The 57,671-nt window shown below is 42.1% G+C and carries 49 protein-coding genes (2 of these 49 cut by a window edge); 6 read left to right on the top strand and 43 right to left on the bottom strand.

Annotated elements, in window-relative coordinates; genetic code table 11:
• The 6 genes from obgE to cdaA form a co-directional block, all read right to left on the bottom strand.
• Positions 1-1,166, bottom strand: the 5' portion of a protein-coding gene (gene obgE / locus AC3E8G_RS02430) for a GTPase ObgE (RefSeq protein ID WP_129268828.1). The gene continues 148 nt to the left of window position 1, outside the view; only the first 1,166 of its 1,314 coding nucleotides appear in the window; it begins with the start codon at positions 1,164-1,166; its stop codon lies off the left edge, out of view.
• A 45-nt stretch (positions 1,167-1,211) separates the two neighbouring features.
• A complete protein-coding gene (locus AC3E8G_RS02425; RefSeq protein WP_006596603.1) occupies positions 1,212-1,343 on the bottom strand; it encodes a DUF4044 domain-containing protein in 132 nt (43 codons plus the stop codon).
• 192 nt (positions 1,344-1,535) lie between these two features.
• Entirely contained in the window at positions 1,536-2,795 is a 1,260-nt protein-coding gene (locus AC3E8G_RS02420; protein ID WP_490676925.1) for an Ig-like domain-containing protein, read from the bottom strand.
• Between the two features lie 43 nt (positions 2,796-2,838).
• Positions 2,839-4,194: a phosphoglucosamine mutase gene (gene glmM, locus AC3E8G_RS02415; RefSeq protein ID WP_154858475.1), complete on the bottom strand. Its 1,356-nt coding sequence runs from the start codon at positions 4,192-4,194 to the stop codon at positions 2,839-2,841.
• Between the two features lie 27 nt (positions 4,195-4,221).
• Positions 4,222-4,962 (bottom strand): CdaR family protein, encoded by a 741-nt coding sequence (locus AC3E8G_RS02410; protein ID WP_154858477.1) that lies wholly within the window; start codon positions 4,960-4,962, stop codon positions 4,222-4,224.
• Entirely contained in the window at positions 4,959-5,807 is an 849-nt protein-coding gene (gene cdaA, locus AC3E8G_RS02405; protein WP_154858479.1) for a diadenylate cyclase CdaA, read from the bottom strand. Before cdaA ends, AC3E8G_RS02410 begins: the two co-directional genes overlap by 4 nt.
• Positions 5,808-5,989: 182 nt before the next feature.
• Between cdaA and murT the strand changes: the two genes are divergently transcribed.
• Genes murT through AC3E8G_RS02390 form a run of 3 tightly spaced genes read left to right on the top strand, consistent with a single transcriptional unit; the run spans position 5,990 to position 8,418 of the window.
• Positions 5,990-7,330, top strand: a complete 1,341-nt coding sequence (murT, locus tag AC3E8G_RS02400) for a lipid II isoglutaminyl synthase subunit MurT (RefSeq protein ID WP_154858482.1) — start codon at positions 5,990-5,992, stop codon at positions 7,328-7,330.
• Complete coding sequence (gatD, locus tag AC3E8G_RS02395) at positions 7,330-8,118, top strand: lipid II isoglutaminyl synthase subunit GatD (protein ID WP_154858484.1); 789 nt, start codon at positions 7,330-7,332, stop codon at positions 8,116-8,118. Before murT ends, gatD begins: the two co-directional genes overlap by 1 nt.
• A gap of 9 nt (positions 8,119-8,127) precedes the next feature.
• Entirely contained in the window at positions 8,128-8,418 is a 291-nt protein-coding gene (locus AC3E8G_RS02390; protein ID WP_154858486.1) for a LapA family protein, read from the top strand.
• Positions 8,419-8,711: 293 nt separating this feature from the next.
• On the opposite strand, the gene AC3E8G_RS02385 is transcribed toward AC3E8G_RS02390, so the two are convergent.
• The 26 genes from AC3E8G_RS02385 to AC3E8G_RS02260 form a co-directional block, all read right to left on the bottom strand.
• Entirely contained in the window at positions 8,712-9,899 is a 1,188-nt protein-coding gene (locus AC3E8G_RS02385) for an MFS transporter (protein ID WP_154858488.1), read from the bottom strand.
• A 108-nt stretch (positions 9,900-10,007) separates the two neighbouring features.
• Entirely contained in the window at positions 10,008-11,186 is a 1,179-nt protein-coding gene (locus AC3E8G_RS02380) for an MFS transporter (RefSeq protein ID WP_154858490.1), read from the bottom strand.
• 23 nt (positions 11,187-11,209) lie between these two features.
• On the bottom strand, positions 11,210-12,082 hold the full coding sequence (locus AC3E8G_RS02375; RefSeq protein WP_154858492.1) for an XRE/MutR family transcriptional regulator: 873 nt from the start codon (positions 12,080-12,082) through the stop codon (positions 11,210-11,212).
• A gap of 4 nt (positions 12,083-12,086) precedes the next feature.
• Complete coding sequence (locus tag AC3E8G_RS02370; RefSeq protein WP_154858494.1) at positions 12,087-12,443, bottom strand: hypothetical protein; 357 nt, start codon at positions 12,441-12,443, stop codon at positions 12,087-12,089.
• Positions 12,444-12,651: 208 nt separating this feature from the next.
• The gene (locus AC3E8G_RS02365; protein ID WP_154858496.1) at positions 12,652-14,559 is read right to left on the bottom strand and encodes an ABC-F family ATP-binding cassette domain-containing protein; all 1,908 of its coding nucleotides are present in this window, start codon (positions 14,557-14,559) and stop codon (positions 12,652-12,654) included.
• Between the two features lie 82 nt (positions 14,560-14,641).
• Complete coding sequence (locus tag AC3E8G_RS02360) at positions 14,642-15,013, bottom strand: hypothetical protein (protein WP_154858497.1); 372 nt, start codon at positions 15,011-15,013, stop codon at positions 14,642-14,644.
• Between the two features lie 2 nt (positions 15,014-15,015).
• Complete coding sequence (locus AC3E8G_RS02355) at positions 15,016-15,735, bottom strand: matrixin family metalloprotease (RefSeq protein WP_154858499.1); 720 nt, start codon at positions 15,733-15,735, stop codon at positions 15,016-15,018.
• A 167-nt stretch (positions 15,736-15,902) separates the two neighbouring features.
• A complete protein-coding gene (locus AC3E8G_RS02350) occupies positions 15,903-16,715 on the bottom strand; it encodes a DNA/RNA non-specific endonuclease (protein WP_490676976.1) in 813 nt (270 codons plus the stop codon).
• A gap of 105 nt (positions 16,716-16,820) precedes the next feature.
• Complete coding sequence (locus tag AC3E8G_RS02345) at positions 16,821-17,009, bottom strand: DNA-directed RNA polymerase subunit beta (RefSeq protein WP_006596916.1); 189 nt, start codon at positions 17,007-17,009, stop codon at positions 16,821-16,823.
• Positions 16,999-18,282: a UDP-N-acetylglucosamine 1-carboxyvinyltransferase gene (gene murA / locus AC3E8G_RS02340; RefSeq protein WP_154858504.1), complete on the bottom strand. Its 1,284-nt coding sequence runs from the start codon at positions 18,280-18,282 to the stop codon at positions 16,999-17,001. The genes AC3E8G_RS02345 and murA overlap by 11 nt, the downstream gene beginning before the upstream one ends.
• Positions 18,283-18,348: 66 nt before the next feature.
• On the bottom strand, positions 18,349-18,579 hold the full coding sequence (locus AC3E8G_RS02335; RefSeq protein ID WP_154858505.1) for a DUF1146 family protein: 231 nt from the start codon (positions 18,577-18,579) through the stop codon (positions 18,349-18,351).
• Positions 18,580-18,666: 87 nt separating this feature from the next.
• Positions 18,667-19,086, bottom strand: coding sequence for a F0F1 ATP synthase subunit epsilon (locus AC3E8G_RS02330; RefSeq protein WP_120702141.1), 420 nt, complete (start codon positions 19,084-19,086; stop codon positions 18,667-18,669).
• Between the two features lie 13 nt (positions 19,087-19,099).
• A complete protein-coding gene (atpD, locus tag AC3E8G_RS02325) occupies positions 19,100-20,506 on the bottom strand; it encodes a F0F1 ATP synthase subunit beta (protein ID WP_125374267.1) in 1,407 nt (468 codons plus the stop codon).
• An 88-nt stretch (positions 20,507-20,594) separates the two neighbouring features.
• Complete coding sequence (locus AC3E8G_RS02320; RefSeq protein ID WP_006596944.1) at positions 20,595-21,476, bottom strand: F0F1 ATP synthase subunit gamma; 882 nt, start codon at positions 21,474-21,476, stop codon at positions 20,595-20,597.
• A 15-nt stretch (positions 21,477-21,491) separates the two neighbouring features.
• Positions 21,492-22,997: a F0F1 ATP synthase subunit alpha gene (gene atpA / locus AC3E8G_RS02315; protein WP_154858506.1), complete on the bottom strand. Its 1,506-nt coding sequence runs from the start codon at positions 22,995-22,997 to the stop codon at positions 21,492-21,494.
• 15 nt (positions 22,998-23,012) lie between these two features.
• A complete protein-coding gene (locus AC3E8G_RS02310) occupies positions 23,013-23,549 on the bottom strand; it encodes a F0F1 ATP synthase subunit delta (RefSeq protein ID WP_490676923.1) in 537 nt (178 codons plus the stop codon).
• On the bottom strand, positions 23,549-24,043 hold the full coding sequence (atpF, locus tag AC3E8G_RS02305) for a F0F1 ATP synthase subunit B (protein ID WP_154858508.1): 495 nt from the start codon (positions 24,041-24,043) through the stop codon (positions 23,549-23,551). The genes AC3E8G_RS02310 and atpF overlap by 1 nt, the downstream gene beginning before the upstream one ends.
• A gap of 15 nt (positions 24,044-24,058) precedes the next feature.
• Entirely contained in the window at positions 24,059-24,775 is a 717-nt protein-coding gene (atpB, locus tag AC3E8G_RS02300; RefSeq protein WP_490676922.1) for a F0F1 ATP synthase subunit A, read from the bottom strand.
• 32 nt (positions 24,776-24,807) lie between these two features.
• Positions 24,808-25,008 carry a F0F1 ATP synthase subunit C gene (locus tag AC3E8G_RS02295; RefSeq protein WP_023022742.1) on the bottom strand — a complete coding sequence of 67 codons (201 nt, stop codon included), beginning with the start codon at positions 25,006-25,008 and terminating at the stop codon, positions 24,808-24,810.
• A 272-nt stretch (positions 25,009-25,280) separates the two neighbouring features.
• Positions 25,281-31,046 carry a ZmpA/ZmpB/ZmpC family metallo-endopeptidase gene (locus AC3E8G_RS02290; RefSeq protein WP_490676921.1) on the bottom strand — a complete coding sequence of 1,922 codons (5,766 nt, stop codon included), beginning with the start codon at positions 31,044-31,046 and terminating at the stop codon, positions 25,281-25,283.
• A 251-nt stretch (positions 31,047-31,297) separates the two neighbouring features.
• Positions 31,298-32,725, bottom strand: coding sequence for a glycogen synthase GlgA (gene glgA / locus AC3E8G_RS02285; RefSeq protein ID WP_154858511.1), 1,428 nt, complete (start codon positions 32,723-32,725; stop codon positions 31,298-31,300).
• On the bottom strand, positions 32,725-33,861 hold the full coding sequence (gene glgD, locus AC3E8G_RS02280) for a glucose-1-phosphate adenylyltransferase subunit GlgD (protein ID WP_154858512.1): 1,137 nt from the start codon (positions 33,859-33,861) through the stop codon (positions 32,725-32,727). The genes glgA and glgD overlap by 1 nt, the downstream gene beginning before the upstream one ends.
• Complete coding sequence (locus tag AC3E8G_RS02275) at positions 33,851-34,993, bottom strand: glucose-1-phosphate adenylyltransferase (RefSeq protein ID WP_490676920.1); 1,143 nt, start codon at positions 34,991-34,993, stop codon at positions 33,851-33,853. Before AC3E8G_RS02275 ends, glgD begins: the two co-directional genes overlap by 11 nt.
• A 117-nt stretch (positions 34,994-35,110) precedes the next feature.
• Complete coding sequence (glgB, locus tag AC3E8G_RS02270) at positions 35,111-37,012, bottom strand: 1,4-alpha-glucan branching protein GlgB (RefSeq protein WP_490676919.1); 1,902 nt, start codon at positions 37,010-37,012, stop codon at positions 35,111-35,113.
• Between the two features lie 385 nt (positions 37,013-37,397).
• Entirely contained in the window at positions 37,398-39,131 is a 1,734-nt protein-coding gene (ptsP, locus tag AC3E8G_RS02265) for a phosphoenolpyruvate--protein phosphotransferase (protein WP_490676918.1), read from the bottom strand.
• Positions 39,132-39,133: 2 nt separating this feature from the next.
• Positions 39,134-39,397 (bottom strand): phosphocarrier protein HPr, encoded by a 264-nt coding sequence (locus tag AC3E8G_RS02260; RefSeq protein ID WP_006596636.1) that lies wholly within the window; start codon positions 39,395-39,397, stop codon positions 39,134-39,136.
• A 431-nt stretch (positions 39,398-39,828) separates the two neighbouring features.
• On the opposite strand from AC3E8G_RS02260, the gene nrdH reads away from it, so the two are divergent.
• The 3 genes from nrdH (at position 39,829) to nrdF (ending at position 43,422) form a co-directional block, all read left to right on the top strand.
• Positions 39,829-40,047: a glutaredoxin-like protein NrdH gene (nrdH, locus tag AC3E8G_RS02255; protein WP_006596951.1), complete on the top strand. Its 219-nt coding sequence runs from the start codon at positions 39,829-39,831 to the stop codon at positions 40,045-40,047.
• Positions 40,048-40,179: 132 nt separating this feature from the next.
• Positions 40,180-42,339, top strand: coding sequence for a class 1b ribonucleoside-diphosphate reductase subunit alpha (gene nrdE, locus AC3E8G_RS02250; protein ID WP_414286133.1), 2,160 nt, complete (start codon positions 40,180-40,182; stop codon positions 42,337-42,339).
• A gap of 123 nt (positions 42,340-42,462) precedes the next feature.
• Positions 42,463-43,422, top strand: a complete 960-nt coding sequence (nrdF, locus tag AC3E8G_RS02245; protein WP_414286134.1) for a class 1b ribonucleoside-diphosphate reductase subunit beta — start codon at positions 42,463-42,465, stop codon at positions 43,420-43,422.
• 113 nt (positions 43,423-43,535) lie between these two features.
• Here the strand turns inward: nrdF and csm6 (AC3E8G_RS02240) are convergent, their stop codons facing one another.
• The 11 genes from csm6 (AC3E8G_RS02240) to alaS form a co-directional block, all read right to left on the bottom strand.
• Positions 43,536-44,825: a type III-A CRISPR-associated CARF protein Csm6 gene (csm6, locus tag AC3E8G_RS02240; RefSeq protein ID WP_490676917.1), complete on the bottom strand. Its 1,290-nt coding sequence runs from the start codon at positions 44,823-44,825 to the stop codon at positions 43,536-43,538.
• Positions 44,826-44,841: 16 nt separating this feature from the next.
• The gene (gene csm6, locus AC3E8G_RS02235) at positions 44,842-46,002 is read right to left on the bottom strand and encodes a type III-A CRISPR-associated CARF protein Csm6 (protein WP_414286136.1); all 1,161 of its coding nucleotides are present in this window, start codon (positions 46,000-46,002) and stop codon (positions 44,842-44,844) included.
• Positions 45,999-47,081 (bottom strand): type III-A CRISPR-associated RAMP protein Csm5, encoded by a 1,083-nt coding sequence (gene csm5, locus AC3E8G_RS02230; RefSeq protein WP_414286137.1) that lies wholly within the window; start codon positions 47,079-47,081, stop codon positions 45,999-46,001. Before csm5 ends, csm6 (AC3E8G_RS02235) begins: the two co-directional genes overlap by 4 nt.
• On the bottom strand, positions 47,078-47,983 hold the full coding sequence (csm4, locus tag AC3E8G_RS02225; RefSeq protein ID WP_414286138.1) for a type III-A CRISPR-associated RAMP protein Csm4: 906 nt from the start codon (positions 47,981-47,983) through the stop codon (positions 47,078-47,080). The genes csm5 and csm4 overlap by 4 nt, the downstream gene beginning before the upstream one ends.
• Before the next feature lies 1 nt (position 47,984).
• A complete protein-coding gene (gene csm3, locus AC3E8G_RS02220; RefSeq protein WP_414286139.1) occupies positions 47,985-48,647 on the bottom strand; it encodes a type III-A CRISPR-associated RAMP protein Csm3 in 663 nt (220 codons plus the stop codon).
• Positions 48,647-49,027, bottom strand: coding sequence for a type III-A CRISPR-associated protein Csm2 (gene csm2, locus AC3E8G_RS02215; protein ID WP_414286140.1), 381 nt, complete (start codon positions 49,025-49,027; stop codon positions 48,647-48,649). The genes csm3 and csm2 overlap by 1 nt, the downstream gene beginning before the upstream one ends.
• On the bottom strand, positions 49,028-51,271 hold the full coding sequence (gene cas10 / locus AC3E8G_RS02210; protein ID WP_414286141.1) for a type III-A CRISPR-associated protein Cas10/Csm1: 2,244 nt from the start codon (positions 51,269-51,271) through the stop codon (positions 49,028-49,030).
• Positions 51,252-51,983: a CRISPR-associated endoribonuclease Cas6 gene (cas6, locus tag AC3E8G_RS02205; protein WP_414286142.1), complete on the bottom strand. Its 732-nt coding sequence runs from the start codon at positions 51,981-51,983 to the stop codon at positions 51,252-51,254. Before cas6 ends, cas10 begins: the two co-directional genes overlap by 20 nt.
• Before the next feature lie 3,410 nt (positions 51,984-55,393).
• Positions 55,394-55,723 (bottom strand): CRISPR-associated endonuclease Cas2, encoded by a 330-nt coding sequence (cas2, locus tag AC3E8G_RS02200; protein ID WP_414286143.1) that lies wholly within the window; start codon positions 55,721-55,723, stop codon positions 55,394-55,396.
• Positions 55,723-56,730, bottom strand: coding sequence for a CRISPR-associated endonuclease Cas1 (gene cas1 / locus AC3E8G_RS02195; RefSeq protein ID WP_490676916.1), 1,008 nt, complete (start codon positions 56,728-56,730; stop codon positions 55,723-55,725). Before cas1 ends, cas2 begins: the two co-directional genes overlap by 1 nt.
• Before the next feature lie 121 nt (positions 56,731-56,851).
• A protein-coding gene (gene alaS, locus AC3E8G_RS02190; protein WP_414286145.1) for an alanine--tRNA ligase crosses the window boundary here: on the bottom strand, positions 56,852-57,671 show its end. Its footprint extends 1,799 nt past the window's final position; only the last 820 of its 2,619 coding nucleotides appear in the window; its start codon lies beyond the right edge, outside the window; the stop codon is at positions 56,852-56,854.

The following is a 57,671-nucleotide window of genomic DNA, read 5'->3' as shown; positions in this document are numbered from 1 at the left end:
TTGAAGAGCTTCTCTAGCTTATCACCAGACAAGATCCAAGAAGCATCATCATCACGATTGATCTCGAAGGCTGGTTGGTCCTCATCAAAGCCGTAGTAAACTTCTTCTTGCGCCATATCTTCTTCCGTATAGAGCAAGAATTCTGGTGTTTTGTCTAACAAGTCTGCTGTTGCTTCTAACAAGTTGTCCAAACCTTGATGCGCCAAACTAGAGATCGGGAAGATCTGTGGCAGTTCATCAAACTCATCGTAATTGGCGGCCAATTTTTTCTTGAACTCTTTCAAATTTTCCTGGCTCTCTGGCATATCCATCTTATTCGCCACGATAATCTGCGGACGTTCCATCAAGCGAAGATTATAGGTTTCAAGCTCTTTATTGATTTGAACATAATCTTCATAAGGATCGCGTCCTTCACTGGCTGACATATCGATGACATGCAAGATGACACGGGTGCGCTCGATGTGGCGAAGGAACTGAGTCCCCAGTCCAACCCCTTGGCTAGCCCCTTCAATCAATCCAGGAAGGTCTGCGACTGCAAAGGATTCACCTGACGGCGTCCGAACCATGCCCAAGTTTGGAACGATGGTTGTGAAGTGATAAGCTCCAATCTTTGGTTTGGCTGAAGTAATGACACTGAGAAGGGTCGATTTCCCAACAGAAGGGAAGCCTACCAAACCAACATCTGCCAAAACCTTGAGTTCTAATTCGAGTTCGCGTTCCTGACCCGGTTCCCCATTTTCTGAAATCTCAGGTGCTGGATTTTTAGGAGTTGCAAAACGGATATTCCCGCGTCCTCCACGCCCTCCATGGGCAACAATGTACTCTTGCCCATTTTCAACCAAGTCGGTAATGACCTTTCCTGTCTCAGCATCTCGGACTGTCGTTCCTTGGGGCACTCGTACATAGAGATCTTCTGCTCCCCGTCCGTGCATCCCTTTGGTCATTCCTTTTTCCCCATTTTGGGCTTTGAAATGCCGGTTATAGCGGAAGTCCATCAGCGTGCGCAAGCCTTCGTCTACAACGAAGATGACATTGCCTCCGCGTCCACCATCGCCTCCCCAAGGACCGCCATTGGGAACATACTTTTCACGGCGAAAGGCCACCATGCCATCACCGCCATTTCCAGCCTTGACCTTAATCTTGGCTGTATCTAAAAACATACTCATAGTTTATCGTTTTCCTTTTATAACCAAGTATCACTTGGTAGTCCCTTAGTAGGATAGTGCACCCAAAGCTGCAGCAAAGATTGCTCCAACCGTTACAATCAACATAATTACAATGACCAACATAGTCAATTTTTCAAAGAAAGTTTTTTTGCGTTTTCCGTTGTCTCCAAAAGCCACGTTTTTTACCTCAATTACAATAAATTCATTAGCCCTATTTTACCACGAATAAGGGCATTTTTCAAACATCCACCTCTAGACGTAAGGGTAGCTTTGGAGGAAATAAATTTTTCAACCTCCACACTTGTTCAAATCCCTTTTCATCTAACTAACAAAAAAGACTGGAAAATTCCAGCCTTTTAATAACGAGTATTATTTGGTTAGCTTCTTAGAGCGTAACACAGTAAAGCCAACCGCACAGCCCAAGATACCGACCAGGAAGATAACAGGCGTCATCTTCTCACCCGTACGAGGAAGGACTTTTTTCTTCCCAGTTTTTGGAATATCATTGCTTTCTATTGTAGTCGGATCGGAAGGTTTTGAGGTCGTTGATGAACTTGGCGAACTTGGTGTCGTAGATGATTCTGGTGTGGTTGTTGAACTTGAAGTCGGTGGCGTTTGTTTTTTCTCACCTAATCCTTCTCCAGAACCTGTTTCCAATCTCACTTCTCGTGTTAAGCTACGTGGCTCAGGGAAATTGGTTGCTGTCCATGTCAAGGTATTATGAACCAAATCGCCAACTTTTGTACCAGGAGCAACTTTGGTAGAGTATTCAATGTACATTGGCCAATTGTAGTTATCCCCAAAGTCAATAGTAAATCCTGTGATCTGACCAGCTTCATTCTTGTCGAAGACAGCTTTTTTACTGAAATTATCTAAAACTGGCAGACTTAAAATATGTGCTTCATTTCTAATGCCACCTTCTACTGGACTAAAGCGAACCGCACGGAAACTACCTTCTACCAGTGTCAAACCATCTCCAAATTGATCCTTAATGACCATGCCACGAAGGATATCTTGACGGGCATTTAAGATAATCCGCCATTTTACAATCGTTGGATCTGTTTGGTCTTGGTAGCCATATTTCATTTCATAGTCACCAGCTTGGCCATCTGTTTTTTCGTAGTTTAATGAAAAATCTGTATTACCAAATTTAAAGGTCAGTGGGGATGTTTTGGTAACAACTTCTGGATCAACTTTCACATCAAAACGTAAAGAAACGCGTTTATTGAGGGGGTGTGAAGCAAAGTAATCGTTAAATGTAACCGTTACGGTCTTGTTTGCCGAATTGACAACAGCTTTCCCGACTGTCTGACCATTTGTTTGGCCTTCTTCTACCACATCAAATTCTAGAGCTGTATAGAAGGTTAATTCTTTAGGCAAAGACAAGGTCAGGGTGTCTCCTGCTTGAATGGATTGTGTATCTGGAAAGGCTACATTGATGGTAGCTGACAATTTTTCATTTGATAAGACTGTAGTTCCATTGGTTACTACTTGGTTGTCCTTGCTTAGGCTTGCTGTTTGCGTATAAGACAGGACTTCTGACGCCTGAATCGTTTGCACAAAAGCCTTCGAAAAGAGGACAGTAGCAACAAGGGCTAGAGACCACATCATTCGACGTAAATATTTCATATTGACCTCCTCAACTCTCACTTTGGAGAGTTTACTTCTTTATTTAGTCTTCAAGACCAATTTCATCTTTGACTACAGCAGCAATTGTATCCACATAGTAATCCACTTCTTCATCAGTCGGAGCTTCTGCCATAACACGAAGAAGAGGTTCAGTACCACTTGGACGCACTAAGATACGGCCATTCCCAGCCATTTCAGCTTCCATTTTTTCAATAATTGCACGAATAGCAGGAACTTCCATCGCCTTATCTTTCATGCTGTTTTCAACACGGATATTGACCAATTTTTGAGGATAGATGGTGACTTCTGATGCAAGGTCTGATAATGTACGACCAGTTTCTTGCATAATCTTGGTCAATTGAACGGCACTCATCTGACCATCTCCAGTAGTATTGTAGTCCATGACAATCACGTGACCAGACTGTTCACCACCTAGATTGTAACCAGACTTCCGCATCTCTTCAACTACATAGCGGTCTCCGACAGCAGTCACAACCTTGTTAATACCCTTGGCATCCAGGGCTTTATGGAAGCCAAGATTGGACATGACGGTCGTTACGATGGTGTTATCTTTTAAGAGACCCTTCTCAGAAAGGTAGGTCCCAATAATGTACATGATTTTATCACCATCGACCAGATCGCCATTTTCATCAACTGCAATCAAACGGTCACTATCACCATCAAAAGCCAAACCAATAGCCGCACCAGATTCTCTGACAGCCTCTTGCAAAGCCTCAGGATGGGTCGAGCCTACTTGGTCATTGATATTGAGACCATTTGGGCTTTCTCCAATAACTGTCAAACGTGCTCCCAAGTCAGCAAAGACTTGACGGGCACTTGTAGATGCTGAACCATTCGCAGCATCCAGAGCCACGTGCATTCCTTCAAGCTGGGTTCCAGTTGAAACTAAGTATTCTTGATACTTACGAAGTCCTTCTGGATAATCCATCACTGTTCCAAGACCTTCCGCACTAGGACGAGGAAGAGTATCAGACTCCGCGTCCAATAAGGCTTCAATCTCTAATTCACGGTCATCATCCAGTTTATAGCCGTCATTCCCAAAGAATTTAATCCCATTGTCTAGAGCTGGATTGTGGCTGGCAGAAATCATGACCCCAGCACTTGCCCCTTCAGAACGAACCAAATAAGCTACACCTGGTGTCGCGATCACACCGAGTTTGTATACTTTAATCCCTACAGATAAGAGACCCGCAACAAGCGCACTTTCCAACATTTCACCAGAAATACGAGTGTCTCGTCCTACGAAAACAAGTGGCGTTTCTTTTTCATGTTGACTGAGGACATACCCTCCGTATCGACCGAGCTTAAAGGCCAACTCTGGTGTCAATTCGACGTTTGCTTCTCCACGGACTCCGTCCGTTCCAAAATATTTACCCATTATGATAATCCTTTCGATGAATCTTTATTAATTGCTATTATTTGATGAGGAACTGGATGACGACGAGCTAGAACTTGTCTGTTTCAACTCAACCTTCATGTATAGTTCTGATGGAGAGATGATGACTGGTAAATCATTTCCCTCGCTATCGACCGCCTTTAAGGAGACGGTTGCCGTGTAGGTATTGTTTAAAAGATCTCCTTCAGGGAAGATGGCTTCTACATGATCAACTTTGGCTAAAGTGTCCTGGTCGCTAGTGACAGAGACCTTATCTTCAGAAAAAGTAACATGTGAGAGACTCCAACCTGGGGCAATTTGTTTGTCTGGTATCGTGACTGAAACATCAAACTTTTTCGTCTTTTTCTTACCAATTTTTGCAGTGACTGTTTGAGGCTCGATGGTTGCAGTTAAACCGGAAGGTAAGCCTTCCACCTTTAAGGTGATTTCATGCTGGCCCTCTTTCAAATTGCTCAGATCGGCTACCACTTTAAATTTACGAGTACTAGCCTGCATTTCTGATGCTAAAGCGACACGATTGGACCCTTTCAGAAAGACGGTCACTTCTGAGCTAATCCCACTGACAAAATATTTACTATCGTTGTATTTTACATCAATCGGAATATTGGTAAGAGTATTGGTATAAGTTTCAGAGCTCACTTGGCGTGCACTACTGTTATTCTGGAAATTAACAGAGGTTGCATTGATGAATAAGAGACTTGAGAAAAAGACGGAGGTCACAATGTAGGCAATTTTTCTTTTTGGAATCATTTAATACGTCCTCCAAAAATTCTTGATTTCAAATCTTTTTTCCCTTGATCTTCTGGAATAATGAAGGAACGCAACTCTTGTTCGAATTCTTCGATACTAAGATCGTGTCTAAAGCTCCCATTTCTCGTGATAGAAATCCCACCCGTTTCTTCCGAAACAACAAAGGTGAAGGCATCACTTACCTCAGACAAGCCGATGGCTGCCCGGTGCCGTGTACCGAACTCTTTTGAAATTCCCGTGCTTTCTGTTAAGGGAAGATAGGCACAAGATACAGCAATTTTATCATTGGTAACAATCACAGCCCCATCATGAAGTGGGGTGTTGGGGATAAAAATATTGATCAATAGTTCACCTGATACATCTGCATCAAGGGGAATACCTGTGGATATGTATTCTTGAAGGGTTCTACTTCCTTGTATCGCAACCAAGGCCCCAATCTTCCGAGGGCTCATATAGGCAACTGCTTTTACATAAGATTGAACCAATTTTTCTTCTGTACTAATCTGGTTGGTTGAGAAAAATTCAGTGGCTCGACCTAATCGTTCTAATCCAGTCCGAATTTCCGGAGAGAAAATCACTACCGTAGCAATGACCCCGTAGGTGATGATTTGGTTGATCAACCAAGAAATGGTCGTTAAACCAATCATATTGGCAATTAACTCAAATAAGAAAAAGGTCAAGACACCACGCACCAAAATCATAATTTTAGTGCCGACAATGGCTTTGATAAAATAATACAATAACCAAGCCACTAGGGCAATGTCAATAAGGTTGACAACCACACTCCAGGGAGTGGGAAATAAACTGGCCCAATACTGGGGATTTGACAGTTGTTGGATGTTCACGATCTCATACCTACCACTTCTCTTCTAGGCTTATCGAACGGCTAACAAATTGTAGAATCTTACTAGCAACAGCAAGGCTTCTATCAAAAGGATAGCGCGTTCAAACCACTCTACATCATTATATCATGTTTCAACAGATTTTTCTGTAACCTTCTGTTGGTTTTTGTGATAAAATATGAATTATGAAGATTAAGACTAGTATGGGGCTTATTGCCGGAAAAATGAGTAGTCACCTCTTGCGTATGCTTGGACGTGGCTCTACACTTCCTGGAAAAATCGCCCTTCAAATTGATAAAGATATTTTACAACACCTGGCCCAGAACTACGAAATTGTAGTCATCACTGGTACGAATGGGAAAACACTAACAACTGCTCTTACTGTTGGCATTCTGCAGGAGGCTTTTGGACCTATCGTGACCAATCCTAGTGGTGCCAATATGATTTCAGGGATTACGACTACTTTCTTGAACGCAAAAGGTTCTTCTGGTCGTCCGATTGCTGTTCTTGAAATTGACGAAGCCAGCCTGTCTCGGATTTGTGACTACATCACACCGACTTTGTTTGTGATCACCAATATCTTCCGCGATCAAATGGACCGCTACGGAGAAATCTACACGACTTATCGGATGATCTTGGATGGGATTAAAAAAGCCCCTCAAGCGACTGTTTTGATGAATGGGGATAGTCCTCTTTTCCATACCCTTCCCCTACCAAATCCCGTTCAATATTTTGGCTTTGAGACTGAAAAAACTGCTCCACAGCTAGCTCATTACAACACAGAAGGTATCGTCTGCCCAGAATGTCATGGCATCTTGACCTACCAGTTGAATACCTATGCGAATCTGGGGGATTACATTTGTGAAAGCTGTGGCTTCCACCGTCCTCCTTTAACAGTCGCTGTCGATGAATTGACTGAGCTGACCAATACTTCTTCTCACTTTAAGATCAACGGAACAAACTACCACATCAATATCGGGGGCCTCTTTAATATTTACAACGCCCTCGCTGCAGTTGCGGTGGCCCATTATTTTGATGTGAGCCCAGACGTCATTAAGCGTGGTTTCGATAAGAGCAAGGCTGTCTTCGGTCGTCAGGAAACCTTTAAGATTGGGGATAAGGAATGTACCCTAGTCCTGATCAAAAATCCGGTTGGAGCTACTCAGGCTATTGAAATGATCAAACTAGCGCCGTATCCCTTCAGCTTGTCTGTGCTTCTCAATGCCAACTATGCAGATGGGATCGATACCAGCTGGATTTGGGATGCGGACTTTGAGCAAATCACCCAGATGGACATCCCAGAGATCAACGCCGGTGGGGTACGCCACTCTGAAATTGCTCGGCGACTTCGGGTCACTGGCTATCCGGCTGACCAGATTACTGAAAATGCAAAATTAGAGGATGTCTTTACCCAGATTAAAGGACAGACTACTTCTCACGCCTATATTTTAGCCACCTATACGGCTATGCTAGAATTCCGTGAATTGCTAGCTCAAGAACACCTGATTGAAAAGGAGATGAATTAATGACTTATACTTCACTACAATCCCCTGATCAGGAAAACTACCAATACGAATTGCGAATTGCCCATCTTTATGGGAATCTGATGAATACATATGGGGATAATGGCAATATCCTCATGCTCAAGTATGTTGCGGAAAAGCTCGGTGCTCGCGTAACTGTGGACATCGTTTCACTCAAAGACCGCTTTGATCCAGACACCTACGATATCGCCTTTTTCGGTGGAGGCCAAGACTACGAACAGACCATTGTATCCGAGGATCTACCAGATAAAAAAGAAGACATCGAACGCTTCATTCATGACGATGGGGTGGTCCTGGCTATCTGTGGCGGCTTTCAGCTTCTAGGCCAGTACTACATTGAGGCTTCTGGTAAACGCATTGAGGGACTTGGTATTATGGGGCATTACACTCTCAACCAAGAAAACAATCGCTATATTGGCGACATCAAGATTCATAATGAAGAGTTCAATGAAACCTACTATGGTTTTGAGAACCACCAAGGTCGGACCTTCTTGGCAGAGGATGAAAAACCGCTAGGTAAGGTCATCTACGGAAATGGGAACAATAAAGAAGATGGTTGCGAAGGGGTTCATTACAAGAACGTCTTTGGGAGCTACTTCCACGGCCCTATCCTCTCTCGCAACGCCAATTTGGCCTATCGCTTGGTGACAACAGCTCTAAAGAAAAAATATGGACAAAACATCGTCTTAGCAACTTACAATGATATCTTAAGCCTTGAAAAAGCAGAAGAATACGCTGATGTGAAAAGCAAGGCTGAATTAGAAGAATAAGGAGACAAAATGAATAAACGAAAACTACAATATGTTGCACTACTGATTGCAGTCTTGCTTATTGCGATTATTTCCTTGGCCAATATGCAAACGGTGACTGTGAACTTTTTGCTGGTCCAATTTAAACTCCCTCTCATCATTTTGATTCTGGTTTGTGTCCTTCTTGGTTCGCTGGTGACTTTCTTAGTCAGCCTTCCAAAAAATTTCTCATTAAAACATGAGTTAAAAACCGCTAAAAAACAACTAGGACAAAAGATGTCCGGTGAAAAAGAAGAAAAAATCAAACAAATCGAAAACTAAAAGCACCAATTGGTGCTTTTTTGATGTAGATAAACTGTTTTTCATAAAACAACCAAGGTGATACTGAAAAAAATATAAGTAGATACTCAATTAGGCTTACTAAAAGTTATACTTAAACTTTCCGCTGTGAGAAAAGTGCCTGAAACACAATTGTTTCAGGCACTCGGGAGTTTTGGAACCTTAGGTCCAAAACTAAGTCATGGAACTTCTTCGAAGTTCGCTGACGTCCGTACTCACCTAAGGAAAGTTTCTAACATAACTTTGTCTTTAATTTGAAATCAATCGATGCTTTTTCATGCTGATTTACCTTCTTTTGATTGCAGTTGCTTGGCGACTACTTGTGCTAGGAGTGAAAAGAGAATGACGCCAACTCCAATCAAGAGAAAGGATTCTACTCGAACACTTGGTAACCAGGTCATCAAGCCTTTAGCGATGGGCATAAAGAGAATGGCTAGGGTAAAAATGGTGCTTAAAACCCTTCCCAGATAGTCTCCTTCTACCTTGGTTTGAACCTGTGTAAAAAAGTGGATATTAAAAATCGTCATAAAGAGTTCACAGACCAAATTTCCAGAAAAGGAAAGAAGATGCGGAAGGGGCAAGCCCATCATGAACACTCCCACTCCTGTTAAAATCAATAAGAAGAGAAGCATCTCCATGCTTGATTTAAATTTATTAGCAATCAAGGCTCCGATGATGGAGCCAATAGCCCCCAACGTTAAGATGGTCGCATAAGCGCCCTTGACCCCGTAGAGTCGATTGGAAAATGGAAGTAAAAACTCAAAAGCTGCAAAAAAGAAATTGACGCTGGAAGCCACCAAGAGAAGGAAGAAAATCTCTTTCTGATGCCAGATATAGTGCAATCCATCCTTGATATCCGAAAAAATATCTTTTCCCGTAAGCCCTTTCTTTTCTTGAACTTTGGCTTCTTCTTTCGGAAGGGATGCCACTAGGACAAAGGCGATGAAAAAGGTCAGTGAATCCAGTAAAAGGGTAGCATGGAGACTGGCAAATTGTAAAACAAGGAAAGAGAACACAGGTGAGCTAACACCGACAACCTGTAAGACCAACTCCAAGCGGGCATTATAGGTCACAATCTCGTCCTTCTCTACGACCTCAGTGATGATGGCTTTGTTGGCCGTACGAGAAAATGCAAAGGCAATGGCCTGAACAATATTGGCAACAATCAGGGCCGCAATCATCCAACGATCGTTCCTGATAAAAGAAATCGCTAAACAAAGGAGACCACACACCAAGTCGGTCGTCATCAAAATCTTGCGACGGGAAAAACGGTCTGAGATCACGCCTCCAAATGGATTAACTAGAATGGAGGTGACAAGTTCAGAAATTTGATAAATCCCCAACACTGTCTTTCCTATAGTCCCCATCGAGGCCAGCCAGACACTGTTCCCATAATCATAGAGCATATTTCCCATTCTATTGATCGCCCCACGAGCAATTAATTGGACTGCATGTCGATTCATAAAAAAACTCCTTCATTTTCTGAAACTATTGTATCAGTTCATGAAAGAGGTTTTTATTTTGTCCCTTATTTGGGAAAAATAATAAATTACAATTTTATAAAAGGATACCTACTGTTCTTTTGATTGAAGCTGCTTAGCTACTAGCTGAGCCAAGAGTGAAAAGAGAATAACTCCAGCTCCAATAAAAAGAAATGATTCTACTCGGACACTTGGCAACCAAGTCATCAAACCTTTGGCGATGGGCATAAAGAGAACAGCCAAAGTATAAATCGTACTCAAGACTCTCCCCAGATAATCATCTTCCACCTTGGTTTGCACTTGAGTAAAAACGTGGATGTCGAAAATGGTCACAAAAAATTCACAGACCAGATTTCCCGAAAAGGAAAGATAAGTCGGAAGAGGCAAGCCCATCATGAACACTCCTACACCTGCCATGATCAGTAAAAACAGGAGAATTTTCATACTTGATGTAATTTTATTGGCAACAAGTGCTCCTAGAATAGATCCAATAGCTCCCAATGTTAAGATGGTCGCATAAGCCCCCTTGCCCCCGTAGAGTCGATTGGAAAATGGAAGTAAAAATTCAAAAGCTGCAAAAAAGAAATTGACGCTAGAAGCCACCAATAAGAGAAAGAAAATGTCTTTCTGATGCCAGATATAGTTTAGTCCATCTTTCATATCCGAAAAAATATCTTTCCCGGTAAACTGTTTCCTCTCTTGAACCTTAGCTTCTTCTTTCGGAAGGAAAGCCACTAGAACAAAGGCAATGAAAAAGGTCAGCGCATCCAGTAAGAGGGTCGCATGAAGACTGGCAAATTGTAGAATTAGGAAAGAAAAAACAGGTGAACTGACACTAACAACCTGTAAGACCAACTCCAGGTGAGCATTATAGGTCACAATCTCATCTTTCTCAACAACCTCTGTGATAATAGCTTTATTGGCAGGTCGAGAAAAACCAAAGGCAATGGCCTGAATAATATTGGCAAAAATCAGGGCCGCAATCATCCAACGATCATTTCTGATAAAAGAAATCGCCATACAAAGGAGACCACAAACCAAGTCGGTCGTCATCAAAATCTTGCGACGAGAAAAACGGTCTGAAATCACCCCTCCAAAAGGATTCACGAGGATCCCTGTCACTAACTCAGAAATTTGATAGATCCCTAATACCGTCTTTCCTATAGTCCCCATCGAGGCCAGCCAGACACTATTCCCATAATCATAGAGCATATTTCCAATTTTGTTAATAGCTCCACGACTAATTAATTGGACCGCATGTCGGTTCATAAAATCTCCTTTATCTCTCCTATTTAGGAACATTCATTTTTTACAAATTTATCAAAGTGTTCTTGATAATAGGCTACCTGCTCTGGCAGTCCTAGCACATCAAAAATATGCATAGCCTCTAGCATTTGCTGACTCCCTTCTTCTGTTTGCTCCTTCTGATAGAGGGCAAATCCCTTGAGGTAGTGAAAGACATTGCGCTCGTAGAGTTTGATGCTCTTGCCGATAATCTTTTCCACATAGGCTTCAAAATAGCTGGCATTTTCGAAAGAACGGTGTTCTAAACAATGCTGGTAACAATTGAGGGCTAGAATCAAGACCAGTTTTCGATGGCGACCAATTTCCTTGTAGAAATCTTCCCGCTCCATCACTTCCCTACCAAGCCGAGTGACATAGTCCACATCATAAAAGCTATAGAGATTGCCAAAGAGGATCAACTCATACATGGTCCATTCTTCCGTTTGAAAGAGGTAATCCGCCACCTTATCCAGATCAGGTTGCTTCATGGTGTAGCTGGCATCTCTCTGGCAAATCAGACCTTGTAGCAGAATCCAGTTCAGCTCAAAATAGAGGGGATTGGTCGAACTTGTAGACTTTTCCAGTTGTTCTCTTTGAAGCCTTTGAAAACCAGCAATATCATTTGCATAGTAAAGCGGAATAATCTGAGCCATCAAGGCGACATGCTCATGGTGTTGAAAATTCCTAGCCTTATCCATAAAATTCTCAATCGTCACATGGATATTGTCTAATATTTCAAAGAAGCGCGACGCAGTCAGATCCGACTCCCCCAATTCAAAACGGGATAATTGAGAGGTCGAGCAGGCTTCTCCTGCAGCTTCTTTCAATGAATAATTTTTACTGATTCGAAATTCACGAAAAACTTTGCCTAAATCTTCCATTTGATTACCACTTAAATTCCTTTAAGTACCTTTCTAACTCTTGCAAGTATCCTTCGTAGAATCCATGTTCTTCTTTAACGGAAACATCTAATTGTCTTAAGTAAGAAATCAGCCAATCAACTAATAGATCATACTGATGAAGAGGTAGGCGTTTCATCTGCTCTTCAACAAAAGAAATGGCCTCTGCAAATCGCTGCTCTTCTAGAACTTGCTGAAGATAGTGAGCCCCATTGATGAGACTTCCTTCCTCATCCTCATACTGCCCCAAATCTAAATTTTGAATCCGTAGGCGCAAAGTTGTACCAATCATGTCGGCTACACCTTTAACCTGCTTCATAAACCAATCATTTTCAGTCGCCATAATGTTCTCCTTATACAAATTAGAAAACTATACTTACTGTGCTAGTTCTTCCCAATCTAGCCTGGCTTCTTCTTGGATGGCGGTCAGCTGGTCCAATTGCTACTGGCTCTCCATGAACTCGCCGGTTTCATTAGTGGCCTGATGCTTCTTTCAACGAATAATTTTTATTGATTCGAAATTCACGAAAAACTTTTCCAAGCTCTTCCATCTATTCCACCTGCTCTGACAGTTCTGCCCACTCTTCCATGACTGCTTCCTGCTGGACGGTTAGTTGGTCAAGGTCGCTCTGGAGTTGTACCAAGTCTTCTGCATCATTGGTGCTATGCATGGTTTCGGTGATGGCTTGGATTTTTTGATCAAGCTCTTCCATCTCTGCTTCCAATTGCTCAATGCGACGGGTGATTTTCCGGAGTTCCTTCTGGTTTTGCTTCTGCAAGTGATAGTCATTGCTGGTGACTTCCTCCGTAGAAGAAACAGGCACAGCTTCTGCTTGTGCTGTTGCAAGAGCCTCTAACTCAGCTTTTTTCTCCAGATAATAATCGTAGTCTCCTAGATAAAGGGTCGAACCTTCTTCCGACAGTTCCAAAACTTGTGTAGCAACCCGATTGATAAAGTAGCGGTCGTGGCTGACAAATAGAAGAGTCCCATCAAAATCAATCAAGGCATTTTCCAGCACTTCCTTGCTATCGATATCCAAGTGGTTGGTTGGCTCATCGAGAATCAAGAAATTGTTATTCTCCATGGACAGCTTGGCCAAGAGCAGACGCGCCCGCTCTCCACCTGACAGCATGCCGACAGTTTTCTTGACATCGTCCCCTGAGAAAAGAAAGGCTCCCAGGCGATTGCGAATTTCTACTTCTGGTGTCAGTTTAAAGTCATTCCAGAGCTCATCCAAGACACTATTGTGAGGGGTTAGTTTACTTTGGGTCTGGTCATAGTAGCCCACCTCGACATTGGCCCCAAAACGGGCTTCCCCCTTGATGAAAGGAATCTGCCCGACGATGGACTTGATAAGAGTAGATTTCCCGATCCCATTTGGTCCGACAATAGCGACCGCATTCATCTTCCGGATATCCAAATTAATTGGCTCTGACAGGATTTGATCGTCATAGCCGACGGCTGCCTCTTCTACTGTCAGGACGACATTGCCCGAGATCTTATCGGAATGGAAGGTCATATGGGCAGACTTAGTCCCAGCTTCCGGCTTGTCTAGGCGCTCCATTTTTTCCAACTGCTTACGACGAGACTGGGCCCGTTTGGTGGTCGACGCCCGGACCAAATTGCGATTAACAAAGTCTTCGAGAGCAGCTATTTCTTTTTGCTGCTTCTCGTAGTTCTTGGCTTCGGTCATCAGTTTTTGCTCTTTTTGCTCCACAAAGCTGGAGTAATTACCGACATAGCGATCTAAAGAATGCTTGGTTAGGTCCAAGGTAATGGTAGCAACTTTATCGAGGAAATAGCGGTCGTGGCTGACAATAAGAAGGGCCCCACTATAGTTGACCAGATAGTTTTCCAACCAGGCAATCGTCTCAATATCCAAGTGGTTGGTCGGCTCGTCCAGTACCAAGAGATTTGGTTTTTCCAAGAGCATCTTGGCCAGAGCGAGACGGGTATTTTGCCCTCCAGACAGCTCTTCAATCTTCATCTGCCACATGGACTCATCGAACTTAAAGCCGTTGAGAATCGCGCGGATGTCAGCTTCATAGGTGAAGCCACCTGCCTGACGGAATTCTTCCGAGAGACGGTCATAGTCCTGCATGAGTTTTTCTAGGTCAGCGCCAGTTGTTTCCCCCATTGCAAGCTCCATCTGCCGCAAGCTTTTCTCCGTCTTTCTGAGATCGTCAAAGACATGGAGCATTTCATCGTAGATGGTATTGGACGACTCAAAGCGGCTATCTTGGGCCAGATAAGAGAGGGAAAGGTCCCGCTTTTTATTAATTTCCCCAGAAGTCGGCTCTTCTTCTCCCACCAAGATTTTTAAGAGCGTCGACTTACCGGCTCCATTCTTTCCAACCAGGGCAATTCGGTCCCGTTCATCTACTTGCAGGCTGATATTATCAAAAAGAACCTCCCCTGCAAAAGAGCGTTCAATTTTATTGGCTTGTAAAATAATCATAGTTTCATTGTACCTTACTTTTGACAAATTGACAATTGAAGAAAAGGCCAAACGCTAGATGCGCTTGACCTGTCCTAACTTTTTAAATCTCTGAGATATTGGAAGCTATTTGACTGTACTGATAGGCTAGGAAAATCCCGATGCCAATCACCAGCAAAAACAAGCCCCATTTGATAACTCCCTTCACTAAGCGAATCACAAGCAGGATTATCATAGAGCCAATCAGCCAAGTAATGGCCGAATGGGAGAAGAAAGCTTGAACAGCTTCCTTATTGTCCCCGAAAAATTGACGGACTCCCTCAGGAGCATAGTTTTCCCAAGCCTGTTGAATGCCTAATTCATTGGAAATTGCTTGACCTTTTTGGGATATCCATAGAAAGATTCCAGAGTTAAACGCGAAGAGTGCCACTTGTTCTGGAAAGGTTCGAATAAGATACAGTATGCGTTTGATCATTCTTACTCCTTGTATAGTTGACGAACAGCCTCAATATCCCTCTCTTGGATGTTATAAAAGGAACCAGCTGCCTGCATGACGGACTCTTCCTCAGTATGGTCCAAACCAATCGCATGGCCTAGTTCATGCTCAGCTGTGTTTACAATTCGCTGATGGGAATAATTGTACTGCTTATTAAGTAGGTAATAGCGATTCAAGCGAACGGTCACCCGTTTGAAACGATTGGTTAAAACATTGGTCTGAGATTCGGCCTCACCCGCTGCAGAAACCGTGCTATCATCCATCTCTGTCAAGAGGATATCGGCCTCTTCTTCACTGGTGACGAGTTGGAAAGTGAAGGCTCCTGTCTGATTCCAAGACTCAAGAGCTTCCTCATAGGCACGGGTAAAGGTCTCATCCATTTCAGGATCTAGATAAACTTTTGCAGTTGCCTGATCCCATCTTGCTCCTGTAGAGGTATGGCCATCTGTTGCTAAGTCCTCTTGAGCAGATGGACTTCCCTGACCCAGTAGAGGACCATCTCGATGAAAGTAAGCATCTACCTGGGTGACAACCGTTTGGGCTGCGCGACTGACCCCATCAATTCCGCTACCGGTTTTGCCACTAAAGAATAAAGCAGCAACCAGCAAAGCAAAACTAAGGGCGAGAGTCCAAAACAAGCCCCAAACAAGGCTCCAAATGGCCCGTATTAGAAAACGAATCATGGCTATAATAGTTCTCACAAGCGCCTCCTTTCCTTTGGGAAGACCTTTGTTTAGGTCTAGAAGACAATAGTATAGCTTCATTTCCTTAAAATAAACTAAAGATTGAAGTCATGAAAAGAAAAAGATCCAGTTGACAGCAAAGCCAACTGAATCCTTTTCATCCTGCTTCTTCTTTTATACGCAACTTAGCGATGCGCTGTTACTTTTCCAGTACGATAATCCAAACTAATCCCACTCTGGACATTTGGAACAAAAACGTTAAACTCTAGACTGTCATCACTCGATTTTGCTTCAATTTGACTACCAACTGGTACCAAATCTTCATCTGAAGCATAGTAGAGTGTCACCCGATAACGGACCCGTTTATTTTTGTCTAGGGCCTTGCGAACAAGGGTTTCATAGTAATTTTGTCCCGTCGAAAAACTATCACGCGCTTGATTGGCCCAAGCTGTTTGAACCGCAATATTTTTAGGATTCGTCATCGAGGCATCAAACCCATCTAAGTTGCCAATCAAGGCATATCCGAGAAGATGTCCCCTATCAACCGCATGGTCATATTCCCCAGCTAAATTGGTTACTTGGTGCCAGCCAGCGGGAGCCCAATCTATGTCCGTCTGTTCTCTCTTTTGGTATTGACGAGTCGCCTTGGTCATCAAAGCGTTGGCAACTGTTGGGATCTCTCGTCCTTTTACAGTCTTTGTCTTGGTATCTGCATAAGGGAGACTAGTAACATCCGCATCCAGATTGGTTTTATTCTGGTTAATGATGAAAGCGCCTGCTTCATTCCATTGAATGTTCTTTCCTAGTTTAGCTCGAACACTATCTGTCAGAACACTCTCCGCTAGTTCCTTACTCGGTGTTGCTTCTTGACTCGAAGTAACAACCGTTTGAACCTGAGAGTGACTTGCGACTGGCTGGGGTTGACTAAAATAATAGCCACCGATGGAGATGGCTGCTGCCACCACCAAGCCAAGTAGAGTTTGTCCCGATTTTTTCATTTTAAGTGGTTTCTTTTGATTACTTGCCACACTGGTTTCCTCTGTTTCTACTGAATGGGAAAGAGCCTGGGATCACGATCTCAAGCTCCTCTTTTTGATAAATAGTTACTTACCTGAAAATTTCTGAAGGATTTCCTTCCAGGTATCTGGCGAGAGAATGGACCAAGGATCCTTTCCATTGCCAATGACACCATATCCAATGACCAAGCCAAGAGCGAAGACAATCGCTAAGATAGTAAGAACCAATAGGACGATTCCCAATTGTTTTCCGATTGCTTTTAATTTAGTTTTCATCATCATCTTCCTTCACACGACGTACATCTGCTCCAAGAGCTACCAATTTCTCATGGAATTTAAAATATCCACGGTCGAGGTGGGTTAACTTGCTCACTTTGGTTTCTCCCTCAGCCACAAGCCCCATTAAAATCAAGGTTGCACTAGCACGCAAGTCTGTCGACATTACTTCAGCCCCTTGTAAGCTAGCTCCACCTTGGATGCGGGCCGTATCTCTCATAATATCTGAATGTAAGCCCATCCGACGCATCTCTTCCAAATGTTGGAAACGATTTTCAAATACCGTTTCAATCATAGTCGATTCACCAGAAGCCATGGCCATCAAAGCAGTAAATTGAGCCTGCATATCTGTAGGGAAGCCTGGATAAGGTAAAGTTTTTACCGTCACTGGTTTCAATTTAGAAACATCTGAGCGAATGCGAATGCCATTCTCTTCTTCCGTTACCTCAACGCCCATTTCTTGCATCTTAGAAAGAAGAGGGCGGTTGTGTTCCCAAATCGCATCCTCGACTAAAACGTCTCCACCTGTCATGGCTGCACCAACCATGAAGGTTCCTGCCTCAATGCGGTCTTGAACGACATTGTGAACCGCTCCATGCAAACGATCCACCCCAACAATTGTCAAGGTTTCTGTCCCAGCTCCACGCACCTTAGCGCCCATCTTATTCAAAAGAGAGGCCAAATCCACAATCTCAGGTTCGCGGGCTGCATTTTCGATAACCGTAGTTCCATCTGCCAAAGTTGCTGCCATCATGATATTTTGGGTGGCACCTACAGATGGGAAATCCATATAGATATGCGCTCCATGAAGACGATCTGCTTTTGCTTCAATATAGCCCGCAGTTTGAGTGATCTTCGCCCCCATAGCTTCCAATCCCTTCAAGTGCAAATCGATTGGACGACTACCAATGGTACATCCACCCGGCATGGAAACTTTGGCATGACCATTCCGAGCCAAGACAGGACCTAATACGACGATCGAAGCCCGCATCTTGCTGACATATTTGTAAGGCGCTTCTTCTGTTAAAGGCTGAGTTGCATCAACGACTACTGTATTGGTCTCTTCATCAAACGTCACTTGAGTGTTCAAGCCACGAACGACATTATTCATGGTAAAGACATCAGATAAAACAGGAACATTGGTCAAAGTCGTTGTTCCTTCACTGGCCAAAACAGTTGTTGCTAAAAGGGGAAGGACAGCATTCTTTGCTCCTTCAATCTTCACAGTTCCAACTAGGCGATTTTGACCACCGTTTACAATAATTTTATCCATACTCGTTATTACTCCATTTCATTCAGTCACGACTACTATCATACCATAAATTCATCAAAAAAGAAGCTAAAAGTTCCCGTTAAACAACTGCCGACTGAATTCATAGATACTGATAAAGAAGCTACTCGTCAAATACCCTAAACTAATACTAATCAATAGAATAAGAAGACGAATTTTCACGGCTGTATCAGCACTTACCTTTAAAAAACGCTCCCACTGAACCACCGTTGAAAGAAGGTGGTAGGCAAAAGAAATAAATAATAGGTGACTGCAAAAAGTAAAAATCATTTGAATCATACCTCTATTATACCATAAGAAAAACTTTCCTTTCATATTCTTTAGATGCAAAAAAAAGAAGTCGATTTAATCAACTTCTTTCTATTTTTATAATCGATTTCCGACATTAATCCGGTTAATAGCTCGTTGAAGGGCAATTTTTGCACGACGCTCCATATCAACAGAATGTTGATCTTTGGCTTCTTCAAGAGCCTTTTCCGCACGCAATTTTGCACGCTCAGCCCGGCTAATATCAATGTCTCGGGCGCGTTCAGCTGAATCCGCTACAATGGTAATGACATTATCCGCTACTTCGATAATCCCACCATTGACTGCAATCCAATCAATATGTTTGTCATCGTCGACACGACGAACCTTGACTTGGTCTACAGCCAAAACCGCAATGGTATTGATATGATGAGGTAAAATCCCTAATTCACCATCAATTGTCTTGACAGATACAAATGCGGCATGATGATCATAAACCAGTCCATCCGGTGTAACGATTTGGACGTTCATTTGACTCATCTTTCACCTCTTCTTAGAATCCCATTTTTTCAGCTTTGGCGATCACATCTTCGATCGATCCAACACCACGGAAAGCATCCTCTGGCAAGTGGTCATATTTCCCATCCAAAATTTCCTTAAAGCCACGAACAGTTTCTGCAACTGGTACATAAGAACCTGGTTGACCAGTAAATTGTTCCGCCACGTTAAAGTTTTGAGACAAGAAGAATTGGATACGACGGGCACGAGCCACCAAGGTCTTTTCATCATCAGACAATTCATCCATCCCCAAGATAGCAATGATATCTTGCAATTCGTGGTAACGTTGAAGGACGCGTTTGACCTCAGAAGCCACTGCATAGTGCTCTTCTCCGACGATATCTGGGGAAAGGGCACGCGAGCTTGATGCCAATGGGTCCACGGCAGGGTAAATCCCTAATTGAACCAATTTACGCTCCAAGTTGGTCGTAGAGTCCAAATGGGCGAAGGCTGTTGCTGGGGCAGGGTCTGTATAGTCATCGGCTGGCACGTAGATGGCCTGGATCGATGTAACAGAACCTTTCTTGGTTGAGGTAATCCGTTCTTGCAATTGACCCATTTCAGTTGCCAAAGTAGGTTGGTAACCAACGGCTGAAGGCATGCGTCCCAAAAGGGCTGATACTTCTGATCCGGCTTGGGTGAAACGGAAGATATTATCGATAAACAAGAGAACGTCTTGACCTTCCACATCACGGAAGTATTCCGCAATGGTCAAACCAGTCAAGGCTACACGCATCCGTGCTCCTGGTGGTTCGTTCATTTGTCCAAAGACCATGGCTGTTTTTTCGATAACGCCAGATTCCTTCATTTCCCAGTACAGGTCATTCCCTTCACGGGTCCGTTCACCAACCCCGGTAAAGACGGAGATCCCACCGTGCTCTTGGGCAATGTTGTGGATCAATTCTTGAATTAAGACGGTCTTCCCAACTCCGGCACCACCGAAGAGGCCGACCTTCCCACCTTTCAGGTAAGGGGCCAAGAGGTCAATGACCTTGATCCCTGTTTCAAGAATTTCTTCTGAAGTAGAAAGCTCATCAAAGGATGGAGCTTTTTTATGAATGGATTCACGAGGAGCATCTTCTGGAAATGCTTCTTCCAAGTCAATGGTATCTCCCAAGACGTTGAAAACACGTCCAAGAGTTTCTTTTCCGACAGGCACAGAGATTGGACGACCAGTGTCCAATACTTCCATCCCACGAGTCAAGCCATCTGTTGATTCCATGGCAATGGTGCGAACGACACCATCCCCAAGTTCAAGAGCTACTTCAAGAACGACTTTTGATTTTTGTTGGTCATTTTTATAGACTACAAGCGCATTATTAATCTCAGGGAGTTTATCGCCCGCAGCAAAAGCTACGTCAACGACAGGACCTACAACCTGAGAAATTTTGCCTAAACTCATGTCATTCTCCTATTCTATTAAGTTTCTAAGCTTGTTCATACATATAAGCAAGCTTATTTTTGTATTGTTAAAATGTGCATCGAATCAACTACTCAAGCGCACTCGCTCCTGCAACAATTTCCGTAATTTCTTGCGTAATGGTTGCCTGACGAGCTCGGTTGTATTGAATGGTCAATTCATCAATTACTTTCTTGGCATTGTCTGTTGCTGTTTGCATGGCCATCATACCAGCAGCATTTTCAGCTGTTTTGGCATCAATGATGGCTCCATAAATCATACTTTCAGCAAACTGTGGAAGCAATTGATCCAAAATCGCATCTCGGTCTGATTCCAACTCCAGATTCAAGATATAATCTTCATCTGCTTCGTTGGGGTCCAAGTCAATGATCGGAAGCATTTGCTCAACCCGCAATTGACTGGTCAAACTATTGACGTGGTGGTTATAACAGACATACAATTCATCAAACAATTCATTTTGATACATTTGGACTGTCTTGTTAATGATCTTCCGCACTTCGTCAAAGCTTGGTTGATCAGCTAGGCCACGTAGTTCATAAACCGGCTGGATGCCTCTTGCTCTAAAGAAATCTGCCCCAATACTTCCAATACAGATGACTTCAAAATCCTCACCTGTTGGATGGTATTCTTCCTTCAATTCCATGACAGACTTGAGAATAGAAGCGTTGTAGCCTCCCACTAGTCCACGGTCAGAAGTGATGACAATATAAGCAGACTTTTTGACAGGCCGACTCTTTAAAAATGGATGGTACTTAGCATTCTCAGCCTCATGTCCATGTAAGAGGTCGGTCAATAGCTTACGAACCTTAGATGCGTAAATTTGGAAGTCCTTGGCAGCTTGCTCAGACTTCCCAAGTTTGGCAGCAGATACCATCTGCATAGCATTTGTAATTTGACTGGTATTCTTTGTCGATGCAATTTTATTTTTGATATCATTTAAAGAAACTGCCATCTGCCACTCCTATTTCTATTTGAAACTTGATTGGTTGACAAAGTCAGTAATCACTGCATCCATTGTTTCTTCACTTGGAAGATCTTTGGTCGTCCGAATGGTTTCAAAGATTTCTGGATGATGCGCTTCTACAAAGGCAAACAATTCCTCTTCAAAGCGAAGGATATCATCAACAGGTACACTATCCAAGAATCCATGTGTCAAAGCATACAAGATGACTACCTGTTTTTCAACAGTTAATGGTTCATGGACTGGTTGCTTCAAGACTTCTACTGTCCGGCGACCACGGTTCAACTTAGCTTGAGTAGCGGCATCCAAATCACTACCAAACTTGGTGAAGGCTTCCAACTCACGGTAAGAAGCTAGGTCAATACGGAGAGTCCCCGCAACCTTCTTCATGGCCTTGATTTGGGCTGATCCACCAACCCGTGACACAGATGATCCCGCGTCAATGGCTGGACGAATTCCTGAGTTAAAGAGGCTATCTTGCAAGAAGATTTGACCATCTGTGATCGAAATTACGTTAGTCGCGATATAAGCAGAAATATCCCCTGCTTGTGTCTCAATGATTGGAAGTGCAGTAATGGAACCACCACCCAATTCATCCGATACTTTCGCAGAACGTTCCAATAAACGGCTGTGAAGGTAGAAGACATCCCCTGGGAAGGCTTCCCGTCCTGGCGGACGACGAAGAAGGAGGGACAATTCACGGTAAGCAACGGCTTGTTTAGACAAATCATCATAGACGATTAAAACGTGTTTGCCATTGTACATAAACTCTTCGGCCATAGCAACCCCTGCATAAGGTGCAAGGAACAAGAGTGGAGATGGTTGTGAGGCTGATGCCGTCACCACAATGGTGTAATCCATGGCTCCATACTTACGAAGTGTTTCTACTTGTGTCCGAACCGTTGATTCTTTTTGTCCAATTGCTACATAGATACAGATCATATCTTGATCCTTTTGGTTCAAGATAGTATCGATGGCAATTGAGGTTTTTCCTGTTTGACGGTCTCCGATGATCAATTCCCGTTGGCCTCGTCCAATCGGAACGAGGGCATCAATGGCTTTCAAACCTGTTTGAAGAGGCTCTGATACAGATTTCCGTTGCATAACACCAGGAGCTGGTGTTTCAACTGGACGGAAGGTATCAGTTACGATTTCTCCCAAGCCATCCACTGGCTGACCAAGAGGATTGACAACCCGACCAATCAAGGCGTCCCCAGCAGGGACTTCCATGATTTTACCAGTCCGACGAATCGAGTCTCCTTCACGAATGTCTGTGAAGTCTCCAAGGATGATAATCCCGACATCTGTCGTTTCCAAGTTTTGCGCCATTCCGTATGAGCCGTTTTCAAAGATCAACAACTCCCCACTCATTGCATTTTCAAGGCCATGAGCACGCGCAATCCCGTCACCAATATAGGTAACGACTCCGGTCTCTGTGACGTCAAAATTTGGCTGGAAATTTTCAATTTGTTGCTTAATTAAAGCGCTGATTTCTTGTGCGTTAATCGCCAAAATTCACACCACTTTCTATTTCAAATTTGCTTTTATGACTTGCAATTGACGTTTGAGACTGGTATCAAGCATCTTGTGATTTGCTGAAACCACAAAACCACCAATCAAATCCGGATCCAGTTCTTCTTTCAGAGAACGAACTTGGATACAAAATTTCTTTTCAATAATAGGGATCAACTTTTCTTTTTGAGCCTGATCCAGTCCGGCAACCGAAGAAACGGTTACTTCGAAACAGTTGCTCAGCTGTTGAATTTGATCCATACTAACTCTGACAATGTCATAAAATAAGGCTTCACGATGATTGAGAATAACCACTTCAATCAAATGGTCTAGTAATGCTGAATCCGAGTTTTGAAAGAGTCGAAGACTCTTCGCTTTCTCTTCATCCTCTACACCGATATGAGCTAAAAATGCAGCAAGGCCTGTTTCTTCAAAAACAGCCTTAATTTGACTTAATTTTTCATAAACGTCATCTTGCTGATTCTTTTCAAATACCAATTGAACAAAAGGCTGGGAATATTTCTCAATTACCATTAATTGCTTTTTGTCCATTAGGCATCTCCTAATTCATTTAGGTAGCGATTGATCAGTTGGCGATGGCCTTCAGAGTCCAACTGTTGGCTTAGCAATTTACCTGCCAAGTTGACGGTTAGGTCTGCGACATCTCCCTTGATACTGTTCATCGCTTCTTCTTTATTTTGCGAAATTTCTAATTGCGCTTTTTCTTTCAAGCGAAGGGCTTCTTGGTTAGCTTCACTGAGAATATGAGCCTTATTTTTTTCGGCTGTTTCCTTAGCCGTTTCAAGAATTGTCGTTGCTTCTTGACGACTACCTGCCAACTCCGCTTCGCGTTTTGCAGCTAGTTCCTCTGCCTTTTTACGGGCCGCCTCTGCTTGGTCAATATCATTGGTAATTTTTTCAGCACGCGCATCCAAAATACTAGTAATATTGCCCCAAGCAAATTTCTTTACTAAAAAGATTAATAAGAGGAAGGAACCAGCGATAAGAATAAAGTCACCAATAATGGTACCAATTGTTAAATCCATCTTCTACTCCTCTACTTACTCTTCCTCACCGTTTATTTTTTTACCTATGTACATGGATGACAACATGGTAAATACATAGGCTTGGATACATGAAATGAAAATCGAAAAGGCTGTCCATAACATGCTTCCAACAAAGGCTACTGGATACCAATAAAAGGCCAGTTGCGACAAGCTTAGTAACAAAGATGCTAAGACTTCACCAGCAAAAATATTCCCGTAGATCCGAATCGCTAAGGATGCAAAATTCGTTACCTCTTCTAGGAGGTTCATCGGGGTCATAAATCCTGGTGTTGCAAAAGCCTTCAAGTATTCCTTAATGCCTCGGCGACGAATTCCTTCCACATGAGCAATCAGGGTGATCAAAAATGAAAGAGATAGGTCATATCCAAGGTTAGCCGTTGGAGAAGTCCACAAGTTATAACCGTTTGTTGTTTGGACTTTTGCCATCAAGCCAATATTGTTGGCCACCAAGATAAAGAGAAAGAGAGAAAACAAGAACAAAGAATAGTTCTTCATGTAGCGTTCTCCAATGTTTCCCTTGGTAAAACTAATGACAAAATCGTAAATCATCTCAAGAGCATTTTGTTTGCCCTTAGGACGGAGGGTCATTTTGCGACTTGCCCAATAGACAAAAGCAAAGACCATCAAAACAGTTACAAGAGACATGGCAAGTAGGGTCAAATCAAAGGATACTGGTCCAATATTTAGGGTTGGATTCACACTTTCTTCCAAGGTTTGACACCTCCTTTCCTAAATAGAGAAGTCTATTTAATAACGAAGGCCATGGCCAAGGTTACGAAGAAGGTACCTTCGACAAAGGCAACACCAAGAATCAAGAGACTACGCAATTGACCAATAATTTCTGGTTGACGTGATGCAGATTTGAACAGATTGCTCATCATCAAACCTTCCGCAAGTGACACACCAAAACAGGCTAAACAAAGACCTAAAAATGTTAAATTCATGATGAATTCTCCTTAAATAAATTTTACTCCCTTAGTTTACTCCTAAAAGATATAATAGTCAAATGTTTGCTCAGAATGAAAACGTTTTACCACAATTCTGTCACCACTTTTAAAATTCCTCTTACCACTAGCGTTCAAAAGATTCTAATTATCTTTAGACACTTTGTCTATTTTTGTATTTCACACAAATTTATATTATTTTTATCAGAAGAGGAGGCATTATTACCAAGGATAGAAAAAACTCACCTGACGAGCAGATGAGCATTTTCTTCCTATTTAAAAATAGAGGTTTTGAAACTGTCTGTTTGTTGCAGCCATTTCTTAAAGAGTTTTTCTTTCAAGGCAAGGGTATAGTCAAATTTGACAGCACCATTCTTCAAGCTGGCCTGATCTTTTTCAACCGCAGTCGCGAAAGCTTGTTTCAAGTCTTCATAAGTGCTGTAAGTAGTGCCATCCACTTCAATAGACTGAAGTCCATTTTTAGCACTGGTCACAACTTCATTGAAGTAGGCTTTCTTCCAGTCTTCAAGGGTACGGAATGTTCCATCAGAAATCTTTTGAATGATGTAATCATCCCCTAGAGTCGCATGACCTGCTTGTTTGGATTCTTGTTTATACTTGTTTGAAGCATAGCCTAAGAAGCCTTTTTCATAGCCAAAGTAACCCCAGATTCTGAAGGTATTGTGTTTGAAGGACATGGCTCCTGGGGCCCCTTCACTGGTGTTCCCACCATAGATACCAGTCATCATCGGTACAGTCACATAGGCTGAACCAAAGTCAGATGGATTATAGACTCCATTACCAGGACCTCGATTGGTCATGAAGTTGTTGGTGATAAGGTCATCAACTGTATGTAAGGTGATGGCTTTTTCCTCATCACTCAAAGGACGCACCTTATCAAATTGATTCTTGGTGTTTGCCCCTCGGTATTGCTTGTCAACCTTCTTGAACCAAGCATTGTTTAATGCCTGACTGCCTTTGTTGAGGACAGCTTCTCCTTCTAGGTAATCCAGAAGCATGAGGGTGTCGTTATAACCTTTCATGTAGCGATCAATGTCCTCACGTGAGATGAGGTCATTTGGATTGGTATTGTACCATTGGTTTCCATCGTTAGGACGTTCATAGGCCATATTGAGACCTAGGGCCTTGTATTCCCCATTTGGATTGGATAAAGATGGCGTTTGGAGCATGCCTTGGGCAAAGGCTTCAATATCGGTTCCTTCGCGGTGTCTCCAACCACCTAAGTAAACCATGCGGTCATTGACGTGCGTCGTTTCGTGGGTAAAGGCAGAGACCCCAAAGTCACTAATCATATCGGTCACCATGAAGAAGACAGAGTCGTCTTTATAAGGATTTCCGTAAATTCGCGCCACTGCTCCCATGCGCCAATCTGTCGCATGGTAACGATCGGTTGGACCATACAATTCACGGATTGGAGCCACATCTTTGCCATTGTTGGTATGTCCATAGCGATCTGTACTAATGCCCTTGTAGTTTTGGTTATCAAGAACAGGGGTCGGCACCATATTGTTGCTCTTCAAGAGCTGATTGCGAACCTTATCCGTTGCTAGACGTGACCAGAAATCGAGATAATTCTGTTGGCCTTTCGCCACCTTGTCAATTTCCGCTTTGAAGGCATTCCGCTCTGCTTCCGTGTTCTTACCATATTTCTCGAATGAACTATAGGCCATGGTATTGTAGGTTGAAATCAAGAACATCTGGGCATCTTTTAAGTTCAAGAGTGGCAAGATCATTTTACCGTGAACATCATTGTTTAAGCCCTCATAGGCTCTATGCTTAGCAGATGCGAACGCTGGATTGGTCGTCTCAGGCTCCACAATATAGACATTGTCTTTGGTTGCTTTGATAAACCAATCGTTCAAGTCTGTCTCTTTTGTGAAGAGTTCCATGTTGTATTGCAAGAAATCATTGAGATTTCCAGAGCGAGTATGCTTAGCAACTACTTCTCGGAAAGCATCATGGGTACGAGTCCCTTTGATGTAGTCTTCTTTTGAACCAATTTCGATCAAGCGGTCTAAAACATCGACATTCTTCCCATAGAAGTCTGGCTTGAACAACATGAGCTGCTTAAGATTGACATCATCAAACTTCACTCCATAATAGCGGTTGAGGTAAGAGAGACCCAAAAGAACAGCGGCCTTGTTGTCATCAACTTTCTTGATAAGGGCCCGTTTAGCAGCCTCATCCGTGTTCAATTGATGGTCTTGGTTTTCAACCAGTTGTTTGACAAAGTGAGTCAGATTGTCCTTGACTTCTTGGAAACTCTCCTCGAGGTAAAGGTTCTTAATAGCATTGACTTTGTTAGGACCTGTTCGACCAAGATGGGTGTAAATTGGATCCGATTGCAATTCGACTGGACTTAATTTTTCAACAATGGCACTAATGAGATCACTACGGTCTTTGTCCACCATATTCGGCGTGTAGACTACTTCACCGAGCTCCGCTACACTGTACTCTTTGACTTGTTTGACCTTAGACTCTTTCGGTGAAATGCTGAAGATATCTTTGGTCTTATCTGCGTAGTGGATCAGGATGTGATCAGCATCAGCTAGTTCCGTGACAAAATCATTGCCCTTCATAGCGGTCACAGACAAAACTTCCTTGGTCAAGAGAGGACTCGTTGCAGCCAGTTTATTCCCTTGGTCGACAATCCATTCTTTGTTGTAGAAAGGTTGCAATTTAGCAATATTGCGGTAAGCTAGCTCACGAGTCGCATCGTAACCAGTGATGGCCTTGTATTGATCGTCTTTGTTAACAAGGTGATTGAGTGTATCTTCAATCGGTTTACTGCTGGTAAATTTATCAGCAGTGATTCCCATTGCATCGATTTTCTGCTCAGCTTCTGCCAGCGAGATGCTAGGGATTTTACGGGAGTTGTTAAAGCTTTTCTTCCCTTCACTCACGCCTTCCACACTGTAATTGCGCTTGGTTCTTGAATAAGTGAAATAATCATCTGCGTCGATATCTGAGTGACCAAAGACCATCTCACCAGTTTTGATTTTCATCATGGTGATGTTGTCTTCAATAGCACCCAAGGCCCAGTTGGTACCCAGCAATCCACCAGACTGAACAGCTTCTTTTAGTTCGATAGAACCTTTAGCAACTGAATTTCTGAGAACCCCTTCTTTACCTACTGTGTGGTTATTTCCACCATTTTGAGAGGAATAAACGAGACCTGCCGCTTTGGCTTTGTTCCCAGTGATTTCAGCATCAACGTAAGCTTTTTCAACAACACCTTTCCAGTTCTCGCCAACAACACCCGCTAGATAGCCACCTTTGTTACCAGCAGCGTGCAGTTTACCGATAAAGGCAACATTGCTGACCTTCCCACTGCCATCAATTTTATTGACGATCCCTGCTACGTCATTGTTCCCAACAACACTTCCTGTTACTTTAACATTTTCAACAGTTGCATTGTTTTTGATGACACCTGCGATTGGGGCTACTCGATCAACTCCAGGCAGGTCAATCGCAACATTTTCAAGCAAGAGATTCTTAACCGAGCCACCTTCGATGTTCCCAAACAGTGGTCGCGTGATATTATGGATGGCAAATGTATTTCCATCCGTACTTTCCAAAATCCCCTTGAAGGCATTAGTCACATAGGATTTCCCTGCTGCTGGCACATTGGCCGCATTCATATTGCTACCAAGCTTAAAGATACCAGTCGGATTGGCTTGCATGGCTTTTACAAGTTCGTTGAAATTGTAGTAGACATCACCTTCATGAGCTTTTGGTTTCGCAATATAGTGGACATAGTCCTCATTGAACTGGTTGTCTGCAGTCCGTTGGACCAAATCTGGAGCTTTGGCTGTTACTTTGTAGAGGGTCGCGCCATCTACCGTCACTTCTTCAATTTTATCAACAGCCAGTTTTGTGACCTTATTATCATGGGTGGTAACCTTTAAGTAATAAGGTTTCACATCTGAAGGTGTTTCTGACAAGAGGCTACGATCGGTCTCAAGGCCTTGGTCATCCACGCTAATCAGACTGGTTTCCTTGATGTTTTTGACTTCAACTTTTTTAAGGTCAAGTCTTAGCGGTTCTTCCTTGAGAACTTCTTTTTCATCCCCATTTCCACGGTCATAGACCATGGTCGTTGCGAGCGTGTAATCCTTGTAGTAGTCTAAGTCTGATAAAGCAGCCGCTAAATCCGTCTCAGAAAGGGCAAAAGTTTTCACCACTTGATCACCCTTCTTCAATACAGCTTGGATAGACTTGATGCTCACACCGTCTGGTTTATCCAAACGATAAGTAGCTTTGGCACTGCGCTTCAATTCTTCCTTATCGACCTGGGTCAAGGTTAAAGTTGGCTTTTCAAGTTCTTTGGTCCCTTGTTGAATGATCCGATCTTGAGCTTGTTCAACTACTCCCTCCGTAACCGTTGGGGCATCCGCAGTTTTAACTCCCTTGATGGTCTTGTAGACCTTGGTGATTTTCTTCTTCCCATTCTTACCGGCTTGAGAAACCCTTTCAGTTCCTTTTAGCAAGGTGGCATCTTGTTCGGTTACCGTCTTAAATGGAATTTCCTCAAACGAAACATCCTCTGTTTGGCCTTCAATAGCCTTAGTCCCACGACTAATTTTTTCTGTCACAGGAGCTTTTACCGTTTCAGTTGTCGTGCTGAGGGGTTCTCCAACTTTCTCGCCATTGACTGTTTTATAAACACGACGAATCTCCTGACTACCAGCCTCGCCTTTCTGAAGAAGGCTTTCTTCATCGGTGTAACGATTGGCGTCCGTTACATACTCTGTTTCATATGGAAGGATTACCGTTTCTGTCTCCGTCACTGTCCCTTCCGTTACTTGATAGGTTGGGTTCTCCGGTTGAATAGGAGCTTCGCCTACATGACCTTCTTCTTGTGTCCCTTTTGCTTCCACCACACCTGTATAGGCTGGATTCTCCGGTTGAACAGGAGCTTCACCCACATGGCCTTCTTCCTGTGTTCCCTTAGCTTCTACTAGGCCTGTATAGGCTGGGTTCTCCGGTTGAACAGGAGCTTCACCCACATGACCTTCTTCCTGAGTTCCCTTTGCTATGACCACTGGGACAGGTTGTGGACTTGGTTGGGCATCTTCTTTTGTCCCGACAGCAAGAATTTGTGAAACTGCTTCTTTAGTAACCTTGCTTTCAACTACCTTGCGAACTTCCTGACCATTTACCGTACTTACTTCTGTAAAAACAGTCTGTTCACCATTTTGTCCAGCTCTTAAAACTGCTGTTTGACCTTTTGCTAAAGTAGGATCTGCTTGTTCTACCGTTTCAAACGGAATAATTTCTGTTGAAACTTCAACATTTGGCTTGTCCACTATAGGGAATGCAGGACCCTCTTCAGGTGTTACCTGAGATAGAGTCTTTCCTTCTGTTGCAGGTTGGGATACTGGCTTCTCTTCCACTCTTACATGAGGTTCTTGGCCCGTAGCTCTTGGATCAACTGGACAACGAAGGTAGCCAACATAGTCATAGCCTTCAATCGGAATGACACCATTGGCTAGTTCTTTACTGCTTGCAATTGAAAGAGTTTGATTGTAGCTTGCTAATTCAATATTTTGCAAGGCTGCGGCATCAATAGATAAGAGCAGACTTTGCCCCATGGAACCAATTAATAGGAGTCCCATTACTTTTTTGCGGTGTTTTTTGGACAGCAAAAGAACTGCTAAAGAGGCAGTCGCTAAACTAAGGCCAGCAATCGCCAATTCGGTCGTCCCTGTTTGTGGCAGTATCCCTTGACTAGGTGTTTTCTTCTTATAGACCAAATAAAAGGTATCTTCATTTTGATATTCTTCAGGAATAGCACGAATCACCTGCGCTTGTTCCTCAGGGGTCAACTCATTTTCCGTGACATACCCCATATGAACTGTCGCTTCTGCCGTGAATTGATCAGCTTGTACAGAAGGCGCTCCTAATACACTCCCTGCAAAAAGAAGGGCTCCAATAGCAACCGGACCCACTCCGACGGATAATTTCCGAATCGAATACTTGGTAATCTTTTCAAAAGCTTGTCTTCTTTGTTTCATCCTATAACTTCCTACATAGTAATATTTGTAAATCATAGGAAGTCTCATTTATTTTTGGAGAAGGTCAGGGCTTTCCCTAAACCAGCTTCCTGTGATTTTTTACCTTTACCTATCTTATCTTTTTTCTCAGCTTTTAGCAACTTATCTTACTCAGATTTCTTCCCTTTTTTTACTTCTTATATTTAAGTAGTGCCTCTTCCTTTCTTCGCAGCAAAAAAACGCCTAGAAATAGGCGTTTTTAGAGATTTATTTTACAAGGACTGATAGAGATCCGCATAGTGTTGACTAGCCGTATCCCAAGAGAAATCACGGCTCATAGCTTCTCTTTGAAGACCGTACCAAGCATTTTTATCATGAGTATAGACTGTCAAAGCTTGATCAACAGCCCAGTTTAACCAATAACCAGATAGGTTGTTAAAGCTAAATCCAGTACCACTGCCATCGATGACATTATAGGCTTGCACTGTATCACGCAGTCCCCCTACCTCGTGAACCAATGGCAAGGTACCGTAGCGCATAGCCATCATTTGAGAAAGTCCACATGGTTCAAATCGGCTTGGCATCAAGAAAACATCCGAAGCAGCATAGATTTCTTGCGCCAACTGCACGTCAAACATGATGTTAGCAGAAAGTTTATCTGGATAAGCTTGACCAAACCAAGCAAAGGCTTGCTCAAAGCCAGGATCTCCTGTACCCAAAAGAACGATTTGGATATCCTTTTGTAGAAGGTTGTGGAGTTCTTCAACCACCACGTCAAAGCCTTTTTGGCGGGTCAAACGAGAGACAATCCCAAACAAGGGAACATCATCACGTACTGGAAGTCCGACACGTTCCTGAAGAGCCCGCTTACTTGCTGCTTTCCCTGATAAATCATCTTTACTGAAATGATAGGTCAAGAGGGGATCTGTCTCAGGATTGTAGAGGTCTGTATCGATTCCATTCACAATCCCCGTTAATTTACCAGATTCCATCCGCAAGATTTGATCGAGTCCGCAACCATATTCAGCCGTCATGATTTCATAACCGTAACTTGGTGAAACAGTGGTCACACGATCAGCATAGAGGATCCCGGCCTTCATCCAGTTCAAGCAATCCTTCCAACGAAGGGTCCCATCTTCATAGCGTTCAAATCCAACTCCAAATAAATCCCACAGCATTCCTGGGTCAAACTGCCCTTGGAACTCTAGATTATGGATGGTCAAGACAGACTTAATACCATTGTAAGCTTGAATCCAACGGTATTTTTCCTTAAGAAGGAAAGGAATCATGGCGGTATGATAATCATGAACATGGATAATATCTGGAATGAAGTCGACTCGTTCCATCATCTCCAGCGTTGCCAATTGGAAGTAGGCAAAGCGCTCGCCATCATCAAAATCTCCGTAGACATGTCCTCTAAAGAAATATTTCTGGTTATCAATAAAATAGAAGGTGACACCATCACGATAGATGCGTTTCACACCAACGTATTCACTTCTCCATCCCACTCTGGTCTCGAAGTGTAGCACATCTTCAACTTGGTCGCCAAATTTCGCCTCTACCATGTCGTAGTAGGGGAGGACGACACGAACATCATGGCCTTTTTTAGCCAAGGATTTAGGGAGTGCTCCAATGACATCTCCCAAGCCCCCTGTTTTTGAGAAAGGAGCTCCTTCAGCTGCAACAAACAATAATTTCATTATCCAATATCCTCTGTAATCACAGCACCTTTTTTAATCACAAGAGGTGCCTCTTTGGTTCCACGAATGGTAACGCCAGTTTCAACTACGACACCCTTGTCAAGAATCGCATGCTCTACGACTGCTCCCTCATGGACAACAACACCTGGGAACAAGAGACTGCTACGAATTTCTGCCCCCTTATGGAGATGAACACGACGAGAAATAACAGAATCATGTACCAAAGCTTCGACAATGCTTCCTGAGGCAAATTGCGAATTCTTGATTTGCGAACCAGCCGCATAGTAAGTTGGCTCTTCGTTTTTCACCTTAGTATAAATCTTTTGATTTGGGGAGAAGAGTGACATGAATTTCTGAGTTTCCAACATGTCAAGATTAGCGCGGTAGTAGGATTCAACAGAGTGAATATTGGCAATATAGCCAGTGTATTCGAATGCGAATGCTCCATATTCAACCGCTAAATCACGTAGGATATAACGCAATTTTTCTGGATGTTCTTTGTGAACCTCTTGCTCCAATTTTTCAATCAACCAAGGAGTATCCACGATAAAGATATCTGTTGACATATTGTAGAGAGCTTCTGGATCTTGACCTTCAAACAATTTTTGACCAGTCACATGATCTGTCTCATCAATATCTAAGATGGCATTTACTTCCGAGATATCTCGTTGATTCATTTTCTTGTAGACCACTGTGATTGGTCTGTCAACGGTATTGTGCAAGTGGAAGACTTGGTTCAAATCGATGTTTACTAAGATATCACAGTTCAGAGCGACTGTCTGGTTCGAACCAGAGCGTTTCAAATAGGTCAAGAGTTGCTCGTAGTATTCTTTGCCAACGTTTGAACTTTCCACTGGAGTGTTGTAGATACCAAGATAGTAGTGACTCAAGAGAGTTGACAAGCCCCACTCACGACCAGAGCGAATATGGTCAAAGACGGAACTGATATTTTCTTGCTGGAAGATACCAAATACACTACGAATCCCTGCATTAGCGAGGCTAGAAAGCGGGAAGTCAATCAAGCGATATTTCCCATCAAATGGCAGACTGGCAACAGGACGATGATCTGTCAATGACGACATATCATGGAAGCCTACTGTGTTTCCTAAAATGGCTGAATACTTATCAATCTTCATCTGTTGCTACCCCCACTTTTTCGTTATATCCAACGACTTGTACTTCTTCCGTTCCATCGATGACAACACCTTCTGAAACAACTGCTCCTTCACCGATAATAGCACGTTTAATCACGGCACCTTGTCCGATAATGGCACCACTCATGACGACAGAATCTTCAACGACTGCACCTTTACGAACTTGTGCTTCCGTAGACAAAATAGAATGTTTTACTGTTCCGTCTACCAAGCACCCATCCACCACCAAGGAATCTTCAATATGGGCATGTTTGCCAAAGGAGTTTGGAGGTGAAATCAAGTTACGAGAATAGATCTTCCAGTGACGATCACGGCTATCCAAGGCATTGTTTGGATCAATGTATTCCATATTCGCTTCCCAGAGAGATTCAATAGTCCCTACGTCTTTCCAATAGCCCTTGAATTCATAAGCATAGACGCTTTCTCCAGATTCAAGGTAAGTTGGAATAACGTTTTTACCAAAGTCAGACATATCGATGTCACTCTTCTCTGCAGCCACTAGCATGTTGCGAAGACGAGACCAGTCAAAGATATAAATTCCCATAGAAGCTTTTGTTGATTTTGGCTCTGCAGGTTTTTCTTCGAATTCGACAATTCGATTGTTGGCATCCGTATTCATAATTCCGAAACGGCTAGCTTCTTTTAAAGGTACATCCAATACAGCTACTGTGAGGCTGGCATTGTGATCCTTGTGAGACTGAAGCATTTCGTCGTAGTCCATCTTGTAGATATGGTCTCCAGAAAGAATCAACACGTACTCTGGATTGATGCTATCGATGTAGTCGATATTTTGGAAAATCGCATGACTTGTTCCTTCAAACCAACGATTTCCTTCACTTGCAGAATAAGGTTGAAGGATAGAAACCCCAGTATTAATGCCATCAAGACCCCAACTGGAACCATTTCCGATATGATTGTTTAAGGCAAGTGGTTGATACTGAGTAATCACGCCAACATTGTGGATACCTGAGTTGGCACAGTTGGATAAGGCAAAGTCAATAATACGATAACGTCCCCCAAACTGCACTGCAGGTTTGGCAATGCTTTGAGTGAGTTTTCCAAGGCGAGTTCCTTGCCCACCAGCAAGGATCAGAGCTAGCATTTCATTCTTCATTGATTACTCCTTTTTGGATTGACGAGACCTTCTTCCCACTTCCGAAGAGAGGCGCTACACCCTCTTCTACAGAGTTAGGAATGGGATCATAGACTGCGATCAGTAGATCACCAACAACTATTTTTTTGTTTTAGACACATTGGAACGAAGTTTTCGTTTCACTTTCCATACACTAGCTCCAAGAGCCGGTAAGGTGAAGGTCAAGGTTTGTGGATAATCTTTCCATAGTCCCTCTTGAGTCTTCACTTCCTGGTTGTGCTCTTTCCAGACACCTCCCCATTTCTCTAATTCTGTATTCCAAATTTCTTCATAGACCCCAGCAACAGGGACGCCGACTGTAAAGTCCTTGCGCTCTACTGGTGCCATATTAAAGATACAAAGCAGATGATTTCCTTTTTTATCCTTACGAGTAAAGGTCAAGACACTTTGATCTCGGTTATCTGCATCAATAATCTCAATACCATCATAGCTATCATCAATTTCCCAGAGCATCTTGTTGTCTTTGTAGAATTGATTGAGCTGTGAAGTAAACTCTTGCATCTTGCGGTTCATCTCATCATCCAGATTGGACCATTCTAGCTGTTCTTCAGACTTCCATTCTAAGAATTGGCCGAACTCTGAACCCATGAAGAGCAATTTCTTACCTGGGTGACAAATCTGATAGGTCAAGAGGTTTCGCAAGCCAGCGAACTGGTTGTAGCGATCCCCCCACATCTTATGCATGAGACTCTTCTTCCCGTGAACCACTTCATCGTGAGAGAATGGCAACAAGAAGTTTTCAGAGAAAGCATACATAAAGCTAAAGGTCACCAAGTTAAAATCAAATTTCCGATAAATAGGATCTTCCTCGTAGAAGCGAAGGATATCATTCATCCAACCCATATTCCACTTGTAGTCAAATCCTAAACCACCATACTCTTCTGGACCAGTAATCTTGGTGCCAGATGAACTTTCCTCCGCTACCATGATGACATCCGGATGTTCTGATTTAATCACAGCATTCATCCGCTTAAGGAAATGGATCCCCTCATAGTTGAGATTTCCACCATCAATATTTGGTGTCCATGGTCCACTATCATAGTCTAAGTAAAGCATGTTGCTGACCGCATCGACCCGAATTCCATCCAAATGATAAAACTCAATCCAGAACTTCACGCTAGAGATGAGGAAGGATTGGACCTGGTTTTTCCCTAGGTCGAAGTTCAAAGCTCCCCAGCCATAGTTGTGGGCACGATGATGGTCTTGGTATTCAAAAGTAGGTGTTCCATCGTAATAAGCCAGGGCATCATCATTGATGGTAAAGTGTCCCGGCACCCAGTCCACAATCACCCCGATGTTATTCAAGTGACAAGCTTCCACGAAATCTTGAAACTCTTCCGGTGTTCCATAGGTATGCTCTAAGGCAAAGTAACCCATCAATTGGTAGCCCCAACTAAGCCCAAGCGGGTGAGCCATCACCGGCATGAACTCCACATGGGTATAGTTCATTTTTACCAAGTAAGGAATCAAGTCTTCCTTCAACTGAGCAAATGAATAAGGGCTTCCATCTTCATTGCGTTTCCAAGAACCTGCGTGAACTTCATAGATATTTACTGGACGAGATCTAAAGCCAAGCTTTCTCCGTCTGGCCATCCAGAGTCCATCTTTCCATTTCCGCTCTGGAATATCAGTAATCACCGCTCCAGTCCCCGGACGTTTTTCCATGCGAACTGCTAAAGGATCCACCTTCATCAAGCGGTGACCATTTTGTCTTATAACATGGAACTTATAGATATCGCCAACTTGAGGTGCAGTTGTAAAAACTTCCCAAACACCAGCTTCGTTTCTTACCATAGGAATTTCATTTTCTTCCCATTGGGTGAAATCACCTACCAAGTGTACTGCCTGAGCATTTGGAGCCCATACACGGAAACTATACCCCTCTACACCATCTACTTGCTCTTTATGAGCCCCTAGATAATGTTGAAGATGAAAGTTCTCCCCGGTTCCAAATGTATACAATGCTTGTTTCGTATCCATTCACTCACCTCTCTCGCTTTTATGTAAGCGCTTCCTATTAGTATTATTCTACTATAAATAGTTGAAATATTCAAGATTTTTTCTTGAATAATACGATGAAAATTTATGAAAATAATTTGAAACTTCCATTATCTCCCTGAAATTTCCTAAAATAGATTCAGAATTGTTCACCTTTCAAACTATCTTTCTAACATTATACTATAAAAATAATCGTAATTAAAGCTATTTCCGAAAATTTTTAGAAAATTTAGATTTTTTGTTTTGATATAGCGACACCTACACCATTTTTGTTCAGCTACTTCATTTAAAGATACAAATAGAGGGGTAAAATAAAAAAGCTACCGCCTCTTCCAAGGTGATAACTTTTATCAGATTTTTGCATCAATTAGTCTACGTTCACATATTCTTTTGAAAGTTCAAGCACTTCTTCCATTGTTGAACATTCAGTAAGCGCACGATTAGCGTATTCTTCCATTTTAGCTGTGTCAAGTTTCTTCATCAAGCTACGTGTACGAAGGACAGATGTAGCTGACATTGAGAACTCATCCAAGCCCATTCCGACAAGAAGTGGAACAGCAGTTTGGTCACCAGCCATCTCACCACACATACCAGCCCATTTACCTTCAGCGTGAGCTGCTTTGATCACATTGTTAATCAAACGAAGGATCGATGGGTTATATGGTTGGTAAAGGTATGAAACTTGTTCGTTCATACGGTCAGCAGCCATTGTGTATTGGATTAAGTCGTTTGTACCAATTGAGAAGAAATCAACTTCTTTGGCAAATTGGTCAGCCAACATCGCTGCAGCTGGGATTTCAATCATGATCCCTACTTCGATGTCGTCAGCAACGGCAACACCTTCAGCAACCAATTTCGCTTTTTCTTCTTCCAGAATACCTTTAGCAGTACGGAACTCTGTCAACAAAGCAACCATTGGGAACATGATCCGCAATTTACCGTGAACAGATGCACGAAGCAAAGCACGCAATTGTGTACGGAACATTTGGTTACCAGTTTCAGAGATAGAGATACGCAAAGCACGGTAACCCAAGAATGGGTTCATTTCTTTAGGAAGATCGAAGTAAGGAAGTTCTTTATCCCCACCGATATCCATTGTACGAACGACAACAGGTTTACCGTTCATACCTTCAAGAACTGCTTTGTATGCTTCGTATTGATCATCTTCAGTTGGGAAGTCTTGAGAATCCATGTACAAGAATTCTGTACGGTAGAGACCAACAGCTTCAGCACCATTTTCGTTCACACCTTCAACGTCTTTAGGTGTACCGATGTTAGCTGCCAACTCGAAGTGTTTGCCATCTGCAGTAACAGTTTTGGCATCTTTCAAAAGAGCCCATTCAGCTTTTTGTTTAGCGTAAGCTTCACCAGCTGCTTTAAATTCAGCGATTTGTTCTTCACTTGGGTTGATGACTACTTCACCAGTGATTCCAGATACAGCCAACACATCACCATCTTTTACAAGATCGGTAATGTTGTTTGTACCAAGAACCGCTGCAATTTCAAGTGTACGCGCCATGATCGCTGAGTGACTTGTACGTCCACCAATGTTTGTAACAAAGGCTTTAACGAACTGTTTGTTCAATTGAGCAGTATCGGATGGAGTCAAGTCATGCGCAACCACGATTGCTTCTTCATTGATAGTTGCTGGGTTTGGCAATTTCTTACCAAGCAAGTTTGCAAGAACACGTTTGGTCACGTCGCGAATATCTGCTGCACGTTCTTGCATGTATGGGTTATCTTCCATTCCTTCAAAGATGGTGATAAACATGTCTGTGACTTCTTTTAAACCAGCCTCAGCATTCACCTTCTTCGTGCGAATTGTTTCCTTGATCTGACCAACCATTTCAGGGTCAGAAAGAACCATCATGTGAGCATCAAATACTTGTGCCGCTTCCTCACCAAGGCTCGCTACTGCATTCTCCCGAATAAGAGAAAGCTCGTTCTGTGAAGCTTCTAGAGCTACATCCAAACGAGCTTCTTCTGCATTTGTATCTTCAACTGAGATTGTTTCAAATGACAAGTCGGGTTGAACAAGTAGATATGCCTTAGCAACAGCAACACCATCAGATGCTGCAATTCCTTTAAGCATTTCTGTCATGTTTATGCCAATCCTTCTTTTTCCATTGTTTCAGCGATTGCTGCAAGAGCATCATCAGCGTCAGCACCTTCAGCTGAGATTACAACGTCAGCTCCTTGACCAACACCAAGGCTCATAACACCCATGATTGATTTCAAGTTAACTGATTTACCTTTGTATTCAAGAGTAATATCTGAAGCAAATTTGCTAGCAGTTTGAACCAACAAAGTTGCTGGACGTGCGTGGATACCTGTTTCTGCCACGATGTGGAAATCTTTAGAAGCCATAGTTTGACTCTCCTTTTAAAATTAGTTTTTGAGTTATCTGTGATAACCCTTACAATTTGCTATTATATCATCTTCTTCATTATTTTTCAAGATTTTTATCACACACTTACTGAAAATACTTACAAGAAGCACTCATTTTTCTCTTCTTTTGATCTGCTTTTGTTACTTTCTTCTATTTAAATAAGTAGAATTGGTTTCATAGACACAGTATATAGAATTTTAGGAAAAACGACTAAATTACTTTGACTTAAAAAACCTATATTTTATCACGTTTTCCTTAATTTTCACTAATTCTTACAATACTACATGTTGTGGTATCATTCGGAATAGTTTATTTATGTGCACAATATTTAGTTAAAACTCTTGACAAGAAAAAACCTTTTGTTTATACTAGATACAGATTTATGAATTTAGAGGAGTTAGATCACATTATGGTGACAATTTATTCAAAAAATAATTGCGTTCAATGTAAAATGACCAAACGTTTTTTAGATACCAATCACGTTGAATACCGTGAAATTAATCTAGATGAGCAACCTGAGTTTGTGGACCATGTGAAGAACCTTGGTTTCAATGCTGCGCCAGTTATCCAAACAGCAGATGAAGTCTTCTCTGGCTTCCAACCAGCTAAGCTCAAGAAATTATCTTAACATTATCAAACAGGATCTGATTGGTCTAGGGAATGGATTACTGTAGTTCTCGACTACGGTGTTCCCCTGGCCCTTTTACTTGTACAGGGGAGCTTGCCTCCCCTTTGTTTTTGAATTAGAAAAAGGAACATTATGGGATTAAAATCACTTGAAGACGTAACCTACTTCCGTCTTAATAATGAAATCAACCGTCCAGTTAACGGTCAAATCATGCTTCATAAAGATAAAGAAGCCTTGGATGCTTTCTTCAAAGAAAATGTTGTGCCAAATACCATGGCCTTTGATTCAATAACGGATAAAATCAACTACCTTATTGAACACAACTATATCGAAACAGCCTTCATTCAGAAGTACCGTCCTGAATTTTTGGAAGAATTGGCCCAATTTATCAAAGATCAAAACTTCCAATTCAAGTCCTTCATGGCTGCCTATAAATTCTATAACCAGTACGCTCTGAAAACAAATGATGGAGAATACTATCTCGAAAGCATGGAAGACCGCGTCTTCTTCAATGCCCTCTATTTCGCGGATGGAAATGAAGACATTGCCAAAGATATCGCAAACGAAATCATCCACCAACGCTACCAACCAGCTACTCCTTCTTTCTTGAATGCTGGACGTGCCCGTCGTGGAGAATTGGTCTCCTGTTTCTTGATCCAAGTAACCGATGACATGAATGCGATCGGGCGCTCTATCAACTCAGCTCTTCAACTTTCACGTATCGGTGGTGGGGTTGGAATCTCCCTCAGCAACCTTCGTGAAGCTGGAGCACCGATCAAGGGCTATGAAGGAGCTGCTTCTGGGGTCGTACCTGTTATGAAACTGTTTGAAGATAGCTTCTCTTACTCGAACCAATTGGGACAACGCCAAGGGGCTGGGGTTGTGTACCTTAACGTCTTCCACCCAGACATCATTGCCTTCCTTTCTACTAAGAAAGAAAACGCCGATGAAAAAGTTCGGGTTAAGACTCTTTCACTTGGGGTCGTCGTGCCAGACAAGTTCTACGAGTTGGCTCGTAAGAATGAAGAAATGTATCTCTTCAGCCCTTACTCTGTAGAGCGTGAATATGGAGTGCCATTCAACTACATCGACATCACTGAAAAATACGATGAGTTGGTTGCTAATCCAAATATCCGCAAGACAAAAATTAAGGCCCGTGATTTGGAAACTGAAATTTCTAAATTGCAACAAGAATCTGGTTACCCTTATGTAGTCAACATCGATACTGCTAACCGGGCAAACCCAGTCGATGGAAAGATCATCATGAGTAACTTGTGTTCAGAGATCCTCCAGGTTCAAGAGCCAAGCTTGATCAACGATGCCCAAGAATTCATTAAAATGGGGACTGATGTCTCCTGTAACCTTGGTTCAACCAACGTAGTCAACATGATGACTTCACCTGATTTTGGACGTTCCATTCGTGCCATGGTTCGTGCCTTGACCTTCGTTACCGATAGTTCTCATATCGTCGCTGTTCCTACTATCGACCACGGAAATAGCCAAGCGCATACCTTTGGTCTTGGTGCTATGGGACTACATAGCTACCTTGCCCAACAATTGATCGAGTATGGATCACCTGAGTCTGTCGAGTTCACTAGCATCTACTTCATGCTCATGAACTACTGGACTCTCGTAGAATCAAACAACATCGCGCGTGAACGGGGTATTACCTTCCACAACTTTGAAAAATCAGACTACGCCAACGGTAGCTACTTTGATAAGTACACAACCGGAGAATTTGTACCAAAATCTGATCGCGTCAAAGAACTCTTTAAAGATATCTTTATTCCTAGTGCAGAAGACTGGGCTGAACTTCGTGATAAGGTCAAAGCAGATGGTCTTTACCACCAAAACCGCTTGGCTGTTGCACCAAATGGATCTATCAGCTACATCAATGACGTATCTGCTTCTATCCACCCAATCACACAACGGATTGAAGAACGCCAAGAAAAGAAAATCGGGAAGATCTACTACCCTGCGGCTGGATTGTCAACAGATACCATTCCTTACTACACTTCTGCCTACGACATGGATATGCGCAAAGTCATCGATGTCTATGCTGCCGCAACTGAGCATGTAGACCAAGGACTTTCACTCACTCTCTTCATGCGCAGTGACATTCCAAAAGGCCTTTACGAATGGAAATCTGAAAACAAACAAACCACTCGTGACTTGTCTATCCTTCGCAACTATGCCTTTAACAAAGGTATCAAGTCTATCTACTACGTCCGTACCTTTACCGATGATGGTGGAGAAGTTGGCGCAAACCAATGTGAAAGCTGTGTCATCTAAGACACTCTGATCCATTGCTACCAAAAAGTCGGTTCGCCGACTTTTTGTGCGATATTCTAACAATTGTGATAGAATAATAATGATTGTATGATCGAATGAATTAGAAAAAGAAAGAGATTTCAAATGGAAACTTACTACAAAGCCATTAACTGGAATGCCATCGAGGATGTCATCGATAAATCTACTTGGGAAAAGCTAACCGAACAATTTTGGTTGGATACACGTATTCCTTTGTCAAACGACTTGGATGACTGGAGAAAATTATCTCACAAAGAAAAAGACTTGGTTGGTAAAGTCTTTGGTGGATTGACACTCTTGGATACCATGCAGTCCGAAACTGGTGTGCAAGCTCTTCGTGCAGATATTCGCACTCCCCACGAAGAAGCTGTCTTTAACAACATCCAATTTATGGAATCTGTCCACGCTAAGTCTTACTCTTCTATCTTTTCTACCTTGAATACCAAGTCAGAAATCGAAGAGATTTTCGAATGGACCAATACCAATCCTTTCCTTCAGAAGAAGGCAGAAATCATCAATGAAATCTACCTCAATGGGACTCCCCTTGAAAAGAAGGTAGCCAGCGTCTTCCTTGAAACCTTCCTCTTCTACTCTGGTTTCTTCACACCACTCTACTATCTTGGAAACAACAAGTTGGCCAACGTAGCTGAGATTATCAAGTTGATCATTCGGGACGAATCTGTTCACGGAACCTATATCGGCTACAAATTCCAACTTGGATTTAACGAGTTACCAGAAGACGAACAAGAAAAACTCAAAGAATGGATGTACGACCTGCTCTACACCCTCTATGAAAATGAAGAAGGCTACACAGAGAGCCTCTATGACGGTGTAGGCTGGACAGAGGAAGTCAAGACCTTCCTTCGCTACAACGCCAATAAAGCCCTTATGAACTTGGGTCAAGATCCGCTCTTCCCTGACTCAGCAGATGATGTCAACCCAATCGTCATGAACGGAATCTCAACCGGAACATCCAACCACGACTTCTTCTCACAAGTCGGAAATGGTTACCTCCTCGGTGAAGTTGAAGCCATGCAGGATGACGATTATAACTACGGCCTATAAGACAAAAACCTTTCCAAATGGAAAGGTTTTTTTGTTGATCATTTTTGGGAAATGATAGCTTAGAGCTTGTGAGGATCGTAAAAATCACACCTAGCAAGTAATTCTGATATTTATTATTTTCGAAGCAATGTGAGCATTTCTTCGTTTTTTTCTTGGTAATAATTAAAATATCTATTATCAATCTCAAAACTATCCTGCAAAATATTGCGTAATGCTGCAATTACTTCATTCATTTTTTTCCGACTTATTAATCGACTATCAATTTCTGACAATCCATGAGCCACCTTATTTCGCTCTCCATTTAAATTCGTAATCACTGATAGTGACTTCAATAAATCTGGAGACGCTTGATAATAGCTTAAGATATTCGTGTAGGACAATAGATTTAAAGTAGACTGATAAGGATAAATAATTTCCTCGACTTCTTTCAAATCTCTCATTTGTTTAAATTCAGAATCTAAATAAAGTAGAAGATTTTCAAAATCTTCGTATTCTTCATTTAATTTCGGCAGGCTCCCTTCAAATTTGATTAAACCAGGGTGCTCCTCCTTGATTTTTTCTTCAAGGATAAATTCAACAAATGATTTGGACTTAATTAAAACATCTGCTACTTGTCCTCTTTCTTTCAGAACTTCAATCATTAAAAAGTAATTGAGAGCCTTCTTTTTAATATCTGAAAGGGGGTAGTTCTGAATTTCTGAAAGTAGACCTTGATTTTTAAAGACTTTTACAAAATCATTTAGTAGATTTCGTAACCGAGATAAGTCTTTTTTGGGCAGTAAAGCATGATACTGCTTTTGATTGATAATTTTTTCAGCAGCTTGGTAATCATAAGATGCCAGTAAACTTCGCAAATGACGTTTTAACAATGAATGACTGAACTTCTCGGCTTCATCCTTGATTGTGCGATTTTCGTAATCTTTTTGGCTATCCTTATTGTCATCAAATAACCTTTGTTCGTCTTCACTTGAAAGTGGTTCATACTTTCTATTTGCTGATTTGTTTGGAGTTGCAACCTGTATGGCTTGCGTATTGTAATCATTAATTCGATTTAAGGCAAATAAAGCCGAAATAATTTGAGGTGTTCCTGAAGATAGATTTAAGATCAATTGATCATCTGTCCCAGAATATTTTTCGATAATCTGTCCCATCACTTCATACATTTTATCAAATAGATAGACTTCATCATTTTTTAATATGATTGGTTCAATAACCACTTTAGGATGATACCCCTCTATTGAATATAATGCTTTCTCAACAAGATCTTTTTTTACTAACATTTCCTCACTATAAACCAAAACAATCTGTTCGGGTCTGTAAGTTCGAGCAATATGTAATAAAGCTGCATCTCGATTATTGCTTATCGGATCTGTCGTTCCAACTGCTGAAATTAAAATTTCCAAGATATTCTACCTCTCATTATTTCAGTAATTCTAATAATTCCTTATTAACATCCTTGTAAAAATTAAAATCCTTCTCAGTGAGTTGATACTGTTCCTTGATTAGCCCTTTTAAGGTTTTTAGAACAGGACCTAACTGTTTTAATTCCTCAGAATCTAATGGATCCAATTTGTGAGCTACAGTATTTCGAGTTGAATTCATGCTAATAACCGATTTGATTTTTTTGTATTGATTCCACTCATTCTTTTCTTTTAATATCTTACGATAATCCCAAATTCCAAGGTAATATTTCTCCGATTCATTCACGTAATTATCCAGAAATCCTGGATAACAATTTTCGATATAGTCTTCTAAGATAAACTCTGTAAGGTTTTTAATTCTAATCAGGCCTTCACTAAAATTACCACGTTCTTTTTGTAAATCAATAGTCAAATAGGCATTTAATACTTTTTTCTGTTCTTCACTCCATTTTTTCTTTTGAAGGAGTTGAGGTACAGCTTGCCTATCTAATGAATCCACAATATCTTGTAACTTCTTGCGACATTCTTTCAAACCAGGGAAGTCAGGCAATTGATTTGCTAGCTCTAAACTGGCTTTATAATCATATTTCTTAATAAAATCACGTAAAGTTTTTTTCATTAAGCCTTGCTTAAATTTATCTGAAGTATCTTCAATAGTTCGATCGACAAAGTCCCGCTTATTATCTATATTTGTATCAATTAGTGTATCAATATCTTCTGAATCATCATGCCCAACTCCAGCGTTCGATTTTTTTTCAGGACTTGGAACTTGTACTGCCTTGACATTGATTTCACTTAGTCTATTAAGAACAAACAAAGCTGATTTTATTTGAGGAGTTCCACTTGAAAGATTAAGAATAAATTCGTCTTCTTTTGTGTAATACTTTTGTATAATAGCATCAAATTGATCAAACATGGTATCAAAAATATGTACTTCATTGTTTAAAATGATTGGCTCATGGTATACAATCTCTGGGACGTATTGACTATCAATAGAACGAATTACTTTCTCAATATCATCTTTCTTACGAATCAGTTCCTCAGAAAAAACAATAATAATCTTATCCGGACGGTATTTCCTCGCAATATGAACTAAGGCTCCATCGTGAAAATTCCGGATTGGATCCGTATTCCCCACTGCTGAAATCAAAACCTTCATTTAGTAATCTCCTTAATCATAAAGTTTGCCTTGCCCATTTCATAGAAGGATTCATCATTTTTTATTAATTTGGAAGGCTGAACAGAGTCATCTTGCTTTAGGATAGGGGCTTTTGTAAGCTTTAACACACCTTTACCCTTCATCTTAGTTTGGACCGGTTTCTTGTGGCGGTCTTGTATGATTCCATTTGCTTGTTTAAAAATTGTTTTTGTCCAAGCTCCACTACCAGCACCCAAGTATATAGGATAGTCAATATTATCTTGGATCTTATCTTCCGGAAAATCTTTTAGGAAAAAGTTTTTATAACCCTTATAAAACTCTAGTGCCTTATCTTCAAGTTTTTCAATTAAAGTTGCCGCTTCTGCTGTCGTTGTGGTAATTGTAAACTCTACTTTAGTCAAAGGAGCAATAGCTTCTCGGTATAGAGGTAAAGGTTTTACTTTTAGCGATTTAGCTGAGCAGTCCCATTTTTGAACTAAAATAAGACTCTCATTACTAAATGGTTTGCTATCACTAACACGAATGGCATTAAATAAGTCATTGAATTCTTTACCCTTCTTAGCTCCCCAGGAAATCATATTTTTATTTTCCTTAGGACGTTTACCACGAGTATCAACCACCTTTTTATTGTTCCAGTCAGGATTTGTATTCATTAGAATAGTTCGAATAGCACCCTTTAATGAACTTCCAGGAATATATGGAGTCCCAAACGGGTCTCTCATAAACTTTACTACTTCATTAATAGCACCTAATTTGGAATCATTATCATTCTCTTCAGTTTCCAAACCTGTCTCTTTAATCCTATAACCACCAAAATCACGGTCAGAAATACGGTTATCCAGTAAAAAGGAAATCAAACGATTATTACTTGCTCTTGGCTTTCTCTCTTGTAAGAAGCGCTCAAACTTCTGATCATATCCTTTCTCCACCATTCGATTATAAAACTTACCCATATCAGGGAAATAAAAGTACCCATTTTCATATATAAATTCACGAGAAGTGTACTTATCACCACTGCCAATATGGATAGGAGCCATAGAAAGAAGGCTGAATTGAAAAGTTCTATATTCTGTTTTCATCTTTCTCCCTCCATCTTGAAAAATAGTGGTTTAGCATAATTTAATACTTCATGTGGGAAATCAAGAGGTCTTACATCCACAATCTGTCCTGTAAAGGTTTCAGAGAAAGTAGAGCCAGAAGCAAACTTATATAAATCCTGCTTACGGTAATTTTCATTGGTTTCTGTACTAAAAGCAAAACCACTTGATTTACTTAGTAAATAAGAACTAGCTTCCATTGTATTTTTAAGATCATGTTCAACCGGTAGTGAAGTTGTCAAAGTCATGACAGGTCCTTGATGGACCTTGGTAAGACGATTTTTGAAGCCATCTGGTAAATCTAATATAGTCAAATCAAATTGTCCATAGCCACTGGAACGCTTCCCACCAATTCCTGTATACTGCAAGCTTGTCATGAGTTCATTCAAGAGCTCAGACTCGTTTGCAATCACATAAAGTGAAGAGTCATCTCTAAATCTAACAGTAGAAACTTGATAAAGAGCCCCATCCACATGAGGTTGATTTTTTGTGACAATATTTGTTACTACGTGTTCTTCATCTTTAAAAAGCGTTCCATTTACATAAGAATCAAAATTATCCAAAGGGATAAACTGAAGTTTCTTTGCCATTTTTGCTTGACGTCTTACTTCCTTGACATCCGTTGTTAAGTCTGGCTGTTCAAACTTTGGAAATCCTATCGGCTTAGGTAAAAATGGACCTGACAGATAAGGAAAGGCATCAGTCAAAGCAAATTCATCTTGACCCGCCATTGACACGAATTCCTCCATTTTCCCCATTTTTTTCGCCTCAATAGCTAAGGCAGAAAATAAGCGGTCTGCCGAAAATGTCATTTTTGAACTATCGAGCGTTCCCGCTCCAAAGTGAGCAGTATGGAAGTTCATAATATACATCTTATAGGTCATACTAGACCTCCGTAGTTAAAAGTTCATTCAATCTACTAACATCATAGTTTCCGAAAACTGTATTTGCTTTAAGATCCTCAAAAACAACTTTACCATATCCACGAGAGCCTGAACCACCTAAATAATCAAGTTCCAACAGTTTTAATCCATCAAGAATCACTTTAAAGTCTTCTTCTACTTGAGCTTGACTCTTGTCTGTCACCTCATAGATCAGCTCAAATCCAAAGACACTGTCTCGGATGGCACGTTCAATTTGTCTTGGATTTGCTTCAGCAGTGATACGGTCAATAGTGTTTTCAAATTTAACTTCTGTATAACTCTTGACACCCAATGCATCTAGCTCATCCTTGTTAACAAAGAAGGCATCTCTGAAAATGAGTCGTCCCATTTTATAGCGATCATCTGAACTGTTCCCAAAGAGGCGACTTAAAATTTCTCCATCTTCTCCTGGTTTCTTAGCCAGTCGTTCATTATGAACTTTTGAAAGAAGACTGCGCATCTTCCCCTTTAAACTTGACCCTGGAATAATGGGTAAGTTCGTAATTGGATCTTTAATCACAGGTGAGTCTGTAGCACCAATCGCCGCAAAAGCGTTGCTTGTTCCAATATGAAGTCCTGTCTCTAGACGAATTTGTGCTGTTACTTTAATTTTTGCAAATGCCATTAATCTTTTCCTCCATAAAACTTGAAATAGGCTACTAGTGCTTCCATATAGCGACAAAAACGTTGGAGACTTTCCTTATTGTTGATTTCTTTTAGAATATCTAGAATTTCAGACTTTTTCACCAAGTCTTTAACCGCTATTTCTCGGCCCGATTGATAAACAAACTGCACTCTCAAATAAGCAATTTTGTCAGCCAAATCCTTATACTCTCTAACCTTGCTTTCATCAAAGAGGGTACTCGTCAAGCTTAGTAGGTTTCTAATTTTGCTAGTTGTCAAAAAGAATGCTTCAGGGTTCCTAGAGTCTCTAGTGTTTCGACTCAATGATTTAATAACATTCTCTGCCTTATCTACGTAATTATCATCTGTTAAAATTGCCATCTATGAATCCTTTCTAATCTCATAAACATAGAGAAGTAAAGCCAACTCTGCTTCTTTACGTTCAGATTCGCTACCTGTATACCAAGAAAAGAATAAATCTTTGAAGGTTCTAAACTCTTCTTTTTTGTCTTTAGATGTATGGTCTTCCAATCGAGTTAAATAATAAGCTAAACGAGCAATATTCATCCGATCGTAATTGCGAAGGAGCTCCATCAGTTTGTAAACAAAGCTCTTTCCACGCTCATCTTGACTATTAAAGTAATAACGAATCTGTTCAAGTTTCCCTCTATAGACATTCTCGATAAACTGATCAAACTTCAAGGTATAGGATTTGTCAAAAAGGGAAATACTATCTTTATCGTTGTCCTTAGCAGCCCCCTCTAAATCACCAGTTTCTTCAGCCATGAGGCTAACTGGAGTTTTATCTGGAAAGAGGCCGATTCCTGCTGATAGGGTTAATTTGCCATTTGTCCACTTGATAAAGTTTTGTCGGAGACAAACGGTAAATTCAATAACATCCTGCCAGGAACCAATCGCAAATACGTCATCCCCACCAGCATAGATGATCGAAAGTTTTTTCTCTTTGGCAAACTGGTTGATATAGACCTTAAAGAAGAGACTCATAATTCTAGAGAAGGTAGCTGAGCGAGCCAGAGTATTATACTTGCCACCATCTTGATAAGAGAATCCAGCCATAAAGGCTGCCCCTAGATCATCCACATCAAGACGAAGAACGGCTAGACGCTTGATCCCTTGACCAGACTCACTATCTTTAGATAAGTTGGCATATTGATCAATCTCAGCATATTTGTAATCTCCTACAAAGACATGGGTTGCTTTTAGGATATCTGTACTATAGCTATTCTTGACATATACACGAGTCCACTCCTCTTGAGCAAGCTCATCTTTTGAAACACCTCTAATATAGGCTCCTGGTCCAATCGGGAGGCCTTTTTCTTTTGTCACAAGATAATACTGCTCTTGTATCTCCTTGGAAAAGCGATACATACCAGCACAGATATGACAGACCTCTTGGTCTTTATACTTGGTAAGCTTTTCGACTGAGTGGCAAATAGCACATTCTCTCTGAGAACTTTTTCCTCCTTGGTTGAGTTCAAGGAGAGTTTTGGCATCATAGCGAGAAATTTTCTTTTGGGAGATCATGCGACTGGTGGTTTGATAGACTTTTCGATAGTTGGCCAGTGTAGTGGTCATATCATTGGCAGAAAATGGACTCCAACCAAAGGCGACATACAAGCCCGTCTGGAAATGTTTGACCAAAAACCGATTGAATTCTGCTTCAAAGCTAGCCAAGGTTTCTCTAGTTTTTTCGGTATTCGGAAGGATAAAGTAGGCATGCCCACCACCGACGTAAAGGAGATTAGCTCTTGTCAGCTCTAACTTCTCCAGTAAACTATCGGCTATATGTTCCCCCATAAAATCTAGATACAAGGAACGGGCTTTTAATTGCTTGGCTGCCCCAGCTGTTGCGATATTGTAGATAAAGTCCTGAATCCCTGATAGGTCAAAACTGGCTAACAAAAAAGCTTTCTGATCATAAAAGTTCTCTATATCCTGCACCAGGACCTTCTCATAGTCTAGATAGTTCTTTTCCGCTAAATAATCTGCTATAGCAAGAGCAAAGCCGGCTGTCAAACGGCTATAGGTTGCTAGGGAAATATCCGATAATTCCTTCATCTTAGTCGAAGCAGGGACATAGGAAAGAGTAGATTCAAAGAGATTTAATAGAGAATCTATCTGCGATTGACTAAAGTCAAACCGCTCAAACTCTTTCTCCAATATCTCCACTAACAAAGGATAGTCTGATGGACTAGACGACTCGTCCGATTCCCTAGCAAAGTTTGCCTCTCCAGCAAGCTCTAATGGCCGCGCATCAAGATAACGCTGACTAGGGATATCTGAAAATACATTGAAGATATCCGATTGTTTGGTTAGGAAATCTTCTTTTCCTTCCTGAGTCTCTGCTGCCCCTTTTAGACCAGAAGCAATCTTTGCAGCAGCTGACGTAATATAGACCAAACTATCAGGAGCTAAATCCGTCGTCACATCACTAGAAGTCGCCTGAGCTATCTGCTGGGCTATTTTTTCATTATCCGAAAAACGCCTAAACCATTCAGCTCCAATGGTTCCGAAGTCTCTTTCATCATCAGTTGAACGTTGGATCACCTTGCCGACAGCGTGCAAAAGCGATCCGTAAACTAAATCAATCTTTTCTTTCTTCAAGTTCTAAACCTCCCATCCCTAAACTTGTTTTCATGCCGAGGCCTGAGTATTCCCCAAATTTCAGGAGCATATTGGCGTAGGCTTTTAAGGTATTTGGACCTGTAATCTTAAAGGTCAACTTCCCTTTAAAGGCTGGTATCTTTTTGCCATGGACCTTAAAATAGCTAGACTCTAGTCGATAGCTAGTGATTCGACTATGTTCCACTAAGTAATCCAAAGTTTCCTCTTCAATATCCGGACGATTCTCGACCAGTCGGACATACTTCATCATCAAACTTTGATAGATGAGACGCATAGTGGGAAAGAGGACATACTCTCCCTGAGAGCGAAAGCCTGTTGGAGTTTGAAAATGGATGGTGAAGAGCGATCGATCTTGGTGTTCATTAAAAATAGCAAAGAGCTGCTCCGAACTGAGATCTTGCATGGTTATAGACTGAACTCCAAAGACCGGTAGCCCATGTAGTTCCACTCTTTGGAGCTCCAATACAAAAGGCAAAATCTGCTTTATGGCCTCATCTGTTAGGAGATGAAGTGTCCAGAGCGTCTGCTCTCTTTGATGAGTGACCTTCATAGAGTATGGATTGGTCTCCTGCTCATGTAACCAAGCCACATAGTCTGGATCTAATTTTTCCATCAAGAATCCATGCAATTTAGCAGATAGGTCGATTGGCGATTGGTCGATTCGCTGAAATGAAATAATGATGCGTTTCATATGCCTCCTTTATGGTTCTTTTTTCTCAAAGCTCTTAGCGAAAGAAGCTTCTAAAAATCCCTTGTCTCTCTTATCCAAACACTTTATGTACGAAAAAACCCCAAAAGTTGAAAAGTACTTTTCACCTCATTTGGGGCGCCCTTAATATAACTAAATATTAACATCTTTTGTAAGCGTTGTCAACAGTTTTTCTAGTTTTTGTCCTCTCTCGAGGAAGACAGGTATCTTTATAAAAATGGTTAAGCTTCCTTAAACAGGAACTCAGGAATCATTTCCGGCCCCTATCGAGGGTTGGGTGGGGTCCTACAAAAGCGATTGAAGCAGTTATTGCTAACCACTTCTTGCGTTTCCGGCCCTTATCGAAGGTTAGGTGGTTTTCTACCTTTGAAATGAGCGAATATGGAACACGATCGTCTTATCTAGTTTCCGGCCCCTACGAGGCTGGGGAAGGTTCCTACAGGAAAAAATATGGCAAACGAAACAAGTGCAGAAGGGTTTCCGGCCCCTATCGAGGTATGGGTAGTTTCCTACAGGGTGGAAACATGAATAAACAAGAGTTGATTGAAGTTTCCGGCCCCTCGCGAGGCTTGGGTGGAGGCCTAAGTAAAGATAAAGAAATCGTTACTGGTAAAATCATTGGGTTTCCGGCCCCTCTCGAGGGTTGGGTGGGTTACCACATATGAACATCGTAACACTAGTAGGTCGTATGACCGCTCAGTTTCCGGCCCCTCTCGAGGGTTGGGTGGGGTCCTAATTCAGAAGAGGTTCTAGAAGCCCTTGAAAATGCGAAAGGTTTCCGTCCTTCTTGAAATATTGGAGTTTATTACACAAACAACAGAATAGAATTCTATTCCACAAATCTTTCCCTGCACTTTTTTATGATTAGTGAAGTTACTTCTTTGTCTAAGCCAGAGCCCAAACCAGAGCCCAAACCATTTCCGACCTCTCTCGAGGGTTGGGTGGGGTCCTACTTATAAAAGAAGCTTTAAAGAATATTGCTAAGGATGTTTCCGGCCCCTCGCGAGGATTGGGTAGTTTCCTTCGAACTCATCCAAATCGTACCGTTTAAAGCGAACGGGTTTCCGGCCCCTCCCAAGGCTTGGGGAGTTTCCTACGCTACTGAAGTTGGCGATTAGACTATCGCAGAATTGTTTCCGGCCCCTCTCGAGGATTGGATAGTTTCCTACTCGACTCCGAGCGAAGTACCTAATACGGAAAAATAGAGTTTCCGCCCCCTCTCGAAGCTTGGGTGGGTTCCTACCGAAACAATTAAAATGGAACTTCGGGAAGAAATGGTTTCCGGCCCCTCGCGAGGTATGGGTGGGTTTCTACAATTACAAGTAACACAGGCACAGGTTGAAATGTTTCCGGCCCCTCGCGAGGTTTGGGTGGGTTCCTACTGCTATGCTAACAACGTTCGACAACCCATACAATCCGTTTCCGTCCCCCCTCGAGGCTTGGGTAGGGTCCTACCGTGAATCTCATGAATTAAAGAAGAAAGAGCTTTTCATGTTTTCGTCCCCTCTCGAGGTATGGGTGGTTTCCTACCTTCAGTTCTCAGACTTATCATGAAAAAATTGGTTTAGTTGTTTCCGTCCCCTCTCGAGGCTTGGGTTGTTTCCTACCAAAGATATCAAAATCATAGGAGGTAGACAAAATGGTTTCCGGCCCCTGTCAAGGTATGGGTGGTTTCCTACAAGTGGGGATCACTTGACGCAGCCATTATGCGAGAAAAAAGTTTCCGGCCCCTCTCGAGGCTTGGGTTGTTTCCTACAAGAAGAAGACGGATCACGCCCAACGGATTTCATGTTTCCGGCCCCTCTCGAGGTATGGGGGTTTCCTACTTGAAATGCAAGAAGGCTATGAGCAAGAAATTAAATCGTTTCCGGCCCCTCGCGAGGCTTGGATAGTTTCCTACACGCATCTTGGAGAAAAAATAGAAAGAAGGGAACTATGAAGTTTCCGGCCCCTCTCGAGGCTTGGGTTGTTTCCTGCGAACAAAAACAAGTTTTTAACAACATCGTTGGTATTGAGTTTCCGTCCCCTCTCGAGGATTGGGGAGTTTCGTACGCAAAGAAAGAAGGTATTTAAAAATGCAAATTATTACGTTTCCGGCCCCTCTCGAGGTATGGGTGGGTTCCTACACGATCAAGGCGAGCAAAGCTCCTGCATTCAAGGCGTTTCCGTCCCCTCTCGAGGATTGGATGGTTTCCTACTATCAATTCAGATAGCATGTTACAACGTGACGTGAGAAGGTTTCCGTCCCCTCGCGAGGCTTGGGGAGTTTCCTACAAAAGTAAAATTAAATTTAAGTATCGAAGTATCTCCTGGTTTCCGTCCCCTCTCGAGGTATGGGTGGGTTCCTACTCTAGAAATCGATTTATCAAAAATTGCCCGGGGTGGGGTTTCCGGCCCCTCTCGAGGTATGGGTGGGTTCCTACTTGAAGCAAGATGCTGCAGAACAAAATCGGAGATTGTTTCCGTCCCCTCTCGAGGCTTGGGTGGTTTCCTACATTGCTGAATATCTTGAAAGCGTTTATCACGAAGAGTTTCCGTCCCCTCTCGAGGCTTGGGTGGTTTCCTACCTATCTGTACACTATCGAAGAATAGCACCTATACATGTTTCCGTCCCCTCTCGAGGCTTGGGTAGGTTCCTACTTAGTCGGAAAGAAGGAGAAAAATGAGTTTAGTTTCATTGTTTCCGGCCCCTATCGAGGTATGTGTGGGTTCCTACGGTGGTAAACAAAATGGAACTTTTTGAAAAAATTGGTTTCCGGCCCCTCGCGAGGTATAGGTGATTTCCTACGGCTGTAGATTTTAAGAATGGCGAGGTGATTCGAGGTTTCCGGCCCCTCGCGAGGTATGGGTGGGTTCCTACAAGAGCGTCATATCGATAATCTTGTAAAACAAGGGTTTCCGGCCCCTCTCGAGGGTTGGATCGGGTCCTACGTTCGAGAGGAATTGAAAAAAGAAGGCTTTAGCTCATTGTTTCCGTCCCCTCTCGAGGCTGGGGTAGTTTTCTTCAGTTGATGTGTATATGTCTGGTTATGATATCGTGACGTTTCCGGCCCCTCTCGAGGCTTGGGTTGTTTCCTACCACTCTTGACACTTACAATGCTGACAAAAAAGCATAGTTTCCGGCCCCTCTCGAGGCTTCGGTAGTTTCCTACCAATGCGAAGGCAGCTACGTTTGCAAAAGCATTCAACGGTTTCCGGCCCCTCTCGAGGCTTGGGTGGATTCCAACGGTGTTATCTCTGGTGGAAAAGTTACTGTTAACGCAACGCCGTCCCCTCTCGAGGTATGGGTGGTTTCCTACCCCATATCTTGTATCCCAAAAGGGAATCAACACACAAGATATTTCCTACCTAGAAACTAACCTAAGTATACCATATTTTACTAGAGCTTTCAGCTAGAAGAACAAACAATCTTCCCGTTCTACCGAACCCTCATCCTCGTTCAACCGAATGGTTTCTTCCCGACTACCGACATAGATGATAATATTATACTCTTGCTTGGCATCATAAAAATCTTGAAGAGCACTGAGCAAGAGCTGATAACTAGAGACCTCTAAATCCACCTCAAAACAAGACCGTTGCACTCGAACACCAAAGCCCTCTAGCAGTTTAGCCAATTTCAATCTCCGTTTATTGCAGGTGATATCGTAGATAATCAAGCAAAAGAGAGACTTTTTCTTAGCGAACTCTTTCTCATCTGCTGATAAATGATAGAATAATCCCATTAGTTATCTCCTGTATCACATGTTCGATAAGAGTGAGGAGCTAGCTCCTCAAACGATCTGATCAAGCTTTTGATTTGCTGATCAGCAGTATAGAAAAAACAGTAGCGTTTGCCATCCCCTTCTACATATGGATGGATTTCCAGCATTCTTTCCCTCATTGCTCGGATAAAGATTTCACGTCCCTCATCTGTTAAGAGGACCGCACCATCTTCCTCTTTTTCAAAATGCTCCTTTCCTAGCTCTCCATGGAGGAGCAGATCCATCACTGTATTATCCACGATGATGGGGCGCCACTCCTCCATCAAATCACTGGCAAGACTAGCATGATGATGGTGGTTTTGGTGCAGGATACCAAAGCCGAAGCTCAAGCCATTCTTACGAATGAGTCCTAAGAAACAAGAATACAAGAAAGAATAGCCGAAATTGAGTAGACTATTAAAACAATCCTTGGCAGGCCTCCTAGTCCGACCATGAAAACGAAACGAGTCTGGAACAAGGAGACTCAGATAGTAAAAATAGGATTTTGCGATTCGTCCTTCATAGCCCATAATTTCTGTTATCGATTCTGCACCAGCAAACTTATCGAGCGTTTGCTCAAAGCGAGTGAAATCTTCGCTAGACAGTAGTCCTTCTCGATCATATTCCTTCAGTAAGGTGAGTTGGTGCTTGACCTTGGCCGTCGCAATTTTCTGAGCAAGAGCCAAGCAGAAGGCCGGCTGGAAACAAGCCTGAACTTGAATCTTTTGTTTTTCAAAATCCTCCTGTCGATAGGAGTCTAAACAAAATAAGAATTTTCCATCTTTTGTAAAATAATAGACATTCTTTTTAGCCATCGCCAACTCTCGTAAGAGTTGGGTAGAGAGTTGAGCCGGTCCAAAAACTAAGATATTCTCGACCAGATGGATCGAAATCTCCCTGACAATTTCACGATTCCCATTTTTCACGATAATTCTGTGTTCAGATAGACCTAAAGCATAGTCCGACTTTTGTACGAATAAATCACTCATGTCCTGACACCTCCTCAATGGACAAAGGATATTAGTTTATCACATTTTCAAAAATAGTCAAGCCATTTATAAAAAATATGCACAAACAAAAAGACCTACCCGAAGGTAGATCTCTTGTTGCTTACAATTTAGCTTCTACTGCATCCAACAAGTCTTGGATCTTGGCTTGGTTGCTTCCTCCTGCCATGGCCATGTCTGGTTTACCACCACCACGTCCATCGACGATTGGAGCCAATTCTTTAACCAAGTTACCAGCGTGGATATCTTTTGTCTTGCTAGCTACGAGAAGGTTGACCTTTTCACCGATTGCTGCGACAAGAACAAGCACATCAGAGTAGTCTTTTTGTTTCCAGTTATCCGCAAAGGTACGAAGGGCACCTGCATCTGAAACTGAAACTTGACTTGCAATATAACGATGTCCGTTTGCTTCTTGAACATGTTTGAAGACATCGCCTGCTGCCGCTGCTGCTGCTTTTTCCTTCAATTCAGCATTTTCTTTTTGCAATTGACGGAGTTGCTCTTGAAGTCCTTCCACCTTATGAGGTACTTCCTTTAGTTGAGGTGCTTTAAGAGTTGCTGCGACTGCTTTTAGAGCATCTTCTTGTTCACGATAGGCTTCAAAGGCTTCTTTACCAGTCACTGCCAAGATACGGCGAGTTCCTGATCCAATCCCTTCTTCTTTAACAATCTTGAAGAGACCGATTTCAGAAGTATTGCCAACGTGAGTACCACCACAGAGTTCCACTGAGTAGTCACCGATAGTCACAACGCGGACTTCCTTACCGTATTTCTCACCAAAGAGGGCCATAGCTCCCATTTCTTTAGCTGTGTCGATGTCTGTCTCAACTGTTTCCACTGCAATGGCTTCCCAGATCTTCTCATTGACTTGCTGTTCAATAGCACGCAATTCTTCTGGAGTTACTGCTTGGAAGTGGGTAAAG

The sequence above is a fragment of the Streptococcus sp. SCPM-O-B-15294 (M123) genome, assembly GCF_058200455.1.
This window is presented reverse-complemented; position numbering and strand designations above follow the sequence as displayed.

What these genes read in the sequence shown, in the direction of transcription:
- AC3E8G_RS02370 (WP_154858494.1), bottom strand. Translation starts at nt 12,443, where the DNA reads ATGGCGACTGAAAATGATTGGTTTATGAAGCAGGTTAAAGGTGTAGCC.
- atpF (WP_154858508.1), bottom strand. Translation starts at nt 24,043, where the DNA reads ATGGATTTAACAATTGGTACCATTATTGGTGACTTTATTCTTATCGCT.
- glgD (WP_154858512.1), bottom strand. Translation starts at nt 33,861, where the DNA reads ATGAAGATTGATAAGTATTCAGCCATTTTAGGAAACACAGTAGGCTTC.
- AC3E8G_RS02375 (WP_154858492.1), bottom strand. Translation starts at nt 12,082, where the DNA reads ATGGAAGATTTAGGCAAAGTTTTTCGTGAATTTCGAATCAGTAAAAAT.
- ptsP (WP_490676918.1), bottom strand. Translation starts at nt 39,131, where the DNA reads ATGACAGAAATGCTTAAAGGAATTGCAGCATCTGATGGTGTTGCTGTT.
- AC3E8G_RS02380 (WP_154858490.1), bottom strand. Translation starts at nt 11,186, where the DNA reads ATGAACCGACATGCGGTCCAATTAATTAGTCGTGGAGCTATTAACAAA.
- csm2 (WP_414286140.1), bottom strand. Translation starts at nt 49,027, where the DNA reads ATGGCAATTTTAACAGATGATAATTACGTAGATAAGGCAGAGAATGTT.
- glgA (WP_154858511.1), bottom strand. Translation starts at nt 32,725, where the DNA reads ATGAAATTATTGTTTGTTGCAGCTGAAGGAGCTCCTTTCTCAAAAACA.
- nrdE (WP_414286133.1), top strand. Translation starts at nt 40,180, where the DNA reads ATGGGATTAAAATCACTTGAAGACGTAACCTACTTCCGTCTTAATAAT.
- csm5 (WP_414286137.1), bottom strand. Translation starts at nt 47,081, where the DNA reads ATGAAAACAGAATATAGAACTTTTCAATTCAGCCTTCTTTCTATGGCT.
- AC3E8G_RS02365 (WP_154858496.1), bottom strand. Translation starts at nt 14,559, where the DNA reads ATGATTATTTTACAAGCCAATAAAATTGAACGCTCTTTTGCAGGGGAG.
- glmM (WP_154858475.1), bottom strand. Translation starts at nt 4,194, where the DNA reads ATGGGTAAATATTTTGGAACGGACGGAGTCCGTGGAGAAGCAAACGTC.
- murA (WP_154858504.1), bottom strand. Translation starts at nt 18,282, where the DNA reads ATGGATAAAATTATTGTAAACGGTGGTCAAAATCGCCTAGTTGGAACT.
- cas1 (WP_490676916.1), bottom strand. Translation starts at nt 56,730, where the DNA reads ATGAGTGATTTATTCGTACAAAAGTCGGACTATGCTTTAGGTCTATCT.
- AC3E8G_RS02290 (WP_490676921.1), bottom strand. Translation starts at nt 31,046, where the DNA reads ATGAAACAAAGAAGACAAGCTTTTGAAAAGATTACCAAGTATTCGATT.
- AC3E8G_RS02295 (WP_023022742.1), bottom strand. Translation starts at nt 25,008, where the DNA reads ATGAATTTAACATTTTTAGGTCTTTGTTTAGCCTGTTTTGGTGTGTCA.
- csm3 (WP_414286139.1), bottom strand. Translation starts at nt 48,647, where the DNA reads ATGGCATTTGCAAAAATTAAAGTAACAGCACAAATTCGTCTAGAGACA.
- csm4 (WP_414286138.1), bottom strand. Translation starts at nt 47,983, where the DNA reads ATGACCTATAAGATGTATATTATGAACTTCCATACTGCTCACTTTGGA.
- gatD (WP_154858484.1), top strand. Translation starts at nt 7,330, where the DNA reads ATGACTTATACTTCACTACAATCCCCTGATCAGGAAAACTACCAATAC.
- atpD (WP_125374267.1), bottom strand. Translation starts at nt 20,506, where the DNA reads ATGAGTTTAGGCAAAATTTCTCAGGTTGTAGGTCCTGTCGTTGACGTA.
- AC3E8G_RS02360 (WP_154858497.1), bottom strand. Translation starts at nt 15,013, where the DNA reads ATGATCAAACGCATACTGTATCTTATTCGAACCTTTCCAGAACAAGTG.
- cas2 (WP_414286143.1), bottom strand. Translation starts at nt 55,723, where the DNA reads ATGGGATTATTCTATCATTTATCAGCAGATGAGAAAGAGTTCGCTAAG.
- csm6 (WP_414286136.1), bottom strand. Translation starts at nt 46,002, where the DNA reads ATGAAGGTTTTGATTTCAGCAGTGGGGAATACGGATCCAATCCGGAAT.
- nrdF (WP_414286134.1), top strand. Translation starts at nt 42,463, where the DNA reads ATGGAAACTTACTACAAAGCCATTAACTGGAATGCCATCGAGGATGTC.
- nrdH (WP_006596951.1), top strand. Translation starts at nt 39,829, where the DNA reads ATGGTGACAATTTATTCAAAAAATAATTGCGTTCAATGTAAAATGACC.
- AC3E8G_RS02310 (WP_490676923.1), bottom strand. Translation starts at nt 23,549, where the DNA reads ATGGACAAAAAGCAATTAATGGTAATTGAGAAATATTCCCAGCCTTTT.
- AC3E8G_RS02330 (WP_120702141.1), bottom strand. Translation starts at nt 19,086, where the DNA reads ATGAGTCAAATGAACGTCCAAATCGTTACACCGGATGGACTGGTTTAT.
- AC3E8G_RS02345 (WP_006596916.1), bottom strand. Translation starts at nt 17,009, where the DNA reads ATGAAAACTAAATTAAAAGCAATCGGAAAACAATTGGGAATCGTCCTA.
- AC3E8G_RS02410 (WP_154858477.1), bottom strand. Translation starts at nt 4,962, where the DNA reads ATGATTCCAAAAAGAAAAATTGCCTACATTGTGACCTCCGTCTTTTTC.
- murT (WP_154858482.1), top strand. Translation starts at nt 5,990, where the DNA reads ATGAAGATTAAGACTAGTATGGGGCTTATTGCCGGAAAAATGAGTAGT.
- AC3E8G_RS02320 (WP_006596944.1), bottom strand. Translation starts at nt 21,476, where the DNA reads ATGGCAGTTTCTTTAAATGATATCAAAAATAAAATTGCATCGACAAAG.
- glgB (WP_490676919.1), bottom strand. Translation starts at nt 37,012, where the DNA reads ATGGATACGAAACAAGCATTGTATACATTTGGAACCGGGGAGAACTTT.
- cas6 (WP_414286142.1), bottom strand. Translation starts at nt 51,983, where the DNA reads ATGAAACGCATCATTATTTCATTTCAGCGAATCGACCAATCGCCAATC.
- AC3E8G_RS02420 (WP_490676925.1), bottom strand. Translation starts at nt 2,795, where the DNA reads ATGAAATATTTACGTCGAATGATGTGGTCTCTAGCCCTTGTTGCTACT.
- AC3E8G_RS02390 (WP_154858486.1), top strand. Translation starts at nt 8,128, where the DNA reads ATGAATAAACGAAAACTACAATATGTTGCACTACTGATTGCAGTCTTG.
- AC3E8G_RS02350 (WP_490676976.1), bottom strand. Translation starts at nt 16,715, where the DNA reads ATGAAAAAATCGGGACAAACTCTACTTGGCTTGGTGGTGGCAGCAGCC.
- AC3E8G_RS02385 (WP_154858488.1), bottom strand. Translation starts at nt 9,899, where the DNA reads ATGAATCGACATGCAGTCCAATTAATTGCTCGTGGGGCGATCAATAGA.
- AC3E8G_RS02275 (WP_490676920.1), bottom strand. Translation starts at nt 34,993, where the DNA reads ATGAAGAATGAAATGCTAGCTCTGATCCTTGCTGGTGGGCAAGGAACT.
- AC3E8G_RS02260 (WP_006596636.1), bottom strand. Translation starts at nt 39,397, where the DNA reads ATGGCTTCTAAAGATTTCCACATCGTGGCAGAAACAGGTATCCACGCA.
- AC3E8G_RS02335 (WP_154858505.1), bottom strand. Translation starts at nt 18,579, where the DNA reads ATGATTCAAATGATTTTTACTTTTTGCAGTCACCTATTATTTATTTCT.